This window comes from Isoptericola sp. b408 (assembly GCF_030588085.1).
Taxonomy (GTDB): Bacteria; Actinomycetota; Actinomycetes; order Actinomycetales; family Cellulomonadaceae; genus Isoptericola; species Isoptericola sediminis.
This window is the reverse complement of record NZ_JAUQYQ010000001.1, coordinates 225,437-283,107: the sequence shown is the minus strand read 5'-3', so window position 1 is coordinate 283,107 and position 57,671 is coordinate 225,437. Positions and strand designations below refer to the sequence as shown.

Annotated in this window: 48 protein-coding genes and 2 tRNA genes (1 of these 50 cut by a window edge); 19 read left to right on the top strand and 31 right to left on the bottom strand. The window is 71.1% G+C overall.

Annotated features, from left to right (window positions below; all coding sequences use genetic code 11):
* Positions 1-55: 55 nt before the first annotated feature.
* From Q6347_RS01310 to dnaA, 11 genes are all read right to left on the bottom strand, one after another.
* Positions 56-128, bottom strand: a tRNA-Ala gene (locus Q6347_RS01310).
* A 9-nt stretch (positions 129-137) separates the two neighbouring features.
* On the bottom strand, positions 138-257 hold the full coding sequence (locus tag Q6347_RS01305; RefSeq protein WP_304606436.1) for a DLW-39 family protein: 120 nt from the start codon (positions 255-257) through the stop codon (positions 138-140).
* A 26-nt stretch (positions 258-283) separates the two neighbouring features.
* Positions 284-357: transfer RNA gene (locus Q6347_RS01300), tRNA-Ile, on the bottom strand.
* Positions 358-476: 119 nt separating this feature from the next.
* A complete protein-coding gene (locus Q6347_RS01295; RefSeq protein WP_304606435.1) occupies positions 477-1,544 on the bottom strand; it encodes a DUF3566 domain-containing protein in 1,068 nt (355 codons plus the stop codon).
* Positions 1,544-4,150, bottom strand: coding sequence for a DNA gyrase subunit A (gene gyrA / locus Q6347_RS01290; RefSeq protein ID WP_304606872.1), 2,607 nt, complete (start codon positions 4,148-4,150; stop codon positions 1,544-1,546). Before gyrA ends, Q6347_RS01295 begins: the two co-directional genes overlap by 1 nt.
* A gap of 124 nt (positions 4,151-4,274) precedes the next feature.
* Entirely contained in the window at positions 4,275-6,371 is a 2,097-nt protein-coding gene (gene gyrB / locus Q6347_RS01285) for a DNA topoisomerase (ATP-hydrolyzing) subunit B (RefSeq protein ID WP_304606434.1), read from the bottom strand.
* 335 nt (positions 6,372-6,706) lie between these two features.
* A complete protein-coding gene (locus tag Q6347_RS01280; protein ID WP_304603094.1) occupies positions 6,707-7,222 on the bottom strand; it encodes a DUF721 domain-containing protein in 516 nt (171 codons plus the stop codon).
* Between the two features lie 61 nt (positions 7,223-7,283).
* A complete protein-coding gene (recF, locus tag Q6347_RS01275; RefSeq protein ID WP_304602980.1) occupies positions 7,284-8,459 on the bottom strand; it encodes a DNA replication/repair protein RecF in 1,176 nt (391 codons plus the stop codon).
* An 18-nt stretch (positions 8,460-8,477) separates the two neighbouring features.
* Positions 8,478-9,377, bottom strand: coding sequence for a phosphogluconate dehydrogenase (NAD(+)-dependent, decarboxylating) (gene gnd / locus Q6347_RS01270; protein WP_304606433.1), 900 nt, complete (start codon positions 9,375-9,377; stop codon positions 8,478-8,480).
* Positions 9,378-9,488: 111 nt separating this feature from the next.
* Complete coding sequence (gene dnaN, locus Q6347_RS01265) at positions 9,489-10,622, bottom strand: DNA polymerase III subunit beta (RefSeq protein ID WP_304602982.1); 1,134 nt, start codon at positions 10,620-10,622, stop codon at positions 9,489-9,491.
* A 546-nt stretch (positions 10,623-11,168) separates the two neighbouring features.
* Complete coding sequence (dnaA, locus tag Q6347_RS01260; protein ID WP_171246677.1) at positions 11,169-12,599, bottom strand: chromosomal replication initiator protein DnaA; 1,431 nt, start codon at positions 12,597-12,599, stop codon at positions 11,169-11,171.
* A gap of 314 nt (positions 12,600-12,913) precedes the next feature.
* Between dnaA and rpmH the strand changes: the two genes are divergently transcribed.
* From rpmH to Q6347_RS01220, 8 genes are all read left to right on the top strand, one after another.
* Entirely contained in the window at positions 12,914-13,051 is a 138-nt protein-coding gene (rpmH, locus tag Q6347_RS01255) for a 50S ribosomal protein L34 (RefSeq protein ID WP_171246676.1), read from the top strand.
* Positions 13,052-13,054: 3 nt separating this feature from the next.
* Positions 13,055-13,414, top strand: a complete 360-nt coding sequence (gene rnpA, locus Q6347_RS01250) for a ribonuclease P protein component (protein WP_304602983.1) — start codon at positions 13,055-13,057, stop codon at positions 13,412-13,414.
* Positions 13,411-13,707: a membrane protein insertion efficiency factor YidD gene (gene yidD, locus Q6347_RS01245; RefSeq protein ID WP_171246674.1), complete on the top strand. Its 297-nt coding sequence runs from the start codon at positions 13,411-13,413 to the stop codon at positions 13,705-13,707. The genes rnpA and yidD overlap by 4 nt, the downstream gene beginning before the upstream one ends.
* A gap of 48 nt (positions 13,708-13,755) precedes the next feature.
* A complete protein-coding gene (yidC, locus tag Q6347_RS01240) occupies positions 13,756-14,709 on the top strand; it encodes a membrane protein insertase YidC (RefSeq protein WP_304602984.1) in 954 nt (317 codons plus the stop codon).
* A gap of 10 nt (positions 14,710-14,719) precedes the next feature.
* Positions 14,720-15,241 carry a R3H domain-containing nucleic acid-binding protein gene (locus Q6347_RS01235; protein WP_171246672.1) on the top strand — a complete coding sequence of 174 codons (522 nt, stop codon included), beginning with the start codon at positions 14,720-14,722 and terminating at the stop codon, positions 15,239-15,241.
* A gap of 129 nt (positions 15,242-15,370) precedes the next feature.
* Complete coding sequence (rsmG, locus tag Q6347_RS01230; protein ID WP_304606432.1) at positions 15,371-16,018, top strand: 16S rRNA (guanine(527)-N(7))-methyltransferase RsmG; 648 nt, start codon at positions 15,371-15,373, stop codon at positions 16,016-16,018.
* 448 nt (positions 16,019-16,466) lie between these two features.
* Positions 16,467-17,384 (top strand): ParA family protein, encoded by a 918-nt coding sequence (locus tag Q6347_RS01225; RefSeq protein ID WP_171246670.1) that lies wholly within the window; start codon positions 16,467-16,469, stop codon positions 17,382-17,384.
* A gap of 111 nt (positions 17,385-17,495) precedes the next feature.
* Positions 17,496-18,815, top strand: a complete 1,320-nt coding sequence (locus Q6347_RS01220) for a ParB/RepB/Spo0J family partition protein (RefSeq protein WP_304606431.1) — start codon at positions 17,496-17,498, stop codon at positions 18,813-18,815.
* A 540-nt stretch (positions 18,816-19,355) separates the two neighbouring features.
* On the opposite strand, the gene Q6347_RS01215 is transcribed toward Q6347_RS01220, so the two are convergent.
* From Q6347_RS01215 to Q6347_RS01180, 8 genes are all read right to left on the bottom strand, one after another.
* Positions 19,356-20,348, bottom strand: coding sequence for a D-alanine--D-alanine ligase (locus Q6347_RS01215; protein WP_304606430.1), 993 nt, complete (start codon positions 20,346-20,348; stop codon positions 19,356-19,358).
* Positions 20,349-20,377: 29 nt separating this feature from the next.
* Positions 20,378-21,613, bottom strand: coding sequence for a PLP-dependent aminotransferase family protein (locus Q6347_RS01210; RefSeq protein ID WP_171246786.1), 1,236 nt, complete (start codon positions 21,611-21,613; stop codon positions 20,378-20,380).
* A 250-nt stretch (positions 21,614-21,863) separates the two neighbouring features.
* Positions 21,864-22,202, bottom strand: coding sequence for a thioredoxin (trxA, locus tag Q6347_RS01205; protein WP_304602989.1), 339 nt, complete (start codon positions 22,200-22,202; stop codon positions 21,864-21,866).
* Positions 22,203-22,231: 29 nt separating this feature from the next.
* Positions 22,232-23,245 (bottom strand): thioredoxin-disulfide reductase, encoded by a 1,014-nt coding sequence (trxB, locus tag Q6347_RS01200; protein WP_304602990.1) that lies wholly within the window; start codon positions 23,243-23,245, stop codon positions 22,232-22,234.
* Positions 23,246-23,327: 82 nt separating this feature from the next.
* Positions 23,328-25,148, bottom strand: a complete 1,821-nt coding sequence (locus Q6347_RS01195) for a hypothetical protein (protein WP_304606429.1) — start codon at positions 25,146-25,148, stop codon at positions 23,328-23,330.
* A gap of 91 nt (positions 25,149-25,239) precedes the next feature.
* A complete protein-coding gene (gene murJ, locus Q6347_RS01190; RefSeq protein ID WP_304602992.1) occupies positions 25,240-26,973 on the bottom strand; it encodes a murein biosynthesis integral membrane protein MurJ in 1,734 nt (577 codons plus the stop codon).
* On the bottom strand, positions 26,970-29,084 hold the full coding sequence (locus Q6347_RS01185) for a DUF6049 family protein (RefSeq protein ID WP_304606428.1): 2,115 nt from the start codon (positions 29,082-29,084) through the stop codon (positions 26,970-26,972). The genes murJ and Q6347_RS01185 overlap by 4 nt, the downstream gene beginning before the upstream one ends.
* Positions 29,085-29,094: 10 nt before the next feature.
* Positions 29,095-29,700 carry an NUDIX hydrolase gene (locus Q6347_RS01180; RefSeq protein ID WP_304602994.1) on the bottom strand — a complete coding sequence of 202 codons (606 nt, stop codon included), beginning with the start codon at positions 29,698-29,700 and terminating at the stop codon, positions 29,095-29,097.
* A 171-nt stretch (positions 29,701-29,871) separates the two neighbouring features.
* Here Q6347_RS01180 and Q6347_RS01175 point away from each other — a divergent pair, with 171 nt between their 5' ends.
* Positions 29,872-31,293 (top strand): CCA tRNA nucleotidyltransferase, encoded by a 1,422-nt coding sequence (locus Q6347_RS01175; protein ID WP_304603095.1) that lies wholly within the window; start codon positions 29,872-29,874, stop codon positions 31,291-31,293.
* Here the strand turns inward: Q6347_RS01175 and Q6347_RS01170 are convergent.
* The 5 genes from Q6347_RS01170 to Q6347_RS01150 all read right to left on the bottom strand — a co-directional run bounded on the left by Q6347_RS01170 (position 31,263) and on the right by Q6347_RS01150 (position 38,611).
* Entirely contained in the window at positions 31,263-33,476 is a 2,214-nt protein-coding gene (locus Q6347_RS01170) for a SpoIIE family protein phosphatase (protein WP_304602995.1), read from the bottom strand. The two genes, Q6347_RS01175 and Q6347_RS01170, sit on opposite strands and share 31 nt — an antisense overlap.
* A gap of 146 nt (positions 33,477-33,622) precedes the next feature.
* The gene (locus tag Q6347_RS01165) at positions 33,623-35,122 is read right to left on the bottom strand and encodes an MDR family MFS transporter (protein WP_304602996.1); all 1,500 of its coding nucleotides are present in this window, start codon (positions 35,120-35,122) and stop codon (positions 33,623-33,625) included.
* A 144-nt stretch (positions 35,123-35,266) separates the two neighbouring features.
* The gene (locus Q6347_RS01160) at positions 35,267-36,607 is read right to left on the bottom strand and encodes an MFS transporter (protein ID WP_304606427.1); all 1,341 of its coding nucleotides are present in this window, start codon (positions 36,605-36,607) and stop codon (positions 35,267-35,269) included.
* Positions 36,608-36,851: 244 nt separating this feature from the next.
* Positions 36,852-37,943: an inositol-3-phosphate synthase gene (locus Q6347_RS01155; protein WP_304602998.1), complete on the bottom strand. Its 1,092-nt coding sequence runs from the start codon at positions 37,941-37,943 to the stop codon at positions 36,852-36,854.
* A complete protein-coding gene (locus Q6347_RS01150) occupies positions 37,940-38,611 on the bottom strand; it encodes a PadR family transcriptional regulator (protein ID WP_304602999.1) in 672 nt (223 codons plus the stop codon). The genes Q6347_RS01155 and Q6347_RS01150 overlap by 4 nt, the downstream gene beginning before the upstream one ends.
* Positions 38,612-38,900: 289 nt before the next feature.
* On the opposite strand from Q6347_RS01150, the gene Q6347_RS01145 reads away from it, so the two are divergent.
* The 6 genes from Q6347_RS01145 (at position 38,901) to Q6347_RS01120 (ending at position 44,475) form a co-directional block, all read left to right on the top strand.
* Positions 38,901-41,402 (top strand): transglycosylase domain-containing protein, encoded by a 2,502-nt coding sequence (locus Q6347_RS01145; protein WP_304603000.1) that lies wholly within the window; start codon positions 38,901-38,903, stop codon positions 41,400-41,402.
* A gap of 175 nt (positions 41,403-41,577) precedes the next feature.
* Positions 41,578-41,868, top strand: a complete 291-nt coding sequence (rpsF, locus tag Q6347_RS01140) for a 30S ribosomal protein S6 (RefSeq protein WP_304603001.1) — start codon at positions 41,578-41,580, stop codon at positions 41,866-41,868.
* Between the two features lie 117 nt (positions 41,869-41,985).
* Entirely contained in the window at positions 41,986-42,522 is a 537-nt protein-coding gene (locus Q6347_RS01135; RefSeq protein WP_171246654.1) for a single-stranded DNA-binding protein, read from the top strand.
* Positions 42,523-42,601: 79 nt separating this feature from the next.
* On the top strand, positions 42,602-42,838 hold the full coding sequence (rpsR, locus tag Q6347_RS01130; protein WP_106265817.1) for a 30S ribosomal protein S18: 237 nt from the start codon (positions 42,602-42,604) through the stop codon (positions 42,836-42,838).
* A 16-nt stretch (positions 42,839-42,854) separates the two neighbouring features.
* Positions 42,855-43,304 (top strand): 50S ribosomal protein L9, encoded by a 450-nt coding sequence (rplI, locus tag Q6347_RS01125; RefSeq protein ID WP_171246653.1) that lies wholly within the window; start codon positions 42,855-42,857, stop codon positions 43,302-43,304.
* A 229-nt stretch (positions 43,305-43,533) separates the two neighbouring features.
* Positions 43,534-44,475 (top strand): hypothetical protein, encoded by a 942-nt coding sequence (locus Q6347_RS01120; protein ID WP_304606426.1) that lies wholly within the window; start codon positions 43,534-43,536, stop codon positions 44,473-44,475.
* 139 nt (positions 44,476-44,614) lie between these two features.
* On the opposite strand, the gene Q6347_RS01115 is transcribed toward Q6347_RS01120, so the two are convergent.
* On the bottom strand, positions 44,615-45,937 hold the full coding sequence (locus Q6347_RS01115) for an MATE family efflux transporter (protein WP_304606425.1): 1,323 nt from the start codon (positions 45,935-45,937) through the stop codon (positions 44,615-44,617).
* 296 nt (positions 45,938-46,233) lie between these two features.
* Here Q6347_RS01115 and dnaB point away from each other — a divergent pair, with 296 nt between their 5' ends.
* Complete coding sequence (gene dnaB / locus Q6347_RS01110) at positions 46,234-49,050, top strand: replicative DNA helicase (protein WP_304606424.1); 2,817 nt, start codon at positions 46,234-46,236, stop codon at positions 49,048-49,050.
* A 411-nt stretch (positions 49,051-49,461) separates the two neighbouring features.
* On the opposite strand, the gene Q6347_RS01105 is transcribed toward dnaB, so the two are convergent.
* On the bottom strand, positions 49,462-49,698 hold the full coding sequence (locus Q6347_RS01105) for a helix-turn-helix transcriptional regulator (RefSeq protein ID WP_304606423.1): 237 nt from the start codon (positions 49,696-49,698) through the stop codon (positions 49,462-49,464).
* Positions 49,698-50,483 (bottom strand): DUF2975 domain-containing protein, encoded by a 786-nt coding sequence (locus Q6347_RS01100; protein ID WP_304606422.1) that lies wholly within the window; start codon positions 50,481-50,483, stop codon positions 49,698-49,700. Before Q6347_RS01100 ends, Q6347_RS01105 begins: the two co-directional genes overlap by 1 nt.
* A gap of 471 nt (positions 50,484-50,954) precedes the next feature.
* On the opposite strand from Q6347_RS01100, the gene Q6347_RS01095 reads away from it, so the two are divergent.
* Entirely contained in the window at positions 50,955-51,215 is a 261-nt protein-coding gene (locus Q6347_RS01095) for a helix-turn-helix domain-containing protein (protein ID WP_304606421.1), read from the top strand.
* Positions 51,212-52,480, top strand: coding sequence for a type II toxin-antitoxin system HipA family toxin (locus Q6347_RS01090; protein WP_304606420.1), 1,269 nt, complete (start codon positions 51,212-51,214; stop codon positions 52,478-52,480). The genes Q6347_RS01095 and Q6347_RS01090 overlap by 4 nt, the downstream gene beginning before the upstream one ends.
* Positions 52,481-52,542: 62 nt before the next feature.
* Here the strand turns inward: Q6347_RS01090 and Q6347_RS01085 are convergent, their stop codons facing one another.
* Positions 52,543-53,928 (bottom strand): hypothetical protein, encoded by a 1,386-nt coding sequence (locus Q6347_RS01085; RefSeq protein WP_304606419.1) that lies wholly within the window; start codon positions 53,926-53,928, stop codon positions 52,543-52,545.
* The gene (locus tag Q6347_RS01080) at positions 53,925-54,518 is read right to left on the bottom strand and encodes an RNA polymerase sigma factor (protein WP_304606418.1); all 594 of its coding nucleotides are present in this window, start codon (positions 54,516-54,518) and stop codon (positions 53,925-53,927) included. Before Q6347_RS01080 ends, Q6347_RS01085 begins: the two co-directional genes overlap by 4 nt.
* 325 nt (positions 54,519-54,843) lie before the next feature.
* On the opposite strand from Q6347_RS01080, the gene Q6347_RS01075 reads away from it, so the two are divergent.
* Entirely contained in the window at positions 54,844-56,115 is a 1,272-nt protein-coding gene (locus tag Q6347_RS01075; protein WP_304606417.1) for an RICIN domain-containing protein, read from the top strand.
* 2 nt (positions 56,116-56,117) lie between these two features.
* On the opposite strand, the gene Q6347_RS01070 is transcribed toward Q6347_RS01075, so the two are convergent.
* Both Q6347_RS01070 and Q6347_RS01065 read right to left on the bottom strand, forming a co-directional pair.
* Entirely contained in the window at positions 56,118-56,636 is a 519-nt protein-coding gene (locus tag Q6347_RS01070) for a hypothetical protein (RefSeq protein ID WP_304606416.1), read from the bottom strand.
* A 246-nt stretch (positions 56,637-56,882) separates the two neighbouring features.
* Positions 56,883-57,671: the 3' portion of a glycoside hydrolase family 32 protein gene (locus Q6347_RS01065; RefSeq protein WP_304606415.1), read on the bottom strand. It continues 438 nt past the right edge of the window; 789 of the gene's 1,227 nt are visible here — the last part of the coding sequence; the start codon falls outside the window, past its right edge; the stop codon is at positions 56,883-56,885.

Here is a 57,671-nt window from a genome sequence, read left to right as displayed (position 1 = left end):
CGACGACGAGAGCCCCCGTCCGCGACGGACGGGGGCTCTCGTGCTGTCTCGTGGGTGGAGCCAGGGGGACTCGAACCCCCAACCCCCTGCTTGCAAAGCAGGTGCGCTACCAATTGCGCCATGGCCCCTGGGGGTCGTCAGTCGAGCGAGTCGGTGACCTCGGTCCACAGGTCCCGGTCCGCGGCGTCCTCCGAGAGGCGGCGCCAGACGACGTAGCCGACGGTCGCGGACAGCAGGGCGACGACGATCTTCTTCACTTCGGACCTCCTCGTCGACCGTGGAGTGGGGCTAGGAGGACTTGAACCTCCGACCTCTTCCTTATCAGGGAAGCGCTCTAACCGTCTGAGCTATAGCCCCTCGCGGCACGTCCTCGGTGAGGGCGTGCAGCACGGAACATTACCGTACCGGCCCCACCGGTCCCAAACCGGAACCGGGGCGGCCGGGTGTGACGTCCGTCGCGCGGTGGTGACGGGTCGTCACTCGTCCGTCAGGGTGAGGTGCACACCGCCGACCAGGGCCGCGGTGATGTTGTACAGCATCGCCATGATGGTCGCGATGGCCGTGAAGAGGACGACGTTGACCAGGGCGATCAGGGTCGCCAGGGACAGCGTGCGCTCGAACTGGACGATCTGGGTGATGTCGACGGCCTGGGGCCCGAGCGTCGAGATGAGGAACTCCTGGATCGTGGCGAACGTCCCGATCGAGTTCAGCGAGTACCAGACGACGGCGGTCGCGACGACGGTCATGATCCCCAGGGCCACGGAGAGCAGGAACGCCAGCTTCATGATCGACCAGGGGTCGATCCTCGACACCGACAGGCGGACGCGACGCGGGCTGCCGAGGCCCTCGGGCCCGGCGACCGACGGCTGCGTGCCGGTCTGCGGCGACCCGTCGGCGGTCGGCGACTGCTGCGCGGTGCCGTGGACGCCACCCGCCGAGTAGTGCATCTCCGGGCGGGGTCCCGAGGACGTGCTGCTCGGCGGCGGGGGAGGTGCGGACGACCCGGTGGAGCTGCTGTCGTGCGACGCGGACGTGGACATCCCGGCCGAGGCGGCGGACGCGGCGGACTGGACCTTCTTGGCCGCCGTCCGCGCGGCGGCCAGGGCGACCGCGGCGGCCTTGACGGCACCGTTCTTGTCGGACGTCTCCACTGCGGGACCGGCGGCGGGCCGGTCCGAGGTCGACGCCGGGCGGCCGGCCGTCGGAGCCGGGTCGGACGTCGGAGCCGGGTCGGACGTCGGAGCCGGGTCGGACGTCGAGACCTCGTCGGCCGCCTGACCGTGCGTGGTCGGCTGGGCGGGCTCGGCCCGGTCGGCCCCGGCCGTGGACTCGCTGCGACCGTTCGTGGCGACGGACTCGCTGCGACCGTTCGGCGTCGAGGACTCCGACGTCTCGCCGGCCTCGTCAGGGGCGGTCGCGGAGGTCCCCGCGGCGGTGGCGGACGACGACTCCTTCGCCGTCCCGGACCCGTTCGTGGGCTCGCTGCTGTCGACCGGTGCGGTCGCGGAGGTGTCCGCCTTCGGCGTCGTCTTCTGGCTGACCATCAGATGTTCCCGTCCCCGGTCTCGTCCTGCTCCGGCGTGCCCGCCGTCGCCTCCTGCGTCGGCTCGACGTCGTCGGCCTCGTGTTCAACGCTAACCGACTCCGCCTCCGCGCGGCGCTCGACGTTCCGTGCGACGGCGATGATGCGGTCTCCTCTGTCCGGCTTTGCGAAGGTCACACCCTGCGTGGTGCGCCCCGTCAGGTTCACCTCGTCCACGCGGGAGCGGACGATCTTGCCCTTGGACATGATCACCAGCACCTCGGTGTCCGGTTCGGTGACGAGTGCCCCCACGAGGTCGCCGCGCGCCTCGACGAGGTTCGCCACCTTGATGCCGTAGCCGTTGCGACCCTGGAGACGGTACTCCTCGATCCGGGTGCGCTTGGCGAACCCGCCCTCGGTGACGACGAACAGGTCGGTGTCCGGCTCGACGACGTCGGCCGCGAGCAGCTCGTCGCCCGTCCGGAACTTCATGCCCGTCACGCCGGAGGTGGCGCGTCCCATCGGCCGGAGCGTGTCGTCGTCGGCCGCGAAGCGGATCGACTGGCCCTTCCGCGACACGAGGATCAGCTCGTCGTCGGCGTCGACCAGGCGTGCCGCGACGAGCTCGTCCGGGGTGCCGTCCTCGTCCGTGCGCAGGTTGATCGCGATGAGTCCGCCGCTGCGCGGGGAGTCGTAGTCGGTCAGCCGGGTCTTCTTGACCAGTCCACGCCGGGTCGCGAGCACCAGGTACTCGGCGTCGTCGTAGTCCCGCAGCGCCAGGACCTGGGCGATCTGCTCGCCCGGCTGGAAGGCGAGCAGGTTGGCCACGTGCTGGCCCTTGGCGTCGCGCGCGCCCTCGGGGATCTCGTACCCCTTGGCGCGGTAGACGCGGCCGGCGTCGGTGAAGAACAGCAGCCAGTGGTGCGTCGTGGTCACGAAGAAGTGGTCGACGATGTCGTCCTCGCGCAGCTGCGCCCCGCGGATCCCCTTGCCGCCGCGCCGCTGGGCCCGGTAGGAGTCGGTGCGGGTGCGCTTGGCGTACCCGCCGCGGGTGATCGTGACGACCACGTCCTCCTCGGGGATGAGGTCCTCGATGGACATGTCGCCGTCGAACGGCAGGATCTGCGTGCGGCGCTCGTCGCCCCAGCGCTCGACGACGGCGTCCAGCTCGTCGGCGACGATCGTCCGCTGCCGCTCGGGCCGGGCCAGGATGTCCTGGTAGTCGTCGATCTGCGCCTGCAGCTTGGCGTGCTCCTCCAGGATCTGCTGCCGCTCCAGGGCCGCGAGACGGCGCAGCTGCAGGGCCAGGATCGCGCTCGCCTGCTGCTCGTCGATGTCGAGCAGGTCCATGAGCCCGGAACGTGCCTGCTCGGCGTCCGGGGAGCGACGGATGAGGGCGATGACCTCGTCGAGGGCGTCGAGGGCCTTGAGGTAGCCCTCGTAGATGTGGATCTTGTCCTGGGCCTCGCGGAGCAGGAACTCGGTCCGGCGCCGCACGACCTCGATCTGGTGCGTCGTCCAGTGCCGCACGAACGCGTCGAGGCTCAGGGTGCGGGGCACGTCGTCGACGAGCGCGAGCATGTTCGCGCTGAAGTTCTCCTGCAGCGAGGTGTGCTTGTACAGGTTGTTCAGCACGACCTTCGCGACGGCGTCGCGCTTGAGCACGATGACCAGCCGCTGACCGGTGCGCCCCGAGGTCTCGTCCCGGATGTCGGCGATGCCGGCGATCCTGCCGTCGTTGACCAGGTCCGCGATCTTCGTGGCCAGGTTGTCCGGGTTGACCTGGTAGGGCAGCTCGGTGATGACCAGGCAGATCCGGTTCTGGATCTCCTCGACGTTGACCACGGCGCGCATCGTGATCGACCCGCGACCGGTGCGGTACGCCTCCTCGAGGCCCTGGGTCCCCAGGATCTGGGCGCCGGTGGGGAAGTCCGGCCCCTTGATGCGCTGGAGCAGCGCCTCGAGCAGCTCCTCCTTCGAAGCCTCGGGGTGGTCCAGGTGCCACCGCACGCCCGCGGCGACCTCCCGCAGGTTGTGCGGCGGGATGTTCGTCGCCATGCCGACGGCGATGCCGGCGGACCCGTTGACCAGCAGGTTCGGGATGCGCGAGGGCAGGACCGTCGGCTCCTGGGTGCGGCCGTCGTAGTTGTCCTGGAAGTCGACGGTGTCCTTCTCGATGTCCCGCACCATCTCCAGGGCGAGCGGGTCCATCTTGCACTCGGTGTACCGCGGGGCGGCCGCCGGGTCGTTGCCGGGGGAGCCGAAGTTCCCCTGGCCGGCCACCAGCGGGTAACGCATCGACCAGTCCTGCACGAGGCGGACCAGGGCGTCGTAGATCGCCGTGTCACCGTGCGGGTGGTACTTGCCCATGACGTCGCCGACGACGCGCGAGCACTTGGAGAACGAGCGGTCCGGCCGGTAGCCGCCGTCGTACATCGCGTACAGCACCCGCCGGTGGACCGGCTTGAGGCCGTCTCGCACGTCGGGCAGGGCACGCCCGACGATGACGCTCATCGCGTAGTCGAGGTAGCTGCGCTGCATCTCGAGCTGCAGGTCGACCTGCTCGATGCGTCCGTGCGCGATGGCCGTCAGGGCCTCCGGGGGACCGCCGTCGGCGCCCTCGGCCATGTCCGGGCCGGGAGTCTCGTCCGTCACCGTGAATCTGTTCCTTCCTGCGCCGCCGGGGCGCTGGTCCTGCCTCGATCACCCGATGTACAGGACGAGACGTCGCCCTGTACGTGCCGTCGTCGACTCAGATGTCGAGGAACCGGACGTCCTTGGCGTTGCGCTGGATGAAGCTGCGGCGGGACTCGACGTCCTCGCCCATGAGCACCGAGAAGATCTCGTCCGCCGCGGCCGCGTCGTCCATCGTGACCTGCAGCAACGTCCGGTGCTCGGGGTCCATCGTGGTGTCCCAGAGCTCGGAGTAGTCCATCTCGCCGAGGCCCTTGTACCGCTGGATGCCGTTGTCCTTCGGGATCCGCTTGCCGGCCGCCACGCCCTGCTCGAGGAACGCGTCGCGCTCCCGGTCCGAGTAGACGTACTCGTGCGGGGCGTTGGACCACTTGAGCCGGTAGAGCGGCGGCTGGGCCAGGTAGACGTGCCCGTGCTCGATGAGAGGGCGCATGTACCGGAACAGCAGCGTCAGCAGCAGGGTGCAGATGTGCTGGCCGTCGACGTCGGCGTCGGCCATGAGCACGATCTTGTGGTACCGCAGCTTGGCCAGGTCGAAGTCCTCGCCGATGCCGGTGCCGAACGCCGTGATGAGCGCCTGGACCTCGTTGTTCGACAGGGCCTTGTCCAGGCGCGCCCGCTCGACGTTGAGGATCTTGCCGCGGATCGGCAGGATCGCCTGGTGGTGCGGGTCGCGGCCGCGCACGGCCGAACCGCCGGCCGAGTCACCCTCCACGATGTAGATCTCGCACTCGTCGGGACGGTTCGACTGGCAGTCCTTCAGCTTGCCCGGCATGCCGCCGGAGCTGAGGATCCCCTTGCGGCGGGTGGCCTCGCGCGCCTTGCGGGCGGCGATGCGCGCCTGGGAGGCGGAGATCGCCTTGCGGATGATGTCGCGGCCCTCGTTCGGGTGCGCGTCGAACCAGTCCGTCAGGCGCTCCCGCACGATGCGCTGGACGAAGGTCTTCGCCTCGGTGTTGCCGAGCTTCGTCTTCGTCTGGCCCTCGAACTGGGGCTCGGCGAGCTTGACGCTGAGGACGGCGGTGAGCCCCTCGCGGATGTCGTCTCCGGTGAGGTTCTCGTCCTTGTCCTTGAGGATGGCCTTGTCCCGCGCGTAGGTGTTGACCAGGCTGGTCAGCGCCGCACGGAAACCCTCCTCGTGGGTACCGCCCTCGGTGGTGGAGATCGTGTTCGCGAACGTGTGGACCGACTCGCTGAACGCCGTCGTCCACTGCATCGCGATCTCGACCGAGACCTTGAGGTCCGTGTCCTCGGCCTCGAGGTCGATGATCTCGGGGTGGATGATGTCCGACTTCTTCGCGGTGTTGATGTGCGCGACGTAGTCCCGCAGCCCGCCGTCGTACTTGTACGTGACGGTGCGCACGGCACCCGCCGCGGACTCGGAGTCGTGCACCTCGTCGTCAGGCGAACCGGCCGTCTCGGCAGCGTCCCCGGTCGACCCCTCGCCGTCCAGGGCCGCGACGACCGCCCGCGAGTCGAGCGCGCCGGTCACCTCGTCGGGGCCCGAGACGTGCTCGGTGCGCTCGTCGGTCAGCGTGATGCGCAGGCCCTTGTTGAGGAACGCCATCTGCTGGAACCGCGCGCGCAGCGTCTCGAAGTCGTAGTCCGTCGTCTCGAAGATCGATGCATCGGCCCAGAACGTCTGCGTGGTGCCGGTGCGGTCCGTCTCGCCCAGACGCTGCAGCTCGCCCACCGGCGCACCGCCGTCGGCGAAGTCCTGCCGCCAGGCGTAGCCGTCGCGCTCGACCTCGGTGATCACGCGGCTGGACAGCGCGTTGACCACGGAGATGCCCACGCCGTGCAGACCGCCGGAGACGGCGTAGCCGCCGCCACCGAACTTGCCGCCGGCGTGCAGGATCGTCATGACGACCTCGACGGTGGGCCGCCCCTCGGTCGGGTGCATGGCCACCGGGATGCCACGCCCGTTGTCCCGGACGCGCACCCCGCCGTCGGCCAGCAGGGTCACGTCGATCCGGTCCGCGTGGCCGGCCAGGGCCTCGTCCACGGAGTTGTCCACGACCTCGTAGACCAGGTGGTGCAGACCGCGTTCACCGGTCGACCCGATGTACATGCCGGGTCGCTTGCGGACGGCCTCGAGTCCCTCGAGGACGGTGATGTTCCCGGCGTCGTAGCCGCCGTCGGATCGCTGAGCCACAGGCTGGAGCACTCCTCGTCGTCCATGCACGCGACAGGGCCACCCGGGTGGTGCCCGGGCTGCAGCACACAGGATTGACGCGCGGGGCGCCGGCTGCGGGTCGGTGCTCGTTCGTCCCGGGGCAGCCTCACGACCCGAGCAGCCGACGACCGGCCCGAGGGCCGGTCGTACGCCGTTGACACGAGCCCGGGAGGCGGCCCGGGAACATCTGCTCAGTCTACCGTGAAAGCGCAAGAAATAGCGGGTCCCACGTGTCTGGGCGTGTGGGTTCCCCCACGTTGTCCACAGGCGTTGTCCACATCGGTGGTTGCTCGGGCCAACATCGCTCGCCCGGGTCAGCCGTAGGTGTCGCCCGGACCCGGTCCGCGCACCGTCCGACGGCCGCGCCGGAAGCTCGGACCCGACGGCCCGAGGACCGTCACCTGCTCCACGACGCCCTCACCGACCTCCTCGGCCAGCCGGCGCAGCAGGGTCGGCACGAGCAGCCGCACCTGCGTGGCCCACGCCGTGGAGTCGGTGCGCACCACCAGCACCTTGTCCTCGAACGTCTCGGGCGTGCAGTGGTCGGCCACCTGGGCGCCGACGATCTCGCGCCAGCGCCCGACGACGCCCCCGACCGACACCTCGGCCGTCCAGCCCTTGTCCCGCAGCAACCGCCCCACGACGTCCGACATCAGCTGCGGGTCGCGCGCGTTGGGGCCCTTGCCCTGGTCCTTCCGTGGTTCGGCCAGGGGGGAGCGCCGCGCGGGGGAGCCGGGCCGCAGTCCCTTGGCGCGGGCTGCTGCCTTGGCACGGTTGAGCGCCTCGCGCGCCACCTCCGAGGGCGGGGTGAGGTCGGTGCGGTCGACCACCGGCCGCGGATCACGGGGCCGTGGCTCGTCGTCGTCCGCCGGCTCCCGGGCGAGACCGTGCTCAGACACGCTCGACCCGACCCTCGGCGACCTCGAAGCGGGCCCCGAGCAGTCGTTCCGGAACGTCACCGGGCACGGCCGCCGTGACCAGCACCTGACGGGCCTCGACCACGAGCTCCGCGAGCCGTTCACGACGCCGGACGTCCAGCTCGGCGAACACGTCGTCCAGGATCAGCACGGGGTCGGCGTCCGAGCCGTGGTCCGGGTCCCAGAAGACGTCGTCGGGCGCCGACGGCTCACCCCCGCCCAGGAGCCGGAACGAGGCGAGCCGCAGCGCCAGGGCGAACGACCACGACTCCCCGTGGCTGGCGTACCCCTTGGCCGGCAGCCCGCCGAGCGTGAGCTCCAGGTCGTCCCGGTGCGGGCCCACGAGGCTCTGGCCCCGGTCGATCTCGGCCGCCCGGCGCTCCTCGATCGCGGCGAGCATGAGCTTCTCGAGCTCGTCCGCGGGGACGGGGGCGCCGTCGCCCGCCACCACCGTGGACCGGTACACCAGCTCGGCGGCGCTGTCCGCATCGCTGACCTGCTCGTACGCGGTCGCCACCAGCGGCCCCAGGGCACGCACGAGCGCCGTGCGCCAGGCCAGCACCTGCCCGCCGAGCTGGGCGAGCCGGCCGTCCCACACCTCGAGGGTGGAGGTGTCCACGTCCCGCCCGCCGGCGCGGTGGCCCCGCAGCGACTTCAGCAGCGCCGAGCGCTGGCGGAGCACCCGCTCGTAGTCGGCGAGGACCCCGGCCGCGCGGGGCAGGAGCTGGACCACGAGCTGGTCGAGGAAGCGCCGGCGCCCCTCAGGGTCACCCTTGACCAGCGCGAGGTCCTCCGGGGCGAACAGCACCGTGCGCAGGATGCCGAGGACGTCGCGGGCACGACCGAGCTGACCGCGGTTGATGCGCGCGCGGTTGGCCTTGCCGGCGGTGATCTCGAGCTCGACGGTCGAGGCGCGGTCCCCCCGCACGACGCGTGTGCGCACCACGGCACGCTGTGCGCCGGCGCGGATCAGCGGGGTGTCGTTCGGGACCCGGTGGCTGCCCAGCGTGGCCACGTACCCGACGGCCTCGACCAGGTTCGTCTTGCCCCGCCCGTTGCGCCCCACGAACGCGTTCGGTCCGGGCTCCAGCTCGACGTCGACGGTCTCGTAGGACCGGAAGTCGAGGAGGGAGAGGTGCGAGACGTACATGACTCCAGTGTGGCGGGACTACTCGGCGGACGGTCTGACCGCGTGCCCGCCGAACTGCTGACGCAGCGCGGCGACGGACTTCATCGCGGGCGACTCGGGCTGGCGCGAGGAGAACCGCGCGAACAGCGCCGCCGAGATCACGGGCAGCGGCACGGCGTTGTCGATCGCCTCGTCGACGGTCCACCGACCCTCGCCGGAGTCCTCCACCCAGTCGTCGATGGCCTCGAACCGGGGGTCGTGCTCCAGCGCGCGGACCATGAGGTCCAGCAGCCAGGAGCGGACGACGGTGCCGCGCTGCCAGGCGCGCATCGTGCCGTGCACGTCGGTGATCAGGCCCTTCTTGGCCGCCAGCAGCTCGTAGCCCTCGGCGTAGGCCTGCATCAGGCCGTACTCGATCCCGTTGTGGACCATCTTGGCGTAGTGGCCGGCTCCCACCGGCCCCGCGTGCACGAAGCCTTCCTCCCGCGGTCCCTCGGGACGCAGGGCGTCGAAGACGGGCATGAGCTCGGCGACGTCGTCGTCGCCGCCGCCGCACATCAGGCCGTAGCCGTTCTCCAGACCCCAGACGCCGCCGGAGACGCCGACGTCGACGTACCCGACGCCACGCTCGGCGAGCTCGGCCGCCCGTGCCTGGTCCTCGGCGTAGTGCGAGTTGCCACCCTCGACGACGACGTCGCCCTCGCCCAGGAGTCCCGCCAGCTCGCCGAGGACGTCGCGGGTGGGGTCGCCGGCCGGCACCATCACCCACACCACGCGCCGCGGACCGGGCAGCGCGTCGACCAGCGCGGCGAGCGACTCGACGTCGGACACCTCGGGCCGGGGGTCGAACCCGGTCACCTCGATCCCGGCGCGGCGCAGCCGTTCGCGCATGTTGGCGCCCATCTTGCCCAGACCGACGAGACCCATGTGGGTGACCATGTGGAAAACCTCCGGAAGTGCGTCGCTGCGAGCGTACGTGGTGGGGCGCGCGGACGCGCGGGAAGCCGGACCGGGCGGGCGGCTACTCGGCCGGTGACGCCGGCCCGGTCGTCAGGAGGAGAACCGGATGGGTACCAGGAGGTACCGGTACTCGGACGAGTCCTCGCCGTCCAGCGACTCCTGCCCGGTGAACTCCACCGGCTTGTTCGGGTGCGTGAACGACATCCGCACGAAGTCCGTGCCGAGCGCTCCGAGCCCGTCGAGGAGGAACTGCGGGTTGAACGCCACCTGGATGTCCTCGCCGACCAGGACGGCCTCCAACGCCTCGGACGCCTGCGCGTCGTCGCCCTGGCCGGCGTCGAGCACCACCTGGCCCTCCGAGAAGGCCAGCCGGATCGGGGTGTTGCGCTCCGCCACCAGGGAGACGCGCTTGGCCGCGTCGATGAGCGCCTGGGTCGGGACCACCGCGTGGATCGGGGTGGCGTCGGGGAAGAGCCGGCGCACCGCGGGGTAGTCGCCGTCCACGAGCTGGGAGGTGGTGTGCCGGCCGCCGGCCTCGAACCCGATCAGGTCGACGCCCTCGCCGGTGGACAGCCCGACGTTGACGAGGCCGCCGCCGGAACCGAGCGACTTGGCGACGTCGTTGAGGGTCCGCGCCCGGACCAGCGCGACGGCGCTGAACCCAGGGGTCGCGGGGGTCCAGGTGAGTTCGCGCAGCGCCAGCCGGTACCGGTCGGTGGCGAGCAGCGTGATGCGCTCACCCTCGATCTCCATGCGCACACCCGTGAGCAGCGGCAGCGTGTCGTCCCGGCTCGCCGCGACGCTGACCTGAGCGACGGCGTGCGTGAGGGCGTCGCCCGCGACGGTGCCGCTCAGCTCGGGCATGGCGGGCAGGGCCGGGTAGTCCTCGACCGGCATGGTCAGCAGCGTGAAGCGCGAGGCCCCGCAGGTCAGGACCACCTTGTTGCCCTCGACCGTCACGTCGACCGGCTTGCTCGGCAGCGCGCGGGAGATCTCGGCGAGGAGTCGGCCGGAGACCAGCACGGTGCCCGGTTCGGACACCTCGGCCGCGATCTCGGAACGGGCGGAGACCTCATAGTCGAAGCTCGCCAGCACGATGGAGCCGGCGGCGTCCGCCTCGATGCGCACACCGGCGAGCACGGGTGCGGGCGGCCGCGTGGGCAGGGTGCGGGCCGTCCAGGTCACGGCCTCGGCCAGGACGTCGCGCTCGACGCGGAACTTCATCCCACTCCTCGGGGCTCTCGTGCGGGTGGGGGCGGAGGTCTCGGCTGGTGGGGACCGAACCGCCCGTGGCCAAACACTACCGTGCCGCGGCCGCTCCGGTCCGCTCACCAGCAAGGGGTCGTCCGGCCCATGAAGGCGGAGGGGTCATCTGCAGAGAGAACACGTTCATCGTCGTCATAGGGCTTGTGGATTCTGTTGACGAACGCCGTTGCCGCAGGTCAGGGCGCTTGCAGCCGTGTGGAGACGGCTGGGGGCGAACCTGTGGGCAACCGGGGTCGCCTGGGGACGGCGGATTCTTTCCCCACAGGCGTCCACCGACGGAAGGGTGTTCGTCCACCGCGCTGACGGCGTGTTCCACAGGCGTCCACAGCAGAGTCCACAGGCGTGCTGCGGCGCTGGTCGGACCGGGGCCGAGTTGTCCACCACGCGGGTCCACAGCATGGGGACGACGCGGGTGAGGATCCCGTCGTCCCGGGGCAGTGCCTGTGGGCAACCCTGTGCACGGCCGTTGTCCACAGCTGTCCACAGGCCTGTGGAGAGGTGGGTTCAGCCGCGGTGCTGCTGCTTGATGCGGCTCGTGAGCTCGGTGACCTGGTTGTAGGTCGACCGGCGCTCGGCCATCTGACCGGCGATCTTCTTGTTCGCGTGCATGACCGTGGTGTGGTCGCGGCCGCCGAACTGCTGGCCGATCTTCGGCAGGGAGAGGTCGGTCAGCTCACGGCACAGGTACATGGCGATCTGCCGGGCCGTCACGAGGACCCGGGACCGGGACGACCCGCACAGGTCGTCGATCGTCAGGCCGAAGTAGGCGGCGGTCTGGGCGATGACGACGGCCGGGGTGATCTCGGTGGCCTGGTCGTCGTCGGTGATGAGGTCCTTGAGGACGATCTCGGCCAGGGCGAGGTCGACCTGCTGCTTGTTGAGGTTCGCGAAGGCGGTCACCCGGATCAGCGCGCCCTCGAGCTCACGGATGTTGGTGGAGATGCGCGAACCGATGTAGCTGAGGACGTCGGCCGGCACGTCCAGGCGTTCGCTCGCGGCCTTCTTGCGCAGGATCGCGATCCGCGTCTCGAGGTCCGGCGGCTGGACGTCGGTGATCAGGCCCCACTCGAACCGGGACCGCAGCCGGTCCTCGAAACCGTCGAGCTGCTTGGGCGGGACGTCGGACGTGATGACGACCTGCTTGTCGGCGTTGTGGAGCGCGTTGAAGGTGTGGAAGAACTCCTCCATCGTCTGTTCCTTGCCCTGCAGGAACTGGATGTCGTCGATGAGCAGGACGTCGACGTCCCGGTACCTGCGCTGGAAGGCACCGGTCCGGCCCTCACCGATGGAGTTGATGAAGTCGTTCGTGAACTCCTCGGAGTTCACGTACCGCACCCGCACGTGCGGGTAGAGGTTGTTCGCGTAGTGCCCGATGGCGTGCAGCAGGTGCGTCTTGCCGAGCCCCGAGTCGCCGTAGATGAACAGGGGGTTGTACGCCTTGGCGGGTGCCTCGGCGACCGCGACGGCCGCGGCGTGGGCGAAGCGGTTGGAGGAGCCGATGACGAAGGACTCGAAGATGTACTTCGGGTTCAGCCGCGTGGGTTCGCTGTCCGCCGGGCGCTCGTCCGGCAGCCGGCCCGGGGGAGGGCCCGGCGTCGTCCGCTCGGGTTCCTCCATGCTCGGGGGCGGCGTGTAGTCCTGCGCCGGGCCCGTGAGGGCCTCGTGGCTCAGCTCGGGGTCGACCGTGATCCCGAAACGGGTGTCGCGTCCGAGGGTCGCCGACATGGCCGAGACCAGCTGGTCGCGCACGCTCGTCTCGAGGTACGTGCGCGTCTGCTCGTGCGGCACCGCGATGAACACGGTGTCGTCGAGGATCGCCATGGGCTTGGCCAGCTTGATGAACGCGAGCTGGCGTGCACTCATGTCGGGCCGTGCCTCGAGGGTCGCCAACGTCTGGTTCCAGACGTCGGTGATGTTCTCGTCGGGCTGTGGCACGGTGTCCTCCGGACTGTTCGCGAGCGGTGTCCACATAGTTTTCCACACCCTGTGGAGCCTGTGGACATCGGTGTGGACGATGAGGCCGGACCGTCCGTCCGTGTCGCCGTCGTCACGTCGGGAGCAGTTGACCTGACGGTGTCGGACGGCGTAACGTCGGACAGCCGTTCCAGGTACTTTTGCGCGCCTTCTTCCGGGCGCGAGCCTCGGGTCGGCTCGGTCGACACACTGCCTCGGCAGGTGTTGACCTGCAACCTGACCGACATCGTCGAGGAACTGACGGTGTACCTCCCCGACGTTTCTTGGAGTACCTCGTGAGCAAGCGGACCTTCCAGCCGAACAACCGCCGTCGCGCGAAGACCCACGGCTTCCGTCTGCGCATGCGCACCCGCGCCGGCCGCAGCATCCTGGGCAACCGCCGCCGCAAGGGCCGCGCGCAGCTCTCCGCCTGAGCCATGCTTCCCGCGGCGCACCGCATGCGCCGTTCCGTCGACTTCGAACGGGCGGTGCGCCGCGGCGCGCGCGCAGGCCGATCGACCGTGGTCGTCCACCTCTCCCGGGATCCGGAGAGGGGCGGGGGACCGCTGGTCGGTCTTGTCGTGTCCAAGGCTGTGGGCAATGCGGTTCGTCGCAACCTCGTCAAGCGCCGGCTGCGCAGCATCGCCGCCGGTCAGCTCTCGCGCGTCCCGGAGGACTCGCTCGTCGTCCTGCGGGCGCTGCCGCGCGCCGCGACGGCTGAGTACGCCCGCCTCGAGCGGGACGTCATGAGCGCGACGTCCACGGTCCTCCGACGCCTCGAGGAGCCGGTGCGATGAGCAGCACCGTGCTGTCCCGGAGCCGTGAGCTGATCCGCACGCTGCCCACCGCGGTACTCGTCGGAGCGATCCGCGTCTACCAGGCGGTCGTGTCACCGTGGACGGGACCGACCTGCAAGTACTACCCCTCCTGCTCGCAGTACGCGGTGGTGGCGCTCCGGCGCCACGGGCCGTTGCGCGGCACCGGGATGGCCCTGTGGAGGATTCTGCGGTGCAACCCGTGGAGCCTGGGCGGCGTCGACGACGTGCCGCCTGCTCGTGAGCACGAGCACCGCGGCGCCCACACGCACTGACATCCCGGGAGCGCGCCGCCCGGAGCCGCTTTTCGACAGAGGAGACATATGGGGTTTTTCGACACCATCCTGTACCCCATCCAATGGGTCGTGGCCTGGATCATGTACGGGTCGCACCAGATGTTCATGGCTCTGGGCATGCAGCCGGGACCGAGCTTCGCCTGGGTCCTATCCATCGTCGCCCTGGTGATCGTCATCCGGATCCTGCTGATCCCGCTGTTCTTCAAGCAGATCAAGGCGTCCCGCGGGATGCAGATGATGCAGCCGGAGCTGCAGGCCATCCAGAAGAAGTACAAGGGCAAGACCGACCCCTCGTCGCGTGAGGCCATGGGTCGCGAGACGATGGAGCTCTACCGCAAGCACGGCACCAACCCGATGGCGTCGTGCATGCCGATCCTGCTGCAGTCGCCGATCTTCTTCGCGCTGTTCCGCCTGCTCTACAACCTGGGCAACATCGCTGCCGGCACGCAGGACCCCATCGGTCCGATCGACCAGCCGGTCGCCGCCGACATTGAGAACTCCGCCCTCTTCGGCGCGAAGCTCTCGGACGTCTTCCTGCAGACGGACGACTGGGGCGTCCGCCTCGTCATCCTGTTCCTCATCGTGGCGATGAGCGCGACCACGTTCTTCACGCAGCGCCAGCTGACGATGAAGAACATGCCGAAGGCCGCGCTCGAGGGGCCGATGGCGAACACGCAGAAGATCCTGCTCTACATGCTGCCGCTGATCTTCCTGATCTCCGGCGTCAACTTCCCCGTGGGTGTGCTGATCTACTGGACCACGACGAACCTGTGGTCGATGGGCCAGCAGTTCTACACGATCAAGCGCATGCCGGCCCCGGGTTCGGAGGCGGAGCGTCTGCTCAAGGAGAAGCGCGCGGCCAAGGCGGCGAAGAAGGGGATCCTCCCGGAGGAGGAGAAGACCCCCGAGCCGCCGAAGCCGCAGGGCCAGCGCCAGCAGCCGGTGAGCAAGAGCCGCCAGAAGAAGAAGAGGAAGAAGTGAGGTCTGCGCGATGACCACGGACACGACGCCCGAGGGCTCCTCCGATCTCGTCACCCGTCTCGAGGAGGAGGGCGAGATCGCGGCCGACTACCTCGAGGAGTTCCTCGACATCGTCGACCTGGACGGTGACATCGATCTGGACATCAAGCACGACCGCGCGATCGTCGAGGTCGTCTCGGACGACGGCCCCGAGTCGCTCGAGGTGCTGGTCGGCGGCGACGGTGCGGTGCTGGACGCCCTGCAGGACCTGACCCGCCTCGCGGTGCAGGCCCGGACGGGGGAGCGCAGCCGGTTGATGCTGGACATCGCCGGGTTCCGCGCCGGCCGCCGGGGCCAGCTCGAGCGACGGGCGGAGGAAGCGATCCAGCAGGTGCGCCGGTCGGGGGAGGCGCTCTCGCTGGAGCCCATGAACGCGTTCGAACGGAAGGTCGTCCACGACGCCGTGGCGGCCGCGGGGCTGGTGAGCGACTCGGCCGGCGCTGATCCCCAGCGCCACGTCGTGGTGCACCCGGAGGCGTCGGCCTCCTCGTGATCGGTGACGAGAGCCCGTCGTTTCACGTGAAACGACGGGCTCTCGTCGTGTCCGGACCCGGTGGGCGGGGCGCCGCCGGGCCGGGGCGCGAGGCGCCCCGGAATCGTCAGGTGAGCGGAAGGTGCCAGGATGGGCGACATGACAGATGGCGACGAGGTGCTGGGTACCGGAGCTGCGGTGCGTGACTACTTCGGAGATCGATACGAGGTCGTGGCGGAGTACGCGCGGCGCCTGCGCGACGAGGGCGAGCTGCGCGGTCTGATCGGACCGCGTGAGGTCGACCGGCTGTGGGAGCGGCACATCCTGAACTCCGCGGCCGTGGTGCCCTTCCTGTCCTCGGCGTCGACCGTCGCGGACATCGGCTCCGGGGCGGGCCTGCCCGGCATCGTCGTCGCGATCATGCGGCCGGATGCCGAGGTCTTCCTGGTCGAACCCATGGAACGCCGCACGACGTGGCTGACCGAGGTGTCGCAGGACCTCGGGCTCGAGAACGTCGTGGTCAAGCACGGGCGTGCGGAGGAGTACGACGGCGCGTTCGAGGTGGATGCTGTGACCTCCCGCGCCGTCGCTGCCCTGTCGAAGCTGGCGCGGCTGTCCCTGCCCCTCGTGCGCCCGGGCGGGGAGATGGTGGTCCTCAAGGGCCGGAGCGTCGAGCGGGAGATCGAGCCGGCGCGGAAGGTTCTGCGGAAGTTCAAGGCATCCGAGCCCGAGATCCTCGAGGGTCGGACGGTCGAGGGGGCCGAACCGACCACGGTCGTCCGTATCCGTCGCCGCTGAGTGTCATCACCGCGGCACGGGCGCCGCGTGGTCCAGTGCGCGTCCCGATGCCGGTGTGCCGTCCGGCACATGCGGGACCATGACCCGGGAGCACGGTCCACGTTTCACGTGAAACCGAGCACGCCCAGGTTGCGGGCGAAGGGCCTGCGTCCGCACGCTCTCGCGCCGATGGATGCGGTGGCAGCCGACCGCGGTGCACGGGGGTGTCAGGGCCGCGCCGGGGGGCGCGAGGCCGTAGAGTGTTCGCGGCACTGGTCAACGCCGACGCGACCTGGAGGATCGACCCGTGAACATGATCAGCGATCGGCCGCACCACCCGTCGGAGGACGGTCGAGACGGATCTGCGTCGGGTGACGCGGACGGCTCCGTTTCACGTGAAACCTGGTCGGCGTCGTGGGTCGGCGACGACTTCAGCGGGCCGCATCCGGAGGATCACCGTGAGGCGCTGATGGACTCGGTGCCGGAGGTGGACGACAGCACCCCGCTCGCTGCCCAGCTCGCACTCGACGCCCGTCGCCGGATCGAGCTCGACGGGCGTCGGTTCCCCCGCCCCGCGCACACCCGGATCCTGACGGTGGCCAATCAGAAGGGCGGCGTGGGCAAGACCACGACGACGGTGAATCTGGCCGCCGGTCTCGCGCGGGCCGGGCTCAAGGTGCTCGTCATCGACAACGACCCCCAGGGCAACGCGTCGACCGCTCTCGGGCTCGAGCACAGGGCCGGCACACCGTCCATCTACGAGGTGCTCGTGGACGAGGCGCCGCTGTCGAGCACCGTGCAGGAGTGCGCAGAAGTTCCCGGCCTCTGGGGCGTGCCCGCCACCATCGACCTCTCGGGCGCGGAGATCGAGCTCGTGTCGCTGGTCTCCCGGGAGACCCGTTTGCGCAAGGCGCTCGACACCTACCTGGACGAGCGGGAGGCGCGGGGCGAGGAGCCCATCGACTACGTGTTCGTCGACTGCCCGCCCAGCCTCGGCCTGTTGACCGTCAACGCATTCGTCACCGCTCGCGAGGTCCTCATCCCGATCCAGTGCGAGTACTACGCACTCGAGGGTCTCAGTCAGCTGCTGAAGACGATCGAGCTCATCAAGTCCCATCTCAACCGGGACCTCATCGTCTCGACGATCCTGTTGACGATGTACGACGGTCGGACCAATCTGGCCCAGCAGGTGGCCGCCGAGGTGCGGACCCACTTCCCGGACCAGACCCTCCGGACGACCGTGCCGCGGTCCGTGCGGATCTCCGAGGCCCCGTCTCACGGGCAGACGGTCATGACGTACGACCCGGGTTCGACGGGTGCGCTGGCGTACCTGGAGGCCGCCCGGGAGATGGCCGAGCACGCGGTCCAACGCGCTGACCTGCGATGACGCGCGTACGATCGGAGGAGTCAGGGTGAGTGACCTCGTGTGCACGATGCCGCAAGGACGCGGTGCGGACGGACCGACTCGCCCCGTTCACGACCAGGAGGCTGGTGGAGCATGAGCCAGAAGAAGCGCGGACTAGGCCGCGGACTCGGTGCCCTCATTCCCCAGGGCCCCGCCCCGGAGAAGCCGACCGACGTCTTCTTCGCCGGTGCGGAGGAGAGCGGGAACACCAACGTCCTCACGACGTCCGCCGAGAGTGCTGCGGACCCCGAGGAGGGGGGAGGTGCCCGGTCGGGGCGTCGCTCGGCTTCGTGGGACTCCGCGATCGCCGGTGGCCGACTGTCGATCAACGCGTCGTCGGCACGATCGGTGACGAGCGCTCCCGAGGCAGACGCCGCCTGGTCGGGGGAGACCATCGGCGCCCCGGGGCGGGACGGTGCGGTGGACTCGGCTACGGTCCGTACCCCGGCATTCGCCGTCTCGGAGCACGACGCATCGGATGATCCTGCGTCGGCGGTCCTGACCGACTCCGGGGACCGCGAGCGGTCGGCCACGGTTCCGTCGGATCGGGCCGCCGACGGAGACGGACTGCTCCCGGTGCCGGGAGCACGGTTCGCCGAGGTTCCCCTGCGGGCGATCCGCCCGAACGCACGACAGCCGCGGACGGTCTTCGACGAGGGGGAGCTCGACGAGCTCGTCGACTCGATCCGTGAGATCGGTGTCCTGCAGCCGGTCGTCGTGCGTCCTCATCCGGAGATCGCGGGCGGCTTCGAGCTGATCATGGGTGAGCGGCGGTGGCGCGCAGCGGAACAGGCGGGGCTCGAGACCATCCCCGCCATCGTGCGTCAGACCGAGAACTCCCAGATGCTGCGAGATGCACTGCTGGAGAACCTTCACCGGGCCGCCCTCAACCCGCTGGAGGAAGCCGCGGCCTATCGTCAGCTCCTCGACGACTTCGGCTGCACACATGACGAGCTCGCGGCTCGGATCGCTCGGTCCCGGCCGCAGATCTCCAACACCCTGCGGCTCCTGCGTCTCCCGCCGCTCGTCCAGCGACGTGTCGCCTCGGGCGTGTTGTCGGCCGGCCATGCCCGGGCACTCCTCGGTCTGTCTGATGGCGCCGAGATCGAGCGCCTGGCACAACGGATCGTCTCCGAGGGTCTCTCGGTCCGTGCGACCGAGGAGATCGTCACCCTCATGCAGTCCGGGGACGACGAGTCGCCCCGTCGCAGGAAGCCTCGGGCCGGGCAGCGGGTCGAAGCGATGGACGAGTTGTCCTCCCGGTTGTCCGACCGGTTCGAGACCCGCGTGAAGGTCAACCTCGGCAAGACGAAGGGCCGGATGACGGTCGAGTTCGCCTCGGTCGAAGACCTCAACCGCATCCTGGAGGTCATGGCGCCGGAGGACCCCGGGGTGCTCAAACCGTCGGAGTAGGCGAGCCGCGCTCAGGCCCGGGTGCCGTTTCACGTGAAACGGCACCCGGGCCTTGGTGTGTGCACCCATCCGCGTTCTCGCGTCCCGCGGCATCAGCCTCGCGTCCTGACTCCCCGGGCTTCGACGGCACTCCGTCGCCGCGCCGGGATGCGCCCACCTCGCAGTCCTCCGGAGGTGGGGGGAGGGTTTGCCACCGGGCCTCACGCCCGGTAGGGGGCGGTGGAGGCAGGAGTGTGTGGCGGGCAGGCCGTTTCACGTGAAACGCCGTGCCGTCGATGACGTTGAGCAACACCCGGGTGCGCGATGCGACGGGAAACCGAGGAGCCGTTGGATGGACGTGGCGCGTGAAGAGAGAAGGCGGCACGAGGCCCGCCGGACGCGTCGGCCGGCGCGGCAGCGACCGGTGGGCATGGGCCCGGACCTCGGCGATCCGGGGCCGCGCTCGTTCCACGTGAAACATGCCAAGAGCCAGAGGTCAGCGACCGCCGATCAGCGAACGCGGACCACTGGCCAGCAACAGCGGCCGGCGGCCGCCCGCACTCAGTGCGTCGGAGCCAGAGCGTGCTCGACGATGCGCCGGTAGAGGGTCGGCAGCTCGTAGCCGGCGGCCGCGGCCGCCTGGGGAAGCAACGAGGTCTCGGTGAGGCCGGGGGAGACGTTGACCTCGAGCACGTGGGGTGTGCCGTCCGCATCGAGGATGATGTCGGTCCGCGACAGGTGCTTGAGCCCGAGGATCTCGTGCGCCCGGAGCGCGACGTCGGCGACCCGGGCACTGGCCTCGGCGTCGAGTCGTGCGGGGGTGAAGTACTCGACGGGGCCCGGGTTGTACCGGGCGTCGTAGTCGTAGGACCCGCTGGTGACGATCTCGACCGCCGGGAGCGCTTCGAGGCCGTCCGGACCGTCGATCACCGACACCGCCACCTCGATCCCGTCCACGGCCCGCTCGATGAGGGCGGTGTCGCCGTAGGAGAAGCAGTCCACCATCGCGCGCGGGAACTGCGACGCCTCGTCCACGCGAGTGACGCCGAGTGCTGAGCCGCCCTGCACGGGCTTGACCACGAGCGGGAGACCCAGACGTTCGACGATCATGTCGAGGATCGTCTGCGCGCCGAGGTCGCGGAAGAGCGCCTGGGGCAGGGTGACGTAGTCGGGGGTGCTGATGCCGCCCTGGAGCAGCTCGGCCTTGGCGACCGGCTTGCTCCATGCCTGGCGGCTGCGGCGAGGTCCCGTGCCGACCGTGGGTACCCCGACCAGCGCGAGCACGTCCTGGAGAGACCCGTCCTCACCGCTCGCACCGTGCAGCACGGGCCACACCAGCGCCGGTTCGGTCTCCCGCAGGAAGCGCAGCAGGTCGGCGTCGACGTCGTGCACCTGGACCTCGACGCCGGCCTCCCGCAGGGCTTCGGCGACGCGGCGGCCCGACCGGACCGAGACGTCGCGCTCGTGGGAGAGCCCGCCGGCGAGAATCACGACAGGTCCGACACTTCCAGACGACACGGTCGTGGTGGCGGCGTCGGGCGCGGGGGCAGTCATGCGAGTGGTCACCTCAGAGGCTGGATGGGTCACGCGAGGTCGGGCGAGGGGATCTCGACGTCCGTCGGGTCGTCGTCGGGCTGGGCCGTGGTGCCGAACAGCTGCACGAGCTCGGACTCGGCGTTGACCACCGTCGCCAGGCGACGCACGCCCTCCCGGATGCGGTCCGGGGTCGGGAAGCAGAACGACAGCCGCATGTGGTCGGAGCCCTGGCCGTCGAAGTAGAACGCCGTGCCCGGGACGTAGGCCACGCGTTCGGTGACGGCACGCGGCAGCATCGACTTCGCGTCCAGCCCCTCGGGCAGCTTCACCCAGACGAAGAACCCCCCGACGGGTACGTTCCAGCTCGCGGCGGGGATGTGCTCGGCGAGCGCACCGACCAGGGCGTCGCGACGCTCGCGGTACATCTCCCGGTAGTCCTTGATCTGTGCCCGCCAGTCGCAGGTGTCGAGGTAGGTCTCGACCGCGAGCTGCGAAGCGTTCGAGGGCGACAGGATCGCGGACTCCGAGGCGAGCACGAGCTTCTCGCGCACGGCGTGCGGCGCGATGACGAAGCCGACGCGGTAGCCGGGGGCGAAGGTCTTGGAGAAGGAGCCGAGGTAGATCACGCCGTCGGCGTCGTAGGAACGCAGCGCCGGGTAGGGGTCGTCCTCGAAGCCGAGCAGACCGTACGGGTTGTCCTCCACGACGAGCACGCCGTGCCGGCGGCAGATCTCGAGGATCTGGGGGCGGCGCTCCACCGACATCGTCACCCCGGCGGGGTTGTGGAAGTTCGGGATGGTGTAGAGCATCTTGGCGCGGCGCCCCTCGGCCGCGAGCCGGCTCAGCGTCGCCTCGAGGGCCGCGGGAACCAGACCGTCGGCGTCGAGCTCCACGTGGACGACGTCGGCCTGGTAGGAGCGGAAGACGCCGAGGGCACCGACGTACGAGGGCGCCTCGGCGACGATGACGTCACCGGGATCGATGAAGATCCGCGTGACGAGGTCCAGTGCCTGCTGGGATCCCGTGGTCACGGTGATGTCGTCGGGGTGGGCCTCGACGCCCTCCATGGCGACGACCTCGGTGATGCGTTCGCGCAGGGACTCCTCGCCCTGCCCGGAACCGTACTGGAGCGCTCGGGTGCCCCGGGTGCGGATCAGGCGGTCCATGGCCTCGCCGATGACGTCGAGGGGGAGGCCCTCGATGAAGGGCATGCCACCTGCGAGGGAGACGACCTCGGGGCGGTTGGCGACCGAGAACAGTGCGCGGATCTCCGACGCTCGCATCCCGCGCGTCCGCTCTGCGTACGCGCCGAACCAGGGGTCGAGGCGCGTGCCGGAGGTCTGCTCGGTGAGGCGGTTCTGCTCAGTCACCTCGCCAGTGTCCCACGCCACCCGTGAAGGTCCCGTGAGCGGACCACGGTGCGGTCGTGGCCGCGGGGTCGGACCCGGGCCGCGAGCCGGGACGACAGCGGCCTCCCCCGTCGAGGACGGGGGAGGCCGCTGGACGTCGTGCCCCGGAGGTCGGGACGGTGTGTCAGGAGGAGGGGGCGGAGGCGAGCACGCCCTCGATCTCCTCGGTGAGGGCCCGCTTGGGACGGGCACCGATGATCGACTTGACGATCTCGCCACCGTGGTAGATGTTCAGCGTCGGGATCGACGTGATGCCGTAGGCCATCGTCGTGGCCTGGTTCGCGTCCGTGTCGAGCTTCGCGATCTTCACCTGGCCGGCGTACTCGTCGGAGAGCTCCTCCAGGATCGGGGCGACCATGCGGCAGGGACCGCACCAGGTCGCCCAGAAGTCGACGAGGACGGGGACGTCGGACTCGAGAACCTCGGTCTGGAAGGTGTCGTCGGTGACGGCGACGGTAGGCATGGTGTCTCCTTCGGTCGGGGAGCGGTGGGTCAGCCGGCGACGCTGTCGAGGGCGGCCGGAAGCTCCTCCGGGTCCGTCTCCGACATGTCGGCGAGGTCGGCGAGGTAGGCCTGGGCGTCGAGAGCGGCGGAGCACCCCGACCCGGCGGCGGTGATCGCCTGCCGGTAGGTGTGGTCGACGAGGTCGCCGCAGGCGAAGACGCCGGGGAGGTTGGTCCGGGTGGACCGGCCCTCGGCGAGCACGTAGCCGTCCTGGTCGAGGTCGACCTGACCCTGGAGCAGCTCGCTGCGCGGGTCGTGCCCGATCGCGACGAACACCCCGGTCACGTCCAGGTCGCGCTCCTCGCCGGTGACGGTGTCCCGCAGCCGCAGCCCGGAGACCTTGTCCTCGCCGTCGATCCCCACGACCTCGCTGTTCCAGGCGAAGTCGATCTTGGGGTCGGCCATCGCGCGGTCGGCCATGATCTTGGAGGCGCGCAGCGCGTCCCGGCGGTGGACGATCGTGACCTTCGACGCGAAACGGCTGAGGAACGTGGCCTCCTCCATCGCGGAGTCGCCACCGCCGACGACGGCGACGTGCTGGTCGCGGAAGAAGAAGCCGTCGCAGGTGGCGCACCACGACACGCCCCGCCCGGAGAGCTTCTTCTCCGCGGGGAGGCCGAGCTCGCGGTAGGCGGAACCGGTCGCCAGGACGACGGCGTAGGCGCGGAAGGTCTTCCCGCCGCCGGTGACGACGGTCTTGATCTCGCCGTCCAGCTCGAGCGTCTCGGCGTCGTCCCAGAGGATCTCGGCGCCGAAGCGTTCGGCCTGCTCACGCATAGCGTCCATGAGGTCCGGGCCCTGGATGCCGGGCGGGAAGCCGGGGTAGTTCTCGACCTCGGTGGTGTTCATCAGCGCGCCGCCGGCGGTCACGGAGCCGGCGACCACGACGGGGGCGAGTCCGGCGCGGGCGGCGTAGATCGCCGCGGTGTACCCGGCGGGGCCGGACCCGACGATGACGATGTCGCGCACCGGGGCGTCCTGGCTGTTCGACTGGTCGGTCACAATCTCTCCTGGAAGTCTGGGATCCGGTCGGAGGCCGGCACCTGGTGGCAACATGCGATACCCCCGGGACATTCCGAAGGGGTCAGGACACCGTGATCTCGTTGAGCTCGAGGCGGAACTCTCCCTCGGAGGTCGGCAGCTCGGAGGTCCACAGCACGAAACCGTCCATCACGACGGGCTCGTCCAGCTCGATGACGGTGTCGGACGAGTAGGACCCCGACGCGAGAACCTCGCCGTTCTCCGGGGCGTCGCTCCCGACACGGCGGAGCTCCCACGCACCGCCCTCGCTGTTGGTGTTCAGCTCGATCTCGGTGACGGGCGCGGGCTCGCGCAGCTCGACCTGGTAGCCGAGCCCCTCCTTGAAGCCCCCGAAGACCGGGTCGTTCTCGTAGGTGTACGTGTGCCAGAACGTCGACGGGTCGGAGTCGAAGGCGAACTCGACCTTCTCCGGCTTCTCACCGTTGCCGAGCGGGTCGATCTCACTGCCGGCCTCGATGATGGGCCGGACCTCGGGGCTCTCCGACTCGGTCGGTTCCGGCTCGCCGCCCTCGCCGCTGCTGCCGTCGGTGCCCTCGCTCGCCGCGGGGGCCGGTTCCTGGGACGGGTCCTCGGCGACGGTGGTGACGTCGAAGGGGCTGAGCGCCTGGCTCACCGCCCAGACGGCGGCGATCACGACGCCGACGAGGATCATGGCCAGAACGATCGGCGTGGGGTTCACGCCGCGCCGACGCGGGGCGGCGGTCGAGTCGAAGGAGCCCGTGGTCGGGCTCCCGGCGGCCGCCGGGCCGTACCCGGCTCCCGGCGGCGGAGGGGGGACCTGCCCCGGGGCGGCGGCCGGGGCCTGGCCGTAGGGAGCCTGCTGACCGTAGGCCGGGGGCTGAGCCTGGGTGGGCTGCTGCGCGTAGCCGCCCTGGGCGGCACCGTAGGCGGCGCCTGCCGCGCCTCCCATCGCCGCACCCCGGGCGATCCGGCCGCTGGAGGGCCGGCGCACGGGAGGTGCGGGCGGAGGCGTCCCGGGCAGGCTCTCGGTGCCGGCCGGGCTGCCGGCACCGAGCACCGACGAGCGCACCGGGCGTTCCGGCGTCGGCTGGACGAACTGCGGCAGGGATCCCAGGACGGAGACCTGGCCCCAGGGCTCGAGCGTGGCGACGACCTCGCCGGGATCGGCGGGCGCCTGGCCCTCGTCACCGAAGGTCCGTCGCACCAGCTCGTCGATCTGCTCGTCGACGTGCGGCACGAGCTCCGAGACCCCGAGGACCCCGTGCGGGCCGGTCTGGGCGGGCAGCGGTCGCACGGCGTCGGGCGCGATCCAGCTCACGTCCAGAGCCTCGCCGGGCCACCGCGCGGTGAGCGCGTAGTAGCCCAGGGCAACGACACCGCGGGCGTCCCGGGCCGCTGCGTCGCTCCCCGCCGCCTCGGCGTCGGCCAGCCCGGCGTCGATCCCGAGCCCGGTCACCACGACGCGGTGACCGTAGACCCGCACCGCCTCCGGCCGCAGCGCCAGGTGGTGCACGCCCCGCTGACGCGCGGACTCCAGGGCCGTGGCCGCCTCCCCCATGAGCGCCCGTGCCTGCTGGGCGTCCACGAGGCCGCGCGAGACGATCTGCGTGAGGGACTCCCCGGTGTACGGCTCGGTGATCACGTAGGACACCTCGCCGGTGCCGAGGTCGGTGCTGCCGACGTCGAGGACGCGGCACAGCCGTGGGTCGGCCACCAGCGCGGCGCGGCGGGCGGCGTCGATCGCCGCCGGCGCCTGCGGGCCGGTCACGAACGTGACGCGGACCGGACGGTCCAGGATCTGGTCGTGGGCCTCCCAGGCCTCGGCCGCCGCCAGGTCGGTGGCGGCGTGCTGGTTCAGCCGGTAGCGGTCGACCATGACGGTCCCGGGCTGGGCGGTGGTCACCTGGAGGCCTCCGTGGTGGTGTGGGGGAGCGTGGATCGTCGGGACGGTCCGGCGGGGCGTTCCTGCCGACCATGGTAGAGGGAGAGACCCGTCATGCGGGTCCCCGGCGGAGGCGACGCAGGATCGGGGCGAGCGCGTCGTCGAGCTCCCGGACCCGCATCAGCTTCAGCAGCCCGGCGTACGCAGCACCCATGACCAGGCCCGCGACGGCCGTCGTCAGCACCGCGAAGCCCCACGAGGACGACGCCGACGCGTCCAGCAGCCGGATCGTCAGCCACCCGAAGCCCCCCGCGACCGCCGCGGAGAGCAGGGCGCGGACGTACAGCCGCAGCACGCGGGCGCCGTCCATACCGTGCAGCTTGCGGTTCATGCCGCGGATGCGCAGCAGCAGGGAGATCCACGTGGCCAGGGCGAAGGACCCGCCGGCCGCGGCCGCCCACGCCGTGTAGGGCAGCGTCTCCGTGGCGATCCACAACCCGGCCACCAGCGAGACGGTGGCGATGATCTGGATGACGAAGATGCTGCGACCGTCCTCGAAGGCGAAGTACATGCGTCGCACCAGCACGGTGGCGCCGAGGGCGATGGTCCCGACCGCCATCGCCCGCAGGATCGGCGCGATCGCCTCCACCTCGAGCTCGGACGCGGAGGGGAGCAGCGCCTTGGTCAGCGGGAACGCGAGGACGAGGAGCGCCGTCGCGGAGAAGACCGAGAAGATGCCCGCCGAACGCAGTCCGAGCGACATGTCCCGGCGCACACCCGGCAGGTCGCCCGCGTTGACGGCGGCGCTCATCCGGGGGAACAGCACCGTGACGATCGAGACCACGACCAGCGAGTGGGGCAACAGGTAGATCGACATCGCCTGGGTGTAGGCGGCAGGCCCGCCCGCGACCTCACCGAGGTCCTCGGCGAGCTGGCCGGCGGCACCGGTGACGTTCGTCAGGTAGATGACACCGAGCTGTTCCAGGACGACGGCGCCGATGGTCCAGCCGACCACCTTGCCGGCCGACCGCAGGCCGATGCCGCGCAGCCCCAGCCGGAAGCCCCAGCGGAACCCGGCCTTGCGCAGCGCGGGCACGAGGATCGCGGACTGCGCGGCGATCCCGAGGGTCGCGGTGCCGGCGAGCACCAGGGTCTGCACCGTCGTCCAGGCCCCCACGTCGTCCAGACCCGCGTCGGGCGCCTGCCCGAACAGCAGGATGAAGGTGCCGAAACCCACGATCGAGACGACGTTGTTCGCCACCGGGGCCCAGCCGTACGCCGCGAACCGGCCATGCGCGCTGAGCACCTGACCCAGCAACGTGTACAGGCCGTAGAAGAAGAGCTGCGGCAGGCACCAGTAGGCGAAGACCACCGCGAGCTGCCGGGCCTCGGGCGTCCAGGCGTCGCTGAGCGTCATGAGGTGCACGACCAGGGGCGCCGCCGCCACCAGCACGATCGTGCCGGACAGCAGGCCGAGCCCCGAGATCGTGAGCAGCTTGTCGAGGCGTTCGCGGGCGTTGCGCGCCGACATCGCCTTCATGATCTGCGGCACCAGGACCGACTGCAGGAAACCCGCCGAGATCAGCGCGAACAGCATGTTCGGCAGCTTGTTCGCGATGTCGAAGGCGTTGGCGACCGTCCCGACGGCACCGACCGCGCCGACGAGCAGCATCGTGCGCACCAGGCCCGACGCCCTCGAGGCGGCCGTGCCCAACGACATCGCCAGCGAGCCCTTGCCCAGGCTCGCCCTGCGCACCCCGTGCGGGTCCGCCGTCCGACCGGACGCGTCGTCGGGTCCGGCGGGGGTGGCGTCGGGTGCTCCCTGCTCAGGGGGATCGGTGGTCATGACGCGGTGTCCTCCGGGGATGGGGCCTGGGGCGGGACGGTCGTGGTCCGGCCCGTCGGGACGGCGGACTCGGCGACCTGCTCGCCGGTGGTGCGGCGGTCGGAGCGTCCGCGGCGGACGGTCCGCCAGATGCCGGTGAGGAACAGCAGGCCGATACCGGCCGCCATCACGGCGGTGCCGACCGTCTCCCACCCCGCCCGCACCCGCAGGGCGAACTCGGTGGGCGGGGCGACCTCGACACCGCTCGGTGCCAGCACCTCGACGGCGAGCGTCACGTCACCGGAACCGATCGCCCGGACCCGGACCTGGGCGTCCCGGGAGGTGCCGGCCGGGACGACGATCTCGGGGACCGTCTCCACGACCAGCCGGGGGTCGTCGGGCCGCAGCCGCACGGTGACGCGGGTGTCGACGGGCAGGTCGTTGCGGATGCGGACCGGGAGGTCTCCGGCGTCGCTGATCAGCAGGACGTCGGCCCGGTCCAGGACGCTGATGCCGGACCGCACCTGGGCGGCGTTCGCCTGCGCCAGCTCCACGGCGCCGGCCCGGGCCTCGGGGGTGTCCCGATAGGCGATCGACAAGGGCGCGAAGAGGTCGCGGTCCACCCCGGCGGTGAGGGTGCCCGGGTCCGCGGCGACGGTGGCGAAGGCGGCGACGTCCTCGGAGGTGGAGATCAGGCCGCGGACGGAACCGGGGGACAGCTCGGCGTCCGTCACCGCCTCCTCGGCGACGCGGGCGGACCGATCGTCGCCGGCGGAGGCCAGCGCCTCGTCGAGGTCGGTGAGCTCGACCCAGCTCTGCGCGGCCAACGCCCCGAGCACGGCGTCGAACGTGGCGACGTCCGGTGACCAGCCCCGCGGCAGCGCCGCCACGACGGGGGTGGCGGCCGCCGCCTCGGCCGCGTCCGCGGCGAGCACCGCCGTGTCGGCGAGGAGCCGTTGCACCGTGGCGGCGGGCTCGGACACCGCACCGCCGGAGCCCGTGGCGTCGTCGAGCACCGCGCTGATCGTCGCGTCCGGCACGGCGACCCGCAGCGGACCGGACCCGCTCGCCACGGAGCCGAGGGAGCCCGGGGCCTCGGGCAGCGCGATGCCCTCCGTGCCGAGCAACGCCCGGGCGCCCGCGGCGTCGGCGGCCGCGACCGTCGGTGCGTCCACCACCCCGGCGGGCCAGGCGATGCGGGGCCCCCAGTCGTCGGCCGCCTCCCAGTCCTCGGGCAGCACCTCCCGGCCCCCGGCGATCCGGGCGATGTCCGGCGCGTCGACGTCCGCATGGGCGAGCGCCGCCAGATCGGGGTCGCCGACGGGGAGGGTGACCACACCGGGACCGCCCTCCCGGAGCATCCGGTCGGCCCACCGGGCGGCGTCCTCGTCGACCGACCGCTCGGCGGTCGCCACGACGGCGGGGTCGACGGCGAGCGAGAGCGCGCCGACCTCGGAGGTGGCCGCCGCGAGGAGCTCGTCGTACGGGGCACCCGGCGCGCTCCAGGCCGCGACCGCGTCCGCGTAGTCCTCCGGTGCGGCCGGGTCGAAGGCCGGACCGGTCACGGGCGCGGCCACGCTGAGCGCGACGGGCGCCGGAGCACCCTGCCGTGCGGAGGAGGCACCGCGGCCCGGGTCGTACATCATGAACGTGTGCAGGGTCTCCAGCGTCGTCCGTGCGTCGTGGAGGCGGATCGACATCTGCCGGGGCCCCCACGGCGCGTTCTCCCCGAGGAGGAGGTCCTCGACGTCCAGCGTCAGCGTGACCTCCAGGGACTCGCCGGGCGGCAGGGGGTCGAGCTGCTCGCGCAGCTGGGTCGCGGCCAGACCCGTCTCCGCCGTCGACCAGGAGGCGACCTCGGTCCGTGTGGTGACCGGCCGCCAGCCCACCCCGAGCTCCGCGGTGAGGCCGGTGAACGCGCTGTCGCCGTCGTTGGTGACGCGGAGCGTGACCTCCTGGGTGTCGTCCGGGCCGACGACCGTCGGCGAGATCGCCACGATCTCGGTCGTGAGGTCTTCGTGGGCGGACGCCGGGACGGTCGGCAGGAGCACCAGGGGGGCGACCAGCAGCAGGGTGGACAGCAGGAGGAGCAGGGCGCGGCTGGGGGCGCCCCTCGTCCGGGAGTGGATCACGCGCAGGGCCTCACTCGACCAGGTCCGGGGTATGGGTCAGGACGTGCAGGGCCGTCGCCGCGAGGCGCTGCTCGTTGGGATACGCGAGCCGGTCGGGCAGCTCGGTCAGTGGCACCCAGCGGGCGTCCTCCGCCTCGCCGTCCGGGTCGTCGGCCGCCGTGATCAGGCCCCCGTCGGCACGCAGCAGGAAGTGGTGGACCACCTTGTGGACCCTGCGGTCCTCCCCGCTGAACCAGTAGTCGATGACCCCGAGGGTCCGGCGTACGGTGCCCTGGATCCCGGTTTCCTCGCGGATCTCGCGCACCGCGGCTTCCTCCGGGGTCTCGGCTCCCTCCAGGTGACCCTTGGGCAGGCACATCTCGAGCCGGCCGGCGCGGTTGCGCCGCAGGATGACCGCGGCCCGGTGACCCGAGACGTGCCGTTCGACGACCAGCCCGCCGGCCGACGTCTCGTCGACCACCGGCAGATGGCCCGTGCTTCCCGCGGTGCTCGGCACCGTCGCGCGGCGACGCAGCCGCGCCGGGTCGACCTTGAGGGGGTGCCCGCCCGGGGGGACCGGTACCGGCACGGGTGGGCGCTCCTCAGGAGCGCCGGGTGCCGGTACCGCAGATGACATGGACCTACCCTACCGAGAGAACCCGCTGGCCCTGACGACGTCGCCGACCGGGGACGACGGGGGCGGGCGCGCAGCGGGCACGGGGATCTGGGAAGATAGGCAGTCGTGTCGACCCCAGATTCTCCCGCCCCCGCGGCGCTGCTGCGCCGAGCCCTCGGTGTGCTCGCCCAGATGGCGCCGGCCGCCGTCGAGCTCGGCGAGATCTTCGCCGCCGCCGGCCACGAGCTCTCCCTCGTCGGCGGTCCGGTCCGCGACGCCTTCCTCGGCCGGACCAGCGCCGACCTCGACTTCGCCACCTCGGCGACGCCGGACGAGACCGAACGTCTCCTCGCCCGCTGGGGCGACGCGCACTGGGACATCGGCAAGGAGTTCGGCACGATCGGCGCCCGGCGGTACGCCCGGGACGCGGACGGCGGGACGGGTGGTGACGACGTCGTCGTGGAGGTCACCACCTACCGCTCCGACACCTACGACCCCGAGTCGCGCAAGCCCGTCGTGGCGTTCGGCGACACCCTCGACGGCGACCTCTCGCGGCGCGACTTCACGGTCAACGCCATGGCGGTGCGTCTGCCGGACCTGACGTTCGTGGACCCCTTCGGCGGGCTGTCCGACCTGGCCGCCCAGGTGCTGCGCACGCCCATCGCACCGGAGCGGTCCTTCGACGACGACCCGCTGCGGATGCTGCGCGCCGCGCGCTTCGCCGCCCAGCTCGGGTTCACCGTCGAACCCGCCACCCGGGCGGCTATCGACGAGATGGCCGGCCGGCTCGAGATCGTCTCGGCCGAGCGGGTCCAGGCCGAGCTCTCGAAGCTGCTCTGCTCGGACCGGCCCCGTGCCGGTCTCGAGGTGCTGGTCGACACCGGGATGGCCGACCACGTGCTGCCCGAGCTGCCGGCCCTGCGCCTGGAGATCGACGAGCACCACCGGCACAAGGACGTCTACGAGCACTCCCTGATCGTGCTCGACCAGGCGATCGCGCAGGAGACGGGGCCCGACGGCGCCGTGCCCGCTCCGGATCTCGTGCTGCGGCTCGCGGCGCTGCTGCACGACATCGGCAAGCCCGCCACCCGACGTTTCGAGCCCGGCGGCGGGGTGAGCTTCCACCACCACGAGGTCGTCGGCGCGAAGCTGACGGCCAAGCGGCTCCGCGCCCTGAAGTACGAGAAGCAGGTCGTCAAGGACGTCTCGCGGCTCGTCGAGCTGCACCTGCGCTTCCACGGGTACGGCGACGGCGCGTGGACGGACTCGGCGGTGCGGCGCTACGTCACCGACGCGGGGCCCTTGCTGGAACGGCTGCACCGGCTGACGCGGGCCGACTGCACCACCCGCAACCGGCGCAAGGCCAAGCGGCTCGCCGACGCCTACACCGACCTCGAGGAGCGGATCGCCCGGCTGCGCGAGCAGGAGGAGATCGACTCGATCCGGCCCGACCTGGACGGCACGCAGATCATGGCGATCCTCGGTGTCGGCCCCGGCCCGGTCGTGGGGCAGGCGTACCAGCACCTGCTGGGCCTGCGGATGGAGCACGGCCCGCTCGGCGAGGAGCGGGCGACCGCCGAGCTTCAGTCCTGGTGGGCGGCCCGGCAGGACTGACCGCTTCCGCGCCGGGAGCCGGTGCGGTTCTCGTGCGGGCCGACGATCTCCGTGTCGGCCTCGCCCGAGGACGGCACCGGGATGTTGCGCACCACGAGGATGCAGGTGTCGTCCTCCTGGGTGCCGTCCGCGCAGGCCTCGACGATCGCGTCCCGCGACGCCTCGGCCTCCAGGTCGGGGTCGACCTCCTCGACGCAGGTCAGCAGGTTCTCGAGCTGGGTGCGCAGCGGCCGGTCGCGGCGTTCGATGAGACCGTCGGTGAACAGGACCAGCGAGTCGCCGGGGTGCAGCACCGTCGAGGCCTCCGGCACCTCGCCGGTCAGCAACGGCGCCCCGATGGGCGTCGTGAGGGCCTCGTCGAGCTTCTCGACGTCGTGGTGGGAGTGGATCAGCAGCGGTGCGTGGTGCCCGGCCCGGGTGTAGGTGATCCGGCGGTTCCCGCCGTCGTCCGGGGGGTCGACGATCGCGAACACGCACGTGGTCATGTCCGCCATCTGCAGGCTCCGCACGAGGTCGTCGACGCCGGCGATCACCGCGCTCGGTGACAGCCCCGCCCAGGCCTCCGAGCGCAGCACGGAGCGCAGCTGGCCCATCGACGCGGCGGCGCGGATGTCGTGGCCGACGACGTCACCGACGGAGATCGCGACGCGACCGTCGGGCAGCGGCACGACGTCGTACCAGTCGCCGCCGACGTCGGCCCCCGCGGAGGCCGGCTCGTACAGCGCGGCGCAGTCCAGGCCCGGGGCCTCGACGATCTCCGGGAGCATGCTGTGCTGCAGGGTCAGGGCCGTCTGCTGCTCGCGGCGGTAGAGCCGGGCGTTGTCGAGGGCGAGCCCAGCCCGCGCCCCGAGGGCCACGATGTCGTGGACGTCGGAGGACGGGAAGGCGGTCGCGACGTCGCCGTCGTCGCTGACGACGATCAGGACGCCGATGTCGCCGGCGCGCCCGCGCAGCGGCACCACCATCGCCGAGCCGAGGCCGAGGCGCCGCAGCGCGTCGAGCTCCTCGGGGCCCGTGCGGGCCGGCAGCGACTCGATGTCGACGGGGAACGGTTCGGAGATCTCCTCGGTGCCGGTGGTGAGCACCCTGAGGACGGTCGGGGACTCGCGGATCCAGCGGTGCGAGCGTTCCAGCACGGCGATGTCGTCGGCTCGCTCGGGGTCGCGGGAGGCGCCGTGCACGATGCGCGGTGCGCCGTGCTCGTCGACGAGCAGCACGGCGCACCAGGAGCCGTAGTGGGGTGCCACGAGAGCCGGCAGCGCGGCCGCTCCCGACTCCTCGTCGAACAGGTCGACGAGGGCCTGGGTGATCGAGGCGAGCCGCCGCAGGCTCTCGGTCTGCCGGTTGGCGGCGTCGAGCTCCAGCGCCTGCCGGCGGTCGTGGTGCACCCGCTCCGTGACGTCCGTCTGGATCCCCACGTGGTGGGTGACGTTGCCCTCGTCGTCGTGGATGGGGGAGACGACGACCTGGTTCCAGAACGGGGTCCCGTCCTTGCGGTAGTTGAGCAGCGTCTCGCCGACGGCCTGCCCGGCGTCCAGCGCGGCGCGGATGCGGGCCACGGTCTGGCGGTCCGTCCCCTCGCCCTGCAGGAAGCGGCAGTTCGTGCCCAGGACGTCGTCCGTCGTGTAGCCGGTCACCTCGCAGAAGGCCGGGTTGACCCAGATGAGCGGGTCGTCCGGCAGCGACGGGTCCGAGATGGTGAAGCTGAGGTGGCTCGCCACGGCCGCGCGTCGCTGCAGCCCGTCGAACTCGGAGGGCGGGTGCGACTCCTGCAGGCCCGTCCCGGGCAGCATCACCACGAGGGCACGGTTCGCCAGGGTCCCGGGGGCCCCGGCGAGCGGGACGCCGACGGCCCAGAGGTCGTCGGGAGCGTTCTGCCGCGCGGAGAGCACCGCCACGCCGGAGCTGCCGTCCACAGCGGCCGCCAGGGCCCGCTCGGCGGAGATGTCGGCGTCCCGGACGGACAGGCCCGCCGCCGCGCACCAGGCACCGAGCGAGGTCGGCAGCTCGAGGCCGCCGACCATGCGCGCGCCGACCGGGTTCGTGTCGACCACCTCGTGCGTGCGGGTGTCGACGAGGAGCACGGCGCCACCCGTGACCACCTTCGCGGGGTCGTGGACCTCCGGCAGGAGATCGCGCGCCAGCGTGGTGATGTCGGTCGGCGCCGACTGTTGCTGCGTCATTCGTGGAACCTTCCCCCCGTCCCTCCGACCCGCCGTCGGGAGGACCGGAGATCCCTATGATGCGGCGAACCGGAACGGCCTGTCCACATGATGGCGGTGCCCGCGGCCGCGTGCGACGCGGGTCACGACGGGCCGGACCGGTCCCGTCAGTGCGCCGCGGGGGTCTCCCGGCGGACGTCGTCGGCCTTGCGCAGGCGCGTGGCCAGCAGCACCGCACCGATCATGACGCCGGCCGCCACGCCGAAGGCGAGCCGCGCGCCGCCCGCCGTCGCCGCGGCCTCGGTGGCGCCGTCGTCGAGCAGGGCGACGGACCGCAGCGTGAGCAGGGCGACGAACAGCGCCGTCCCGGCCGCGCCCGCGAGCTGCTGCAGCGTGGTGATCGTGGCGGACCCGTGGGAGTACAGCCGGGGTGCCAGCCCGCCGAGGGCCGACGTGAGGGTCGGGGTGAACACGCAGGCCAGCCCGAGGCTGAGGACGACGTGCCCGACCATCACCCACCAGACGGGCGAGGACGGCGACAGCGTGGCGAACAGGACCATCGCCACCGCGACGGCCGACACGCCCGGCAGGACGAGCGGGCGCGGGCCGACCCGGTCGTACAGGCGGCCGACGACCGGGCCGAGCAGGCCCATCATGAGACCACCGGGCAGCATGACGAGCCCGCTGGCGAGCGGGGCGAGGCCGATCGCCTCCTGCAGCACCAGCGGCAGGCCGATGATCATGCCGAACATCGCGATCATCGCGACGACGAGCACGCTCAGACCGGCGGGGAAGCCCGGCGCCCGGAAGACCCGCAGGTCCAGCAGGGCGTCGTCGGTGCGCTGCAGGCGGAGCTGGCGCCGCACGAACAGCGCGAGGAACACGACCCCGCCCACGATCGGGAGCACGGGGGAGACCGGCGGCGTGTGCCGGGCCGCCTCACCGAGGGAGGACAGCCCGTAGACCAGCCCGCCGAACGCGAAGGCCGACAGCACCACCGACAGCGCGTCCAGGTGCTTGCGTGCCCGCTCGGCGACGTCGCGGACCAGGAACAGGCCGAGGGTGAGGCCCACCAGCGCGATCGGCAGCACGACCCAGAAGACCTCGCGCCAGCCCAGGGCGTTGACCACGGCGCCGGACATCGTCGGGCCGAGGGCCGGGGCGACCGCGATGACCAGGGACACGTTGCCCATCACCCGTCCGCGGTGGTGGGGCGGCACGATCGTCATCACCGTGGTCATGAGCAGGGGCAGCATGACCGCCGTGCCGGACGCCTGGACGACGCGGGCGGCGACCAGCAGCCCGAACACGGGGGCGAGCCCGGCGAGCAGGGTGCCGAGGCTGAACAGGGACATCCCCAGGATGAACGCCGTCCGCGTCCCGACACGCTGCAGCAGCCACCCCGTGGTGGGGATGACGACGGCCATCGTCAGCAGGAACGCGGTGGTCAGCCACTGCCCGGCCGACGGCTCGATCCCGAACTCGCTCATGACCGACGGCAGCGCCACACCCATGGTCGTCTCGTTGAGGATGACGATGAACGCCGACACCATGAGCAGCGCGATGACACCCAGGTGCTCGCGCGACAGCTTGTCGGTGTCGCGGGCGGGCACCTCCGCGGCGGGGGTCGCTCCGCCGGGCGGGGTCTCGGTGCTGCGTACGGTCATGAAACCTCCCGGTGGTTCGATCAGCGGTTCGCTCGGACGTCGTCGACCGCGGGCGGCGCTGCGCACGGACGGACCCGTCGGATCAAGGCGTTCTCAGCCTGCGGTATTCCCTGTCACGGTGGCGACCTGATTTCGTCGCCGGACTCATCTGTCGACGCGGGCCGGGTCCCCGGACACCGTCACCGGAGCGGGGTGCCGCGCCCCGGCGAACCCGAGCAGCGCCGCGACGCCGACGTAGGCGAGCGCGAGCACGAGGAACAGACCCCGCGACCACCCCTCGTCGGGCACCGTCCAGGCGGCGAGCACCGCCGCACCGACGAACGCCGCGTTGTACAGCACGTCGAAGAAGGCGAAGGCGCGGCCGCGGAAGTCGTCGTGGGTGTCGCGCTGGACGACGGTGTCCACGGCGATCTTGGCGCTCTGGGCGGCGAGGCCGAGCAGACCGGCACCGACCAGCACGATCGTGCGGGACGGCGTGGTGGACAGCAGGAGCTGGGAGGCCGCGGCCAGCAGCAGCATCCACACGATCCAGCCCTGGGCCCCGGTGAGCCGGGACAGCACCGGGGTGATGACGACGGCGCACGCGCCGCCGACCGCGGTCGCCGCCAGGACGAGGGCGAAGTTCGCCAGCCCCGCGGCGGTCTGGCCGGGATCGGCCAGCAGGTTGCGGGAGATGAGGATGGCGGCGATGAAGACCACGCCGTAGAGGAACCGGTGGGCGGCCATCACCAGCAGCGCCTGGCCCGGTGTCCGCCGGGCGGCCAGGTAGCGGGCGCCGTCGACCAACCCGTGAGCGACGTCCGAGATCTCGGCCGCGAGGTGGCCGCGGGCGGGATGCTCCGGACCCAGCTGGTCGCGGCCGAGCCGCAGGGCGAGCAGCGCGGCGACACCGAAGACGACGGCGGCGCACACGAGCGCGGCCGCGTCGTGGGCCGGTCCGTCCGGGATGCCGAGCCCGATGGCCAGGGCGACCCCGCCCCCGAGGAAGACGGCGCCGGCGCCGAGGGTGGGCGTCAGCGAGTTGGCCGTGAGCAGGTACGGGCCCGCGACCACGTTGGGGAGCCCTGCGCTGAGCGCGGCGAGGAGGAAGCGGTTGACGCTCAGCGCCAGCAGCCCGAGCAGGATCACCCAGACGTCGCCGCTGCCCTCGAGGCCGACGGTGAGCATGATCGCGGCCATGGCCGCCGTGATGAGGACGCGCAGGGCGTTGCCGTGGGCGAGCACCTGGCGCCGCCGCCACCGGTCGAGGAACACGCCCGCGAAGGGGCCGACGATCGTGAAGGGCGCGAGCATGACGGCGAAGGCGCTCGCGACGCCGGTCGCCGTCCCCGCGCGTTCGGGGGAGAAGAAGAGGAGGGCGGCCAGGCCGACCTGGAACATGCCGTCACCGGCCTGGGAGACGAGCCGCACGGCGAACAGCCGACGGAACCCCTCCAGGCGCAGGAGAGCGCGCAGGTCGTGCCAGGTCTCGACCAGAGCTCCCACGGCTCCACCTTCCCATGGTGCGGCGCGGCCCGGAGGGGCTCACCCGCGTGGCGCGGCGCCGCCCTGTCCCGCGAGTCAGGACGTCCCGCCGCGAGTCAGGACGCGCGTGCGCGACTCAGGACGCCCGGGCTCGGTGTGCCGAGTGTCTCGCCCCGCTGCAGATCGACGGGCGACGTGCAGCGGGACGAGACGTTCGGGAACCGGCGGAAGCGGAGGCCTACTCGGGCCGTCCGAACGCTCCGGGTCAGCGCTCGACGTCGCCGGCGATGAAGGCCTCGAGCTGGGCGCGGCCCTGGGTGTCCTCCATCTGGACCGGCGGGGACTTCATGAAGTACGTCGACGCCGACAGGATCGGGCCGCCGATGCCGCGGTCCTTGGCGATCTTCGCCGCGCGGATCGCGTCGATGATGATGCCGGCCGAGTTCGGGGAGTCCCACACCTCGAGCTTGTACTCCAGGTTCAGGGGCGCCTCGCCGAACGCGCGACCCTCGAGGCGCACGTAGGCCCACTTGCGGTCGTCGAGCCAGGCGACGTAGTCCGAGGGGCCGATGTGGACGTTGCGGTCCTCCTTCTTGCCGGCGAGCGCGCCGGTCAGGTTGGAGGTGACGGCCTGGGTCTTGGAGACCTTCTTCGACTCGAGGCGGTCGCGCTGCAGCATGTTCTTGAAGTCCATGTTGCCGCCGACGTTGAGCTGGTACGTGCGGTCCAGCACGACGCCGCGCTGCTCGAACAGCTTGGCGAGCACGCGGTGCGTGATCGTGGCACCAACCTGCGACTTGATGTCGTCGCCGACGATCGGCACGCCGGCGTCCTCGAACTTCTTCGCCCACTCGGGGTCGGAGGCGATGAAGACCGGCAGGGCGTTGACGAAGGCCACGCCCGCGTCGATGGCGCACTGCGCGTAGAACTTGTCGGCGTCCTCCGACCCCACGGGGAGGTAGGAGACGAGGACGTCGACGTTCGCGTCCTTGAGCGCCTGGGTGACGTCGACCGGCTCGTCGGCCGCCTCGTCGATGGTCGCGGCGTAGTAGTCGCCGAGCCCGTCGAGGGTGGGGCCACGCTGGACCATGACACCCGTGGGCGGCACGTCGGCGATCTTGATGGTGTTGTTCTCGGAGGCGTTGATCGCCTCCGCCAGGTCGAAGCCGACCTTCTTCGCGTCGACGTCGAACGCCGCCACGAACTCGAGGTCGCTCACGTGGTACTCACCGAACTGCACGTGCATGAGACCCGGGACGGTGTCGGACGGGTCGGCGTCGCGGTAGTAGTGCACACCCTGGACCAGGGACGATGCACAGTTTCCGACGCCGACGATGGCAACGCGGACGGAGGTCATCCTCGCTCCTTGTTTCTCGGGGCCGGGGCGGGATGCGCCCCGGCGTCGTGGTCGCGGTCACGGCCGCTGACGCGGTCGCGCTCGGTCGTGATGAGCCCGTCGAGCCAGCGCACCTCGCGCTCGACCTGCTCCAGTCCGTGCCGCTGCAGCTCCAGAGTGTATTCGTCGAGCCGCTCGCGGGTCCGGGCTGCGGACTCCCGGACCGCCTCCAGGCGCTCGGTCAGCCGGGTGCGCCGGCCTTCGAGGATGCGGAGGCGGGTCTCGGCGTCCGTCTGCGCGAACAGCGCGAACCGGACGTCGAAGCTCTCGTCCTCCCAGGCCGCGGGGCCGGCGGAGGCGAGAGTGGTCTGCAGGTGTTCCTTGCCCTCCGGGGTGAGCCGGTAGACGATCCGTCCACGACGTCCCGTGAGGGGCTTCGTGCCCGACGCCGTCCGCCCGGACGCCCCGGAGGCTCCGGAGCGTGCCGGCGTGGCAGGGTCGGGGTCGACCGTCTCGATCAGGCCTCGTCCGACCAAGGACTTCAGGGCCGGGTAGAGGGTGCCGTAGGAGAAGGCGCGGAACGAACCCAGGAGCAGGTTGAGCCGCTTGCGCAGCTCGTAGCCGTGCAACGGGGCAGAGCTGAGCAGACCCAGGACGGCCGTCTCGAGAACGTTCGAGCGACTGCGCACCCGTGTTCTCCCTCCCGTGCCGACGGCACCTCTCATGGCGTTGTATCGAGTCGATACATCACGAGGATAGGACGAGCGCGACGGTGCGGCAATCGGCCGCTCCGGCGCGGCGAATGTGAAGGGCTCGTGGAGCCGCGGCCAGAGGTCTGGGGACGACCGGCGCACAAACGGTTGCGTCGCGCGTCTATCTCGACACCCCGCCGCGCGCATCCCCTAGTGTTCGGTGGGGTTCCTCGTGTCCGCAGGGGGCGGAACAGGGTCGAGGACATCGCACTTCGAAAGGGTGGACGTGGGTCGCTTCTGGAACTATCCGCGCCGGGGCCTGGGCCCTGTGCAGCGGTGGCTGCCGTCGTGGCGCATCGTCGTCGGCTGCGTGCTCGGGTTCGTCGCGCTCGGCGCCGGCGTCTTCTTCGCCGCGTGGACGTCGACCGCCATCCCGAAGAACCTCGACGACGTCGACCACCAGGCGACGACGGTCTACTACGCCAACGGCAAGGAGATCGGCACGTTCTCCAGCGTCAAGCGCGAGATCGTCGCCTACGAGGACCTGCCCAAGCACGTCGGCGACGCGGTCGTGGCCAGCGAGAACGAGTCCTTCTGGGAGGACGCTGGTGTCGACTTCTTCGGTATGGCGCGTGCCGCGTTCACCAACCTCACGACCGGCTCCCGGCAGGGCGGTTCCACGCTGACGCAGCAGTACGTCGAGCGCTACTACCTGGGCCAGACGAGCGACATCGCCGGCAAGGCGCGCGAGGCGATCATCGCCATGAAGATCGCCCAGAACCAGCCGAAGGAGCTGGTGCTGGACCGCTACCTCAACACGATCTACTTCGGCCGCGGGGCCTACGGCGTCCAGGCGGCCGCCCAGGCGTACTTCGACAAGGACGCCAAGGACCTGACCTACTCCGAGTCCGCCATGCTGTCCGGAATCATCCCGGCGCCCGTGCGCTACGACCCGTCGGAGAACCCGGACATCGCCAAGGCCCGCTGGGAGCGCAGCCTGAACCGGATGGCCGAGCAGGGCTACATCACCCAGGCCGAGGCCGACTCGGCCCAGTTCCCGGAGTTCGTCGAGAAGGACACCAGCAGCAACAGCCTCGGCGGCCAAAAGGGCTACATCATGAACGCCGTCAAGAAGGAGCTGCTCGCCACCGGGGAGTTCACCGAGGAGGACCTCGAGTCCCGTGGCCTGCAGATCCACACGACGATCAAGCCGAAGCTGCAGCGCACCGCCGCGAAGATCGTCAAGGACCTGCCCGAGGACGCGAACAAGAACATCCGTGCGTCCCTGGTGTCGATCGATCCCGAGACCGGGGCGATCGTGACGCTGTACGGCGGCGCCGACTACCTCAAGCAGTCGCTCAACACCGCCACCCAGGACAGGGTGCAGGCGGGTTCGACCTTCAAGCCGTTCACGCTGATCGGCGCGCTCGAGGACGGGGTCCAGCTCACCGACCGCTTCGACGGCAACACCCCGAAGACCTTCGAAGGCGTGGGCGAGAACGAAGAGGGCTACACGGTCAACAACTTCGGCGAGGAGTCGTACGGTGAGGTCGACCTCGTCGAGGCCACCACGCACTCGATCAACACCGCCTACGTCGAGCTGAACGTCGAGAACGGGCCGAAGCGCACCGTCGACGTCGCGCACCGCCTCGGCATCCGGGAGGACGAGGACGACCCGATCGCGCCCTATGCGTCCAACGTGCTCGGCACCCACTCGGTCTACCCGATCGACATGGCCGAGGCCTACGCCACGATCGCCGGGGGCGGCTACCACGTGGAGCCGTACATCGTGGACCGGGTGGAGCACATGGACGGCACCCAGCGCTACGCGAGGGAGACGACCGCCGAGAAGCGCTTCGAACCCGACGTGATCAACGCCGCGACCTACGCGATGACCCAGGTCGTGGAGAAGGGCTCGGGGCGCGCCGCGCTCGAGCTCACCGGGCCGGACGGGCAGCGCCGGCCGGTGGCCGGCAAGACCGGTACGGCCAACAACAACGAGACCGCCTGGTTCACCGGCTTCACCCCGCAGCTCGCGACCGTCGTCAACCTGCGGCAGTACAAGACGGTCGATGTCGAGCAGGGCATCATGAAGGACAAGGCGCCGATCGAGGCCTTCGGCCCGTACAGCGAGATCACCGGTTCGACCTGGCCGGCCGCCGCGTGGACCGAGTTCATGCAGGTCGCGCTCGAGGGCAAGGAGATCGCGGAGTTCCCCGAGTACACCCCGCCGACGCCGTCGTTCGAGCCGTCCCCGACGCCGAGCGAGACCGCCGAGTGGGTCGAGCTGCCGGACAACCTCGTCGGCATGAACATCAACGAGGCCACGAGGCTGCTGGAGAGCCTGGGCCTGTCGGTGGCGACGCAGGCGACCGACGACGAGGCCCGCAAGGGCACCGTCGTGAACGTCTACGACACGGGCGGCTCCGTCCAGACGGGGTCGACGGTCACGCTCTGGGTCTCGACCGGCAAGGTCGAGGAGCAGCAGAAGGTCGCTGTGCCCAACGTCGTCGGGCAGTCCGCCGGCTCGGCCGAGAGTCAGCTCAACCGGGTCGGTCTCTCGACGGCCGTGGTCGAGGAGCCCAGCAACCAGGTCCAGCGGGGCCAGGTGATCCGCACCGAGCCCGGCGCCGGGAGCGAGGTCGAGTCCGGGTCCACCGTCACGATGGTGGTCTCGTCCGGGCCCCAGCAGACCCAGGAACCGACGCAGGAGCCGACCTCGGAGCCGTCGCAGTCACCGTCCCCGACGGACCAGCCGGGCAACGGCAACGGGAACGGCAACGGGTGACCGAGGCCACCCGACGATGAACTTCGTCCGGGGTGCCCGTAGCAGGTATCCTGGTCGACTGGCCGTACCACGCCGCCCCCGCTCGGGGAACGGCAGGGCACGGCCGACGCACGCACTAACCCTCCTGCCACGGAACGACCGTGGCCGCTGAGACCAGAGGAGGTGGGTTGAACTCATGCGTCAGTACGAACTGATGGTGATCCTGGACCCGGAGGTCGAGGAGCGCACCGTGGCCCCGACGCTGGAGAAGCTGCTCAAGGTCGTCACGACCGACGGCGGCAGCGTCGACAACGTGGACATCTGGGGTCGTCGCCGCATGGCGTACGACATCAACAAGCGCTCCGAGGGCATCTACGCCGTCGTGAACTACACCGCGACGCCGGACACCGCGAAGGAGCTGGACCGTCAGCTGGGCCTCAACGAGGGCGTGCTGCGGATCAAGACCCTCCGCGCCGCTGCTCACTGAGACCCGCTGAACCGAGACACCCCGCATCCTCGCTGGGCACCTGTCGGTGCCCCGTGATGGGATGCCACTGGACCATCGAGGACAGCCGAATCTCGCGGACGAACGAAGGAGCTTGGCATGGCTGGTGAGACCGTCATCACGGTCGTCGGAAACCTGACCGCGGACCCGGAGCTGCGCTTCACCCCGTCGGGTGCAGCCGTCGCCAACTTCACGATCGCGTCGACGCCCCGCACGTTCGACCGTCAGTCGAACGAGTGGAAGGACGGGGAGGCGCTGTTCCTGCGCTGCTCCATCTGGCGCGAGGCGGCGGAGAACGTCGCCGAGTCGCTGACGAAGGGCATGCGCGTCATCGCGCAGGGCCGCCTTCAGCAGCGTTCGTTCGAGACCCGCGAGGGCGAGAAGCGCACCGTCGTGGAGCTGCAGGTCGACGAGATCGGCCCGTCGCTGAGGTGGGCGTCCGCCAAGGTCGCCCGCGCTCAGCGCAGCGGTGGCGGTGGCGGCGGATTCGGTGGCGGCTACGGCGGCAACGCCGGTGGCCAGCCCGGTGGCGGCGGTGGATTCGGTTCCTCCGGCGGCGGACAGCAGAGCGACCCCTGGGCCACGGCTGGCCCGGCGTCCTCGGGCGGCGGGTTCTCGGACGAGCCCCCGTTCTGATCGTCGCCCACATCCAGAATCACCCGTGACCTCCCGGCGTCGCGCCGGAGAGGTCCACACCTGAGAAGGAGCACACACCATGGCCAAGCCTGTGGTGCGGAAGCCCAAGAAGAAGGCCAACCCGCTCAAGGCCGCGAAGGTCGAGACGGTCGACTACAAGGACACCGCCCTGCTGCGGAAGTTCATCTCCGACCGCGGCAAGATCCGTGCGCGTCGCGTCACCGGCGTGAGCGTGCAGGAGCAGCGCCAGATCGCCAAGGCCGTCAAGAACGCGCGCGAGATGGCCCTGCTGCCGTACTCGTCGTCGGCCCGCTGAGGAAAGGATCCAGATCATGGCAAAGCTGATCCTGACCCACGAGGTGACCGGTCTCGGTGAGCCCGGCGACGTCGTCGAGGTGAAGGACGGGTACGCCCGTAACTTCCTCATCCCGCGTTCGCTGGCCACGCCGTGGACCAAGGGCGCCGAGTCGCAGATCTCCGCGATCCGCAAGGCCCGCAAGGCCCGCGAGATCGCCACGCGCGAGGACGCCCAGGCCGCGGCCGAGTCGATCCAGTCGCGGACCTACACCGTCGAGGCGCACGCCGGCGAGTCCGGCCGCCTGTTCGGTGCGGTCACGACCGCGGACATCGCCAAGGCCGTGCAGTCGGCCGGCGGCCCGTCCGTCGACAAGCGCAAGATCGAGATCGGCCAGCCGATCAAGTCGCTCGGTGAGCACACCGTGTCGATCCGCCTGCACCCCGAGGTGTCGGCGAAGATCGAGCTGGAGGTCGTCGCCGGCTGACGCCGGTCCGATCGTCCGAAGGCCCCGGTTCCCGTCATGGGGAGCCGGGGCCTTCGTCGTGCCCGGTGCGGGGCTGGTGGGCGCTGGTGGCCCGGACCGCACACTCGCTCGGCAGTTCGTGCCTCGCTCGGCAGTTCAAGCTGCCGAACGAGGCACGAACTGCCGAGTGAGTCCCCAGGCTGTGGATGACCAGCGGTGACCGCTCGGTCGGGCCGCGATGCTGAGGTCCGTGCCCTCCGAGATCGTGATCGCCCGCGAGTCCCTGCCGTCGGACGTCCGGCAGGCGTGCCGCGCCGGCGAGATCGAGCGCATCCGACGAGGTGCCTACCGGTCCGTGCCGGACGCTCCGGACGGAGGGCGTCGGAGTGCGGCGCGTGACCTGCAGATCGACCGGGCACGGGCGTTGGATCGTCAGCTGCGAGCCGGCCACTGGTTCAGCCACGCGACAGCGGCGATGCTCCACGGACTCCCGCTGTGGCGGCTGCCGAGCGGCATCCACGTGCTGCAGGCCTACCGCGCGTCGTCGCGCGCAGCTCAGGACGTGCACCGGCACGTGACGCCGGTGCCGCCGGGGGAGCGCACCGAGGCTCTGGGGCTGCCGTCGACCACCCTGGAACGCACCGTGGCGGACTGCGCCACGACGATGTCTCCGCTGGAGGGACTCGTGATCGCCGACTCCGCTCTGGTCCGTGGGCTCGACCGGTCGGCCACGCGGGCACTGATCGGTGCGCGGACCCGTGGCCGCCGGCGTGGGCTGCTCGTGCTCGAGCTCGCTGACCGGGGTGCCGAGAGTCCCTGGGAGTCGTGGCTGCGCTACGTGGCCCACTGGGCCGGTCTGCCGCGCCCGCGGACCCAGGTCCCGGTCACCACGCGTCTCGGACGTTTCCGCGTCGACATCGGTTGGCCCGAGCACGCGGTTCTCGCGGAGTTCGACGGGCTGGTGAAGTACCGGACCGGTGCGTTGGGCGGTGACCACGATCCCGACCGGGCACGTATCGAGGAGAAGCGCCGCGCCGACGCGATCGCGGAGGCGACCGGCATCCAGCTGCTGCGTGTCACGTCGAAGGACGCCCACGACCCGCAGGCGGTGGCGGACCGGCTGCTCGCCCGTTTCCCGGCTGCCGTGCGCGGGACGGCGCGCCGGAACCCGCTGCTGTCCCGGCCGCGCTGACCGGGGGCCGCCGTCGCGGGTACCAGCGGGAGGCTCGCACCGACGAGTCGCGATCGGCAGTTCGTGCCTCATTCGGCAGTTCAAGATGCCGATCCAGGCACGAACTGCCGAGCGGGCGCAGCTGAACACGGCATCGGGGTCAGACGCCGGTGGTCATCCAGCGCTCGCCGCGGGCGCGCAGACCAGTCGTCAGGGCGCGGGCCAGCATGAAGACCCCGGCGAACGCCGCCCACAGCCAGGCCAGCCCCACCGCACCCTCCGGAGCCCAGGAGCGCACCGCCAGGGCGACCGGCGCGTAGACCACGAGGGTGAGCATGCCCGCCCAGGCGAGGAACCGGCCGTCCCCGGCGCCGATGAGGACGCCGTCGAGCACGAACACCCACCCGGCCATCGGCATGAACACCCCGCAGACGACGAGCCCGGCGGTGATGGCCACACGCACGTCGGGGTCGGGGGAGAACAGCGGGGCGATCCACCAGGACGCCGCCGCGAGGACGACGCCGATGAGCGCCCCGGCGCCGACGCCCCACTGCAGGCACCGCCGCAGCACGGCCCGGACGCGGGCGGTGTCGCCGGAACCGAGCCCGAACCCGACCAGCGCCTGCGCCGCGATCGCGAGGGCGTCCAGCGCGAAGGCCGCGAGTCCCCACAGGCTGTTGACTACCTGGTGCCCGCCGAGCGCGACGGCACCGAGCCCGGTGGCGACCCACACGGTCAGCAGGATCGCCAGGCGCAGCGAGATGGTGCGCACCAGCAGGGGAGCGCCGGCGACCGCGTTGGCCCAGATGCCCGCGTGGTGGGGGCGCATCGAGGCACCCCGGCGTCGGGCCCCGGTGACGACGACGACGGCGAGCACGGCCGCCATCAGGAGCTGCGCCGTCGTCGTCGCGAGGGCCGAGCCGGCGATCCCCATCCCGACGCCGTAGACGAGCGTCACCGAGCCGACAGCGTTGAACACCGCACCGCTGGACGCCACCCACAGGGGGGTACGGGTGTCCTGGAGTCCGCGGAGCACGCCCGTCGTGGCGAGCACGAGGAGCATCCCGGGCAGCCCGGGGGAGGACCAGCGCAGGTAGGTGACCGCGTGCTCGGCGACCTCGCCGGTGGCACCCATGGCGGAGACCGCCCAGGGCGCCGTCGTCCACAGGAGTATCCCCAGGACGAGGCCCAGCCCGAGGGCGAGCCACATACCGTCGACGCCGGACTGGAGGGCCTCGCGGTCGTGCCCGGCGCCCAGCCGTCGCGCCACGGCGGCGGTGGTGGCGTAGGCGAGGAAGATGCACAGCCCGACGAGGGTCAGCAGGATCGTGGAGGCGAGCGAGAGGCCGGCGAGCTCGGCCGTCCCCAGGTGCCCGACGACGGAGCTGTCGACGAGCACGAACAAGGGCTCGGCGACGAGGGCACCGAGGGCCGGCCAGGCGAGCGCGAGGATCTCGCGGTCGATGCGGCGGAAGTCACCCACCGAGTTTTCCTCCACAGCATGAGTACGACGTCGTGGCTGTTCACACCCCGTTTCGGGGCTTGTACACAGCAGATTTCCCCAGTTGTGCACAGGGTTGTCCACCGGCTGTGCACAGGATGTGGGCAGTCTTCCACACCGGGGTCCACACGTTCGTCCACAGGGTCCGTTGCGTCGGTCCCTGGGCGCGCCTAGCGTCATCCACACTGTCAGAGGCGCACGCTAGAACAAGACCTTGACGACCGGTGAACGAGCCCACGCGGGGCATTGATTCCGGTGAGAACCGGACTGGGGGACGCATGTCGATCGAGGAGCTCGAAGCAGGCTACGGATCACGGCCGGCCTTCGACCGCACCCCTCCCCAGGACCTCGACGCCGAGATGAGCGTGCTCGGCGGCATGCTGCTGTCCAAGGACGCGATCGCCGACGTCGTCGAGCAGATCCGCGGCAACGACTTCTACCGGCCGGCGCACGAGGCGATCTACGAGGCGATCATCGACCTCTACGGCCGCGGCGAGCCGGCCGACGCCATCACGGTCGTGGCCGAGCTGACCAAGCGCGGCGAGATCGGCCGCATGGGCGGCGCCTCCTACATCCACGACCTCATGGCCGGGGTGCCGACCGCCGCGAACGCCGGCTACTACGCGCGCATCGTGCGAGAGCGGGCCGTGCTGCGCCGTCTCGTCGAGGCCGGCACCAAGATCGTCCAGCTCGGGTACGCGACCGACGGCGGCGACGTCGAGACCGTCGTCAACAACGCCCAGGCGGAGATCTACGCCGTCACCGAGCGCAGGACCACCGAGGACTACGCGCCGCTGGCGGACATCATCGGCGGCACGATGGACGAGATCGAGGCCGCCGGGAACCGTGGCGAGGGCATGGTCGGCGTGCCCACCGGGTTCGCGGACCTCGACCGCCTGACGAACGGTCTGCACCCCGGGCAGATGATCGTCGTGGCCGCGCGACCCGCCATGGGTAAGGCGCTCGCGCTCGACACCCCGCTGCCGACGCCGAACGGCTGGACCACGATGGGCGAGGTCGCCGTCGGCGACGAGCTGCTCGCCCCCGACGGCACGCCCACGCGCGTCGTGGAGGCCACCGAGGTCCTGACCGACCGGCCTTGTTACGAGGTGGAGTTCGACGACGGCACGACGATCGTCGCGGACGCCCAGCACGAGTGGGCCACCAGCCTGACCGGCGATCCCGTCGATACGTCGGTGCGGACGACCGAGGCGATCGTGGCGTCGATGGATCGCGGCGCGGCGCACTCGGTGTCGCGCCCGGGCGCGGCCTGGAAGATCGTGGCCGTGCGCCCGACAGTGTCGGTGCCGGTGCGTTGCGTCCAGATCGATCATGCGGATCACCTCTACCTGGCGAGCCGGGCCATGATCCCGACCCACAACTCGACCCTGGCGCTGGACCTGGCCCGCGCTGCGTCGATCAAGGCCCAGAAGACCTCCGTGGTGTTCTCGCTCGAGATGAGCCGCAACGAGATCACGATGCGTCTGCTGTCCGCCCAGGCGCGGGTGCACCTGCAGAAGCTGCGCAACGGCTCCATGGGCGACGACGACTGGCAGAAGCTGGCCAAGATCATGGGCAAGGTCTCCGAGGCGCCGCTGTTCATCGACGACTCGCCGAACATGTCGCTGACCGAGATCCGCGCCAAGTGCCGCCGGCTCAAGCAGAAGCACGACCTCGAGCTCGTCATCGTCGACTACCTGCAGCTCATGACGTCCGGCAAGAAGGTCGAGTCCCGGCAGCAGGAGGTCTCCGAGTTCTCGCGTGCGCTGAAGCTGCTCGCGAAGGAGATCGAGGTCCCGGTCATCGCTTTGTCGCAGCTGAACCGTGGTCCCGAGACCCGCAGCGACAAGAAGCCGCAGATGTCGGACCTGCGTGAGTCGGGCTGCCTGACCGAGGACACGAAGATCCTCCGCGCCGACACGGGCGCCGAAACGACGATGGGTGAGCTCCACGCGGAGGGCGCTACCGACGTGCCGGTGTGGGCCCTCAACGACCGCTTGCAGTACGTGCGCCGCCACCTCACCCACGTGTTCTCCACCGGGGTGAAGCCGGTGTACCGGCTGCGGTTGGCGTCCGGCAAGGAGATCGAGGCGACGGCGAACCACCCGTTCCTCACCTACGAGGGCTGGACCCCCCTCGGCGAGCTCGAGGTCGGGTCCAGGCTCGGTGTGCCGCGGCACGTCCCGGGGCCGGAGCAGAACACTGCGTGGGACGACCGCAAGGTCGTCATGCTGGCGCACCTGCTCGGCGGCGGTGAATCACCGGCGCAGGTTGCCTCTCTCGCAGATGGCGACTGGGCTGCTCCCGAGCTCGGCGTCCCGGCGGCGGTCTTCCACCTGCCGAAGGACCAGATCGCGCTCTTCCTCAAGACGCTGTTCACCGATCGCGGTGCAGTGCTGGGCTCGGACGACGACGGACGCGTGACGCTGCCTGGATCGCAGCGGGTGCTCGAGGGAGTCGCCCGGCTCCTGTTGCGCTTCGGCATCGCCACCCGGGTCACCACGGCACCTTCGGACCCGCGTCTCACCATCGACGGGGTCGACGATCTGCGACGGTTCCTGCAGGAGATCGGCATCGAGGGTTCGGAGACTGCGAGGGCAGCTCGGCTTCTGGAGCAGGTTCGTGCGCAGTCGTCCGGCACGCCTGGGGGGACCCGCCACGTCTGGGACGAGGTGCGCGACGTCCTCAGTGCCCAGGTGGTTGCCGCAGGAACGGCCACCGTTCAGGACGGCGGGCGCCAGCGGCTGGGCGTCGTCGCTGAGGTGCTGGACGAGGCTGATCTCGAGATCGAGGCCGTCAACGACCTGCTGTGGGAAGAGGTCGTGTCGATCGAGCCGGTGGGGGAGAAGCAGGTCTTCGACGCGACGGTGCTCGGCACCCACAACTTCATCGCCAACGGCATCGCTGTCCACAACAGCATCGAGCAGGACGCCGACATGGTGATCTTGCTGCACCGCGAGGACGCCTACGAGAAGGAGTCCCCGCGCGCCGGCGAGGCCGACCTGATCGTGGCGAAGCACCGTAACGGTCCGACCGACACGATCACGGTGGCGTTCCAGGGCCACTACTCGCGGTTCGTCGATATGCAGGTCTGATCCGCTTCTTCGGTGTCGACCTGCGGGCGGTCCTTCAGAATCTCGCAGATATGGTTCATGAGCTCTGCTGTGTCTCCGGGCGAGCGCTGCGGAAGAGCGTGCTCGCACGGCGGGACTTGATCTGGCAGCCCAATCAGTCGACATCGTTCGGGTGATCCTGGGTGCGCGGCACCCGCATGATTCGGGCGGCTGGATCCTGCCGTCTCAGCGGCCGCCGGGGAGGAGGCATTCGAGTGCAAGCCCTGCACGGATGATCGTGCCGAGATCTCGCGAGGTTCCGTTGCGGCGGGGGCCAGCCCCGCCCGGGGAGTCCGTGTCGAGTTCGTGGTGAGTTCTGTTCGTGACCGCGGCGATCGCCGCCACCGCCGCCTGCGCGTGGGTGTCGAGGGCGCTGTCACCGTTCGAGCGGCCCTAGCGAGAGGCGTCGCCGTCCTCCGGGGGAAGATCGTGGACGTACTCGAGGAGGTCGCCCGGCTGGCAGTCGAGCTCGCGGCAGATGGCCTCGAGGGTTGCGAGCCGGACCGCCTTGGCCTTGCCCGTCTTGAGGATGGACAAGTTCGCCACGGTGATCCCGATGCGGTCGGCGAGCTCGGTCAGGGTCATCCTGCGCTCGAGGAGCATCCGGTCGAGACGGATCACGATCGCCATCAGACCGTCAGCCTGCGTTCGTCCTCGATGGAGGCACCGTGCCGGAAGACCTCGGCCACGAGGAGTACCAGGCCGCCGAGGGAGACCTGGACGAGGTCGACGCCGTCCGGATAGCCGCCATAGGTGCTCCACGGTTGGAGCGACGGCATCCCGTACGAGACGAAATGGATTCCGTCGACCACGTACATGCTCGTGAAGTGCTCCAGCGCCGGTGCCAGCGCGGCACTGGCGATCGTCAGCCAGCCCAGGGCACGCAGGTAGCGCACGGTCCGCGTGCTGAACCCGTTGCCCGCGGCCGCCGATGCGAGCAGCCGCCACAGCAGGACGAGCCACACGGTGACCACCGTCCAGAGGATCACCTTCTTGACGACCTGAGCCGCCACCCAGGAGTTCCAGCCGCCCGTCGTGGTCAGCTGCACCTCCCCGGTGAGCACGGCTTGCGTCGGCCGGAGACTCGGCTCCTGATGCACGACGCCGTCGCGGATGAGCTGTTCACCACCGTCCTGGACGAACTTGTAGCAGAAGCTGCCGTCACCCGGGTACTCGTTCGGGTCAAGCTGGTAGATGTCGAACTCCTGGCACACCGGTGACACGTCCATCACCTGGACCGAGATCGTGTCCTGGAACTGCAGCGCACCCAGGCTGTAGTCCGCCGGATAGGTCGCCTTGCCCGTCAGCGCAAGGACACCGGTCACCGCCACCAGGACGGTCAGGGCCGCGGTGACGACGGCTGCTGCCAGGGTGACCCAGGCTCCGATCTGGAAAGGGCGTCGTTGTCGGACCATCAACTCCCCCGTTCATATCGTTTCACAATATTGTCTTACCGCAACGCGATGCTATCGCATCGTGAATCAATATGGTGCCCGCCGCCACGAAGCCACCGGGGCGGGCGCCCAACCCCCAGACCGCGGCCGTCAGCACGAGCAGCGTCGTCTCCCCGGTGAGGGGGAGACGTCACGCGCCGACGCGGTCCGCGACGGCGCCACCCGCGACCAGGAGGACGACGCGTCGAGGATCAGGGCTGTTGCCGCCGTGGTCCCGGCGGGGGCGGCCGCAAGCCACCCGAGCGCGAACATGAGCGCGGCGCTCGCAGGCTGGGAGGCGGCGGCCTGACAAGCAACGCCGACGCCCTCCTGATCCGAGAGGGCCTCGCGACCGCCGGGAGAACCGCGTCGTACCGCGATGACGGGGTACGCGGACTTTCCGCCATGACGTGGTTCCTTGACATTCCACAATGTAGGCGTACCTTGACAGACATGGACGGGACGAGCGCTGCGGGCATCGGCGCCCAGCTGCGCGCCGCCCGTCGTGCGGCGGGTTGGACGCAGCAGGAGCTGGCCCGACGGTCGGGCGTCTCCCGACCGACCGTCGGGCTCATCGAGCGGGGGCACCCGAACGGCGAGCTGGGCAAGGTCCTGGCGATGGTCAAGGCGCTCGGGCTGCAGCTGCGCCTCGAGCGGGGCCCCGCCCAGACCTTCTCCCTGGACGTCCTCGAGACGGAGACCGAGCCGCTGTGACCCGGGAGCTGGCGGTGCTGCTCTACGGTCGGCAGGTCGCCACCGCGACGCAGGACGCCCACGGGCGCCATCACCTGACCTACGAGCCGGGCTACACCGGCCCGGATGCGACCCCGGTGTCGATGTCGATGCCGACGGTGCTGGAGGTTCACGCCGGCAAGCCCGTCGACGCCTACATGGCGGGTCTCCTGCCCGACGGCCTGGACGTCCGTGAGCGCTGGGCGGACCGATGGGGCGTGTCGGCGACCAACTCCTTCGCCCTGTTGGAGCACATGGGGCTGGACTGCGCCGGCGCTGTGCAGTTCGTCCCTCCGGAGGGCGTCGAGGAGGCGCTGACACGCCCGACGCACCTGAGGGCACTGTCCCAGGAGGACATCGCCTCCCGGCTGGCCGCGCTGCGCACGGATGACACGTCCTGGGTGGTGTCCGGCGAACGGTGGTCCCTGGCCGGAGCCCAGGGCAAGTTCACGCTCACCCGCTCCCGGGAGGGTCGCTGGAGCGAACCTGAAGGAGCCTCACCCTCCACCCACATCGTCAAGCCCGGCGTCAGCGGCTACCGCGACCAGGCCCTGAACGAGCACCTGTGCCTGCGGGTGGCCGCCGCGTGCGGGCTGGAAGCCGTCGCCACCGAGTACACCGCGTTCGCCGGCCAGCCGGCCCTCGTGATCGCCCGCTACGACCGGCGCCGGTCCGGCGATCAGGTCGTCCGCCTGCACCAGGAAGACATGTGCCAGGCGCTGTCGGTGTTCCCCCGCAGGAAGTACGAGGCGTCCGGCGGGCCCGGCGTCGCGCGGATCGCGGAGCTGTTGCGAGACCGGAGCACGCGACCCGAAAGTGACGTGCGAGCGTTCCTGACGGCGGTCGCGTTCAACTACCTGATCGGCGCGCCCGACGCGCACGCCAAGAACTACTCCGTTCTCCTGGCGGGCTCCCAGGTACGCCTCGCGCCCCTGTACGACGTCGTCTCCGGGCTGCCGTACGAAGCCACCGAAGCCGATGCCGAGATGGACCGCTCGGCGATGTCGATCGGCGGGCACCGGATCTTCGGTGCCGTCGCCGGACGCCACTGGGACCGCATGGCGCGCCTCGCGCGCTTCAGCCCGAGGCAGATGCGCGAGATCGTGGCCGGCCTCGCCGAACGACTTCCGTCCTCGCTCGAGCAGGTCGTCAGCGCGCAGTCACACGCCGAGGACGAGTTCGGTGTGCGCCTGATCGAGCGGGTGGGGGCCCTGTGTGCCACCACGCTGGACCAGCTGAGGCATTGACCCCTGCGGCGACACGGCCGGACGCCGGACGCCGGATGCCGCGCCTCGCTGATCGAGCGGCATCAGCCGTCCGGGAACAGCGGGCCGGCGAGGCTGCTCGAGCCGTCCGTGAGCTGCCACTGGACCGTCGTGTCCTGCCAGAGCTCGGCCGGGTCTGTGCCCGGGCTGCTTGACTCGCCGGGGCCCCAGACGGCCCAGTAGCCGTTCGACACGTCTGCCCCCAGCACGTCTCCGGCAGCGGTGGTGACCCGGACGAGCTCGACGTCGTCGCCGGCGACGCCGACAGCGACCTGCTGCACGCTGGAGCCGCCGGCGCTCACGGCCCAGGCCTCGTTGTCAGCAGGTTCCAGCGTCTGTCCGGAGGAGGAAAGGTAGGCGAGCCGCTCATAGGGCGGGTCCGCTGCCTGGATGCACGCGCTCATCCGGTGGTCGTCGACGTTGGCGTAGACGACCAGTCCCCACTCTCCGCGCCGCTCCTCGAGGACCGGGTCAACGAGTTCGCCAGTTCGCCAGTCCCTGCCTGAACGGCACTCGGCACGGCGGGACGCCGCGATGGGGTTCCACTCGTCCACACCCGGCCAGGCGTCATTGAGCGAGAGGCTCTTCGAGCTGCCGTCGGCGAGGGACCACTCCAGAGTGACCTCGGCCCCGTCAGGGATCTCATCGCCTGTGAGATAGGTCGACCAGTACCCCTCGTCCGACACTTCGGCCTCGACCACAGCGCCCGAGTCGCCTTGCAGATTGCCGCTCCCCTCCTCGCGGGACCAGGCAGCCTCCACGACGACGCTGCTCACCTCGCCCCCGGCGACACCCCACACGAACGCCCCGTTCTCGGTCAGGACATCGACGGGCAGCACGTCTCCCGCGTCGACGTCGACATCGGGAAGGTGGGTGGTCGAGAGCGTGCTCGTCGACCCGCCGGCGAGGTCGAGGCACACTCCGGCGAAGCGGTCGTCGCCGACAACGACCGTCCATCCGGCATCGCCGTCCGCCCCGTCGGAGACGGCGTGCCAGGTGAGCCCGGCCGGCACCTCGGTGGGCGCCATCGTCGCGTCGATGCGATCGGCGCACGACTCGTCGGTGGAAGACAGCCACGCCGGGACGACGTCCTGCCCGACCGGGGACAGCACGACCGCGGTGCCGGCCACGGCGACCACGCCGGCCACCGCCGCGGCCAGCGTCCAGCGCCGACCGCGACGGCGCCGGGCGAGCTGCCTGGCGTCGAGCGGGGTGATGACGTCGACCTGTCGCTCCTCGAGGTACACCTCGTGGGCGCCCGTCTCGGTGCCCGGTCCCGACCCAGACATGGCGTGGCCGGCCGGCGTCGAGCGCTCAGGTGTCGCCAGCCCTGCGTCCAGGGCGGCGCGGGCCGCCGCGAACCGTTCGGGGTCGGGGGAGGTGGTGGGGGCGAGGCGGGTCAGGCGGGCGTCGATGTCGTGGGTGCTCATGCCGACCTCCTCGAGGACGCGGGGGCGCTCGCAGGGCGAGCGGTGGAGCGGGTGGCGGTGTCGGGGTCGTCGACGGCGGCTTTGAGGCGGCGTCGGGCCCGGTGCAGGCGGACGTGCAGCGCGGCGGTGGAGCAGCCGGCGACGTCGGCGGCCTGGGTGGGGGTCAGTCCGTCCCAGGCGACGAGCAGGATGGCCTCGCGTTCGCGCTCGGTCAGGATGGCCAGGGCGCGGAGCAGGGTGTCGCGTTCGGTGGCGAGGTGCTCGGGGGTGTCGTCCGCAGGGGCGGCGGCCTGCAGGCGGGTCAGCTCGTCGTCGAGCCGACGGCGGCGCACGTGCGCGCGGGCGGTGCTGCGTCGCTGGTTGCGGGCCACGACCAGCAGCCAGGGCAGAGCGTCCTCGGGCACGTCGTCCACGCGGCGCCAGGCGACCAGGAACGTCTCGGACAACAGGTCCTGGGCGGTGTCGGGGTCGGTGTGCCGCAGCAGGTAGGCGTGGACCCGTACGGCGTGGTCGGTCCACAGCGCGGCGAGCCGCGCGGCGGCATCGTCGTCCGGCGGACCCTGGCCGGCATCGTCGTCGGAGGTGCTCACACCACGTACTGTCCCCGCACCCTCGAGACTTACGTCAGGTCGCGACACCCGATGCGTGATCGTCACGGGGCACGGCGGACGCACTCCCACGCGGACGGACGCTCATTGCGCCGTCGGCCTCGCCGAGGTGCTGCCGGCCGTCTCGGGTGTCGGTCATCGGGCGAACGCGGGCATCGCCCCCGGGCGGCACCGCACGGCCCGCGGTGTCCCCAGGGCGTGCGGGTGGATCTGGACATAGCCTCAAGTGGCCGGCCCGGAAGGAGAGGCTCCACCGCGACGACGCGGGCGTGTGCCGCAGCAGGGTCCTCCGAACGGGGTGGTCGCCATGAAGATCGAGAATCAGACGGACACGAGGCTGTACTGGCGCGTGTTCAGGCCCGATGACCTGGTCCGGGTGTCAGGGCTCGCGGACGGGTGGATCGGTGCGCGCAGCGCCGCCGCATGGAGCGACAACGCGTTCGGGCAGGTGCGGCTCGAGATCAAGAACGGCACGACGTCACGGTACGACGACGTGGTGAAGACCGGCGTCGACCTGATCGTCACGGGTACCTCCGTCCACGCCCGCGGACGTGCCACGGAGATGCCGCTCTCGGGTCAACCGGGCGAGCGGCGCGAGGTGAAGCCGTTCCCGCCCGCCCCCGGAGCGGTCAGGCGCCTGCTCGTGGTGAACGAGGCGAACATCCCGGTCCACGTGGGCATCTCGTGGGGGAACGTGCTGCAGCAGGTGCGCAACAACCTGGCAGCCGGCGACTTCGACTGGTTCTCGCTCTCCGAGGCGGGCGACCACGACCTCACGATCCTGCCGGCGTTCAGCGTCGACGAGAAGCCGAGCGAGCTGAACAGCATCGACCACAACGGCAAGGCGATCACGGGCTGGACCATCGCGGCGGCAGGGGTGGCCCTGACCGTGGCCACCGGAGGTGCCGCGCTCGTGTTCGGCGCAGGCCTGGTCGTCTCGGGCGCGGGGCTCGTCTCGATCGCGGCGGACTCCAAGGTCGCTCCCTGGACGACGGTCCTGACGGGTGCCCGCGGGTTCGACGTCGTCGTCACGGGCGGTGTGTCCGGCACCCGCGAGAAGCCGAGCATCGCGTTGCAGCCCTTCGACCTCGAGACCACGGTGCCGGGCTACTACGACCAGCTCGTCAGGACGATGGCCGACCCGACCGCGCGGATCGTCAGCATCGACCAGCAGAGCGTCGGCCGGACGCTGGACGCCTACCGCTCCGGCGACTTCATCGCCGTCACGCGGGGCAGGGACGCGCGCATCGCCTCGCGGCACTGGGTGCTCACGGAGGTGGGCGACGGGTCGGTGTGGATCCAGCAGCTCAGCAACGGTCGGTACCTCGACGCGCACCAGGACGCTTCCCAGGACTTCCGAGCCTGCACCCGCGGTGGGCCGGGGCCGGGCAACCAGGCCTCTCGTCGGTGGCGGTTGCTTCCCGACGGTGACGCGTTCCGGATCCAGCAGGTCAGCTCGGGCCGCATCCTCGACGCGCACGCAACGCCGTCGTACGACTACGGCGTCGTCACCCGGGAGAACACCGCGCAGGCGTCGCGGCGGTGGGTCGTCACGGACGTGCGTCCCGCGTTCGACTGAGATCAGGTCCCCTCCCGGGACCAACCGTCCTCCGGGGGACGGCCCGAGGGTCCGACGCCCCCGGGTCGCTCCGGCTCGAGCTGGTGCGCGCGGTAGTCGGTCATGCGGCCGTCGTAGGTGGCGATGTGCGCCTCCACGCGTTCCACGTACAAGCGGTCCGGGTCGGGCGCGCCGGCGTAGGCCCCCGCGGTGGTCAGGTGCAGGCGATGTTCCCGTGCGAGCTCGCGGCGCAGGACGTCGAGCGCGACGGCGGCGGGCGTCGTGCGGCTGAAGATCCTCTCGACGCCCGCACCCACGACGACAAGGAAGCCCAGTGTCGGGATGATCCACCTCTGGCCGTCGGGGGCGACCGCTTGCGTGAGGGGGATGGCGGCGCCGGCGGCGAGCACCAGCAGCCACACGAGCTGGATCCCGCCGGACCGCAGCCACGCCGCGACGTCGGCGACGCGCAGCCGCGTGCGGAGAGTGCGGTCGTACCGGGACTGCGTGCGCGTGGACTGCTGTTCGCTGCTGCGTGCCATGACGGCTCCTGTCCGACGCCGGCCGCCCCGTCGCGCGCCGATCGCGACAGCGTAGGCACAGTCGGGGAGCCCACACCCCCCGGGGCGTCGACGCTGGCGTGGGGCGGAACCCGTCGGTGGCATCGCAGAGCGGGGCGGACTCGGCGCGGTGTACGACGGCGGGCCCTCGCAGCCGCGGGGCCCGCCGTCGGCGGCAGCAGAGCGGATGTCATCCTGCGTGCCTGGGGGCTCAGGAGAACCGGACCGTCAATCGACCTTCCAGGCGCGCAGCTCCCCGGCCACCGGCAGCACCGTGCTCAGGGGCGTGATGGGTCCACCGAGCACTCCGTCGAGCGACGAGATCTCGATCGTCGGTCCGTCGACGACGACGCGGAGCGCCCCGCCCGTCCACGGCATCTCGGTGGTCTTGCACCCCGGCCGGTCGAGCCGGACGACGCCGTCGGCGGCGGAGACGGCGGCGCTCTCCAGGTCCCCGGCGGTGAGCACGAGACGATCCCCTCCAGGGTGCGGCGCCCACTCCGCGTCGATCACCTGGTCGCCGTCCACGGCCTCCCGCCCGCGTCGTGCGTCGAGGTCGGGGTGCGGGGTGGCGACGAGGCGCTCGCCGACGACGGACAGGACATGGGGAACGCTCAGGCAGCTGCTCCATCCTGCGTCGTCGTCACGCACGCCTCGCATCCAGAACATCAGGCACGGGCGACCGTCACGGTCCCGGAAGAAGGACGGTGCGTAGTAGCTGTCACCGAAGCTGAGCCGGCCCCAGGTGTCGGCCTCGAAGCGACCATCGGCGTATGAACCGATCGCATAGCCGGCGTAGTGCAGCACGTCGTCGTCCCAGATCGAGCTCACCATGACCCAGCGACCGTCGACCTCGAAGAACTGCGGGCACTCCCACAGCGCCCCCATCCAGACCGGTGAGCGCTCGTCGGTCGAGCGGGACGCGGCCACGCCGTCGTAGGCCCAGTCGGTCAGGTCCGTCGAGGTGTAGGTCAGCGCCATGGCCGTGCCGGCGCGGTCCGCGGCGCCCACGAACAT

What these genes read in the sequence shown, in the direction of transcription:
- rnpA (WP_304602983.1), top strand. Translation starts at nt 13,055, where the DNA reads ATGCTTCCCGCGGCGCACCGCATGCGCCGTTCCGTCGACTTCGAACGG.
- yidC (WP_304602984.1), top strand. Translation starts at nt 13,756, where the DNA reads ATGGGGTTTTTCGACACCATCCTGTACCCCATCCAATGGGTCGTGGCC.
- yidD (WP_171246674.1), top strand. Translation starts at nt 13,411, where the DNA reads ATGAGCAGCACCGTGCTGTCCCGGAGCCGTGAGCTGATCCGCACGCTG.
- rplI (WP_171246653.1), top strand. Translation starts at nt 42,855, where the DNA reads ATGGCAAAGCTGATCCTGACCCACGAGGTGACCGGTCTCGGTGAGCCC.
- Q6347_RS01210 (WP_171246786.1), bottom strand. Translation starts at nt 21,613, where the DNA reads ATGCGAGCGTCGGAGATCCGCGCACTGTTCTCGGTCGCCAACCGCCCC.
- Q6347_RS01170 (WP_304602995.1), bottom strand. Translation starts at nt 33,476, where the DNA reads ATGACGCAGCAACAGTCGGCGCCGACCGACATCACCACGCTGGCGCGC.
- Q6347_RS01105 (WP_304606423.1), bottom strand. Translation starts at nt 49,698, where the DNA reads ATGGCGATCGTGATCCGTCTCGACCGGATGCTCCTCGAGCGCAGGATG.
- gyrA (WP_304606872.1), bottom strand. Translation starts at nt 4,150, where the DNA reads ATGGCCGAGGGCGCCGACGGCGGTCCCCCGGAGGCCCTGACGGCCATC.
- Q6347_RS01100 (WP_304606422.1), bottom strand. Translation starts at nt 50,483, where the DNA reads ATGGTCCGACAACGACGCCCTTTCCAGATCGGAGCCTGGGTCACCCTG.
- rpsF (WP_304603001.1), top strand. Translation starts at nt 41,578, where the DNA reads ATGCGTCAGTACGAACTGATGGTGATCCTGGACCCGGAGGTCGAGGAG.
- trxA (WP_304602989.1), bottom strand. Translation starts at nt 22,202, where the DNA reads ATGCCTACCGTCGCCGTCACCGACGACACCTTCCAGACCGAGGTTCTC.
- dnaB (WP_304606424.1), top strand. Translation starts at nt 46,234, where the DNA reads ATGTCGATCGAGGAGCTCGAAGCAGGCTACGGATCACGGCCGGCCTTC.
- recF (WP_304602980.1), bottom strand. Translation starts at nt 8,459, where the DNA reads ATGTACGTCTCGCACCTCTCCCTCCTCGACTTCCGGTCCTACGAGACC.
- Q6347_RS01175 (WP_304603095.1), top strand. Translation starts at nt 29,872, where the DNA reads ATGGCGCCGGCCGCCGTCGAGCTCGGCGAGATCTTCGCCGCCGCCGGC.
- Q6347_RS01225 (WP_171246670.1), top strand. Translation starts at nt 16,467, where the DNA reads ATGGACTCGGTGCCGGAGGTGGACGACAGCACCCCGCTCGCTGCCCAG.
- Q6347_RS01215 (WP_304606430.1), bottom strand. Translation starts at nt 20,348, where the DNA reads ATGACTGCCCCCGCGCCCGACGCCGCCACCACGACCGTGTCGTCTGGA.
- rsmG (WP_304606432.1), top strand. Translation starts at nt 15,371, where the DNA reads ATGGGCGACATGACAGATGGCGACGAGGTGCTGGGTACCGGAGCTGCG.
- Q6347_RS01135 (WP_171246654.1), top strand. Translation starts at nt 41,986, where the DNA reads ATGGCTGGTGAGACCGTCATCACGGTCGTCGGAAACCTGACCGCGGAC.
- Q6347_RS01165 (WP_304602996.1), bottom strand. Translation starts at nt 35,122, where the DNA reads ATGACCGTACGCAGCACCGAGACCCCGCCCGGCGGAGCGACCCCCGCC.
- Q6347_RS01075 (WP_304606417.1), top strand. Translation starts at nt 54,844, where the DNA reads ATGAAGATCGAGAATCAGACGGACACGAGGCTGTACTGGCGCGTGTTC.
- dnaN (WP_304602982.1), bottom strand. Translation starts at nt 10,622, where the DNA reads ATGAAGTTCCGCGTCGAGCGCGACGTCCTGGCCGAGGCCGTGACCTGG.
- Q6347_RS01295 (WP_304606435.1), bottom strand. Translation starts at nt 1,544, where the DNA reads ATGGTCAGCCAGAAGACGACGCCGAAGGCGGACACCTCCGCGACCGCA.
- rpsR (WP_106265817.1), top strand. Translation starts at nt 42,602, where the DNA reads ATGGCCAAGCCTGTGGTGCGGAAGCCCAAGAAGAAGGCCAACCCGCTC.
- Q6347_RS01085 (WP_304606419.1), bottom strand. Translation starts at nt 53,928, where the DNA reads ATGAGCACCCACGACATCGACGCCCGCCTGACCCGCCTCGCCCCCACC.
- Q6347_RS01235 (WP_171246672.1), top strand. Translation starts at nt 14,720, where the DNA reads ATGACCACGGACACGACGCCCGAGGGCTCCTCCGATCTCGTCACCCGT.
- Q6347_RS01155 (WP_304602998.1), bottom strand. Translation starts at nt 37,943, where the DNA reads ATGACCTCCGTCCGCGTTGCCATCGTCGGCGTCGGAAACTGTGCATCG.
- Q6347_RS01180 (WP_304602994.1), bottom strand. Translation starts at nt 29,700, where the DNA reads ATGTCATCTGCGGTACCGGCACCCGGCGCTCCTGAGGAGCGCCCACCC.
- gnd (WP_304606433.1), bottom strand. Translation starts at nt 9,377, where the DNA reads ATGGTCACCCACATGGGTCTCGTCGGTCTGGGCAAGATGGGCGCCAAC.
- Q6347_RS01220 (WP_304606431.1), top strand. Translation starts at nt 17,496, where the DNA reads ATGAGCCAGAAGAAGCGCGGACTAGGCCGCGGACTCGGTGCCCTCATT.
- Q6347_RS01095 (WP_304606421.1), top strand. Translation starts at nt 50,955, where the DNA reads ATGGACGGGACGAGCGCTGCGGGCATCGGCGCCCAGCTGCGCGCCGCC.
- murJ (WP_304602992.1), bottom strand. Translation starts at nt 26,973, where the DNA reads ATGACCACCGATCCCCCTGAGCAGGGAGCACCCGACGCCACCCCCGCC.
- Q6347_RS01070 (WP_304606416.1), bottom strand. Translation starts at nt 56,636, where the DNA reads ATGGCACGCAGCAGCGAACAGCAGTCCACGCGCACGCAGTCCCGGTAC.